Source organism: Streptomyces sp. NPDC056373 (assembly GCF_042262425.1).
In the GTDB taxonomy this organism is placed as follows: Bacteria; Actinomycetota; Actinomycetes; order Streptomycetales; family Streptomycetaceae; genus Streptomyces.
Genome location: NZ_JBHJPX010000004.1, coordinates 1 through 56,359, shown reverse-complemented (window position 1 = coordinate 56,359; position 56,359 = coordinate 1). Strand labels below are relative to the sequence as shown.

The window sequence follows — 56,359 nt, the reverse complement described above, 5'->3', positions numbered from 1 at the left end:
GAGGTCCTGATCCACCTCGCCTCGCGCATCTCGGGCGACGAGGCCCAGTGCGCGGCGGTCAACGTCCAGGGCACGGCGGCCCTGGTCGACGAGGCCGCCCACTGGGGGGGTGGACCGCATCGTCCACCTCTCCACCGCCGCGGTCTACGGACCGGGCCCGCATCGCGGGATCACGGTGGACGAGATCGACCCCGTGCCGGTCTCACCCGCCAGCCGCACCCGGCTGGCCGGCGAAGGGCCCGTACTGGCCTCGGGCGGAATCGTGCTGCGCCCCGGGCTCGTCCTGGGCGCGGGCGATCGCTGGGTGGTGCCCGCGCTCGCGGAGCTCCTCGAGCGCGTTCCGGCCCGATGGGACGGCGGCCGCGGGCTGCTGTCGCTGGTGGACGTGGACGACCTGGCCCGCCTGATCGTCACCCTGGCGACCGCCCCGGAAGCGCCGGGGCCCGGGGTGTACCACGCGAGTCATCCCCGGCCCGTCAGCAACGCCGACCTGATGGCGGAGCTGGCGGCACTGGGCGTACTGCCCGCGGTCGAGCAGGACTGGCCGTGGGAGGTCTGCCTCGACCGACTGCGGAGCACTCCGGGCCGCATGAGCGAGCGTCAGTTCTCGCTGCTCGCCCAGGACCACTGGTACGCGTCCGAGGACATCTGGCACACGACGCCCTGCACCCCCGGCCCGGGCCCTCTGTCCCGCCTGGCGACGGCGGCCCGCTGGTACCGGGCTTTCCTCGCCGAACGGAGGGCGGCGGAGGCCGCGCGGTAGCGGGAGACCGAGAGCTCGGGGAGGGCGCCTCGTCGCGCCGGGTCGCGCGCCCGCCCGGGCCTCAGCTGTCCCGGGCCGTCGCTGTTGCCGGCCCGCGTCGTCCGAGGCCCGCCGGTGCCAGGAACAGCACCATCGTCGGGATCAGGTACAGCAGCCACACCGTCACCTGGAGGACCGTCGGGTCGGGCTGGAAGTTGAGGACGCCCTTGAGGAGCGTGCCGTACCAGCTGTCCGGGGGGATCGTGCCGGAGATGTCGAAGGCCTTGTCGGTGAGGCCGGGCAGGAAGTCGGCCTCCTGGAGGTCGTGGAAGCCGTAGGCCAGGACGCCGGCCGCGACGACCACCAGCATGCCGCCGGTCCACGTGAAGAACTTCGCCAGGTTGATGCGCAGCGCGCCCCGGTAGAACAGCCAGCCCAGGAGGACCGCCGTGAGGAGGCCCAGCCCGACGCCCAGCAGGGGGCGCGGTGTGCCGTCGCTCGCCGCGTGGACCGACGCCCAGACGAACAGGGCCGTTTCCAGGCCCTCCCGGCCCACCGCGAGGAACGCGGTCGCGACCAGTGCGCCGGTGCCCATCGCGAGGGCGGCGTCGAGCCGGCCGTGCAGTTCCGACTTCAGGTGGCGGGCCGTGCGGCGCATCCAGAACACCATCCACGTCACCAGGCCGACCGCGAGGATCGACAGCGAGCCGCCGAGCGCCTCCTGGGCCTGGAACGTCAGCTCCTGGGAGCCGAATTCGAGGGCGCAGCCGAAACCGAACGCGAGGGCGATCGCGACGGCTATGCCGGCCCAGATCGGCTTCAGGGCGTCCTTGCGGTCCGTCTTGACCAGGTAGGCGATGAGGATGCAGACGACGAGGCTCGCCTCCAGGCCCTCGCGCAGACCGATCAGGTAGTTGGAGAACACCGGGTCAGGCCTCCTTCGAGAACAGCGTCCGGCCCCACCAGTCGTCCTTGTCGCGGACGCCCGGCGGGACGGCGAAGAGCGCCGAACCCACGTGCTGGATGTACTCGTTGAGCGCGTCCGCGGCCAGGCTGCGCTGGATGGGGATGAAGCCCTTGCGCACGTCGCGCTGGTAGGCCAGGAAGAACAGGCCCGCGTCCAGGCGGCCGAGGCCGTCCGTGCCGTCGGTGAAGGAGTAGCCGCGGCGCAGGATCGTCGCCCCGTGGTTGGTGTCGGGGTGCGCGAGCCGTACGTGCGCGTCGGGCTTCATCGCCTTGAGGAACGGCTTGTCGCGCTCCTTGGCCTTGCCGACCGGGGCGCCCTCGCCCTTGTCGCGGCCGAAGATGTCCTCCTGCTCCTGCAGCGAGGTGCGGTCCCAGGTCTCGATGTGCATGCGGATGCGGCGGGCCACCAGGTAGCTGCCACCCGCCATCCAGGCCGGTTCGTCCTTCTCGTCCACCCAGACGAACTTCTCCAGGCGGTCCGTCTCGGTGCCCGCGATGTTGCGGGTGCCGTCCTTGAAGCCCATCAGGTTGCGCGGTGTCTGCGCCTCGGGCGTGGTGGAGGAGGTCTTGCCGAAGCCCAGCTGCGACCACTTGATGACGACCTTGCCGAAGCCGATGCGGGCCAGGTTGCGGACGGCGTGGACCGCGACCTGGGGGTCGTCGGCGCAGGCCTGGATGCACAGGTCGCCGCCGCTGCGGTTCTTGTCGAGGTTGTCGCCCGCGAACTTCGGCAGGTCGACCAGCGCCTCCGGGCGGCGGTCCGCGAGGTCGAACTTCTCGAACAGGGACGGTCCGAAGCCGATCGTGAGGGTCAGGCGGGAGGGCTTCAGGCCGAGCGCCTCACCGGTGTCGTCCGGGGGTGCCTCGGCCAGGCCGCCGAACGCGCCCTCGCCGACGGCGTGTCCGGCCGTCATGCGCCGGGCGGCCGCCGTCCAGTCCTTCAGCAGCTGGACGAAGGCCTCACGGTCGTCGGTCGTCACGTCGAACGCGGCGAAGTGCAGGCGGTCCTGGACCGGGGTGGCGATGCCCGCCTGGTGGGGGCCGTGGAAGGCGATCGCCGAGCCGGCCGGTTCGGTGGTGTCCTCGGCGGTGCGGGCCATCGCCACCGCGCCGCCCGCGGCGGCCGCGCCGAGCGCCAGGCCCGCACCGCCCCAGCCGAGCAGGGAACGGCGGCTGGGGGAGGGGGAGTCGGTGTCCGTCATCGTTACTTCACCACCGCTGCGGCGAGCTTCGACAGCGGCTCCGCCAGGGCGTTGACCGCGTCCGAGAGCTCCTTGCGGTCGGCCTTGCCGACCTTGTCGTAGGAGGTGAAGTCGTACGACGTCGTGTTCGGGCGGTACTGGTCGAGCAGCTTGTCCAGGGCCGCGAACTGCTCGTCGAGTTCGGTGACGAGGGCCGCGTCGTTCTCCTTCGCGACCGGCTTCAGCAGGTCGTAGGACTTCTGCGCGCCTTCGACGTTGGCCTTGAAGTCGACCAGGTCGGTGTGCGAGTAGCGCTCCTCCTCGCCGGTGACCTTGCCGGTGGCGACCTCGTCGAGAAGTTCCTTGGCGCCGTTGGCCATGGAGGTCGGGGTGATCTCGGCCTTGCCGACCCGGGCCTGCCAGTCCTTCAGGTCCTTGATCAGCAGGTCGGCGAGGTCCTTCTCGCGGTCGCCGATCTTCTTGTCCTGCCAGAGGGCCTTCTCCAGGCGGTGCCAGCCGGTCCAGTCGGTGGCCGGGTCCTGGCCGTCCTCCAGGCCGTCCTCGCGGACGTCGACCTTGGGGTCGATGTCGCCGAACGACTCGGCGACCGGCTCGGTGCGCTCCCAGCCGATGCGGGAGGGGGCGTAGGCCTTCTTCGCCGCTTCGACGTCGCCGGCCTTGACCGCCTTGGCGAAGGTCTCGGCGAGCGGCAGTGTCTCGTCGGCCTGCTCCTGGACGTAGGCGCGGTAGTCGGCGACGGCCTTGTCCAGGCGGGGGTCGCGCTTGACGGCCTTGCCGCCGGTGGCCTTGACGGCCTGGCGGATGCCGTCGCCCTTCATGCCGGGCTTGCAGGCGATCTGGTACTCGCCGGCCTTCACCTCGGCGGTGACCCGCTGCTTGGTGCCGGGGCCTATGTTCTCCCGCTCGGTGACCACGCGGTCGTCGGGGAAGAGGACGTAGACCTCGGTGACCTTGGAGCCCTTGTTCTCGACGGCCAGCTCGATGTGCCCGGCGGGGAACTCCTTCTTCGACACCTGGCACTTGTCGTCGGTCGCCGTCACGTTGATCACGTGGTCGCCGTCCTTGGCGTCGCCCTTCTCGGTGCAGCCGGTGACGGCGGCCAGGGCCGCCGCGGCGGCGATGACGACGGTAGCGGGACGGGCGGGTCGCATGTGGGCTCCAGGAGAGAGGAAGGTGAGGCTCACCTAAGGGCAGCACATAAGGATTACCTAAGTGGCTCAAAATCGCCCCCATGATTGGGTCAAGGGAAGGTCAAAGGTCGCGTTTCGGTGCCCCGAGGCCCACTGTCTGCGGCGACATGTCCGGCGCACGGGAGCATGACGTGGTGCGCACATGTCATGACGGCACCCTCCTCGTGCTCCACCTGGCCACCACGTCACCGGCGTGCGCCCTTGCCTGGGGAGACCCGTCCACTCGGGCGATGTTTGAATTCCCCTCGTGACTGACTACGACGTGCTCCGCGTCTTCTGCGGGCCGAACGGTGGGTACGGCAACGAGCTCGGGGTCGTGCGCGAGGGTTCCGTGATGCCGGAGCGGGACGAGCGGCAGGCGTTCGCGGCCAAGGTCGGGTTCAGCGAGACCGTGTTCGTCGACGACCCCGAGCGCGGGGTGATCGACATCTACACGCCCACCCTGCGGCTGCCCTTCGCCGGGCACCCCTGTGTCGGGACGGCATGGCTGCTCGACGTGCCCGAACTGGTGACGCCCGCCGGAGTGGTCGGGGCCCGGCAGGACGGGGAGTTCTGCTGGATCGAGGCAAGGGCGGAGTGGGTGCCGCCGCGGACGCTGCGGCAGTACGGCAGCGCCGCCGAGGTCGACGACCTGGCCGTGCCGCCGCCCGGGGAGTGGGTGTACGCCTGGGCGTGGGAGGACGAGCCGGCCGGGCGGATCCGGGCCCGGGCCTTCCCCGGCCGGGGCGACGGCATCGACGAGGACGAGGCGACGGGAGCCGCGGCCCTGCTGCTCACCGACCGACTGGGCCGGGCCCTCAACATCATCCAGGGGTCGGGCTCCCAGATCCTCACCGCACCCCAGCCGGGCGGATGGACCGAGGTCGGCGGACGGGTCCACCTCGAACGCTGACCCGGCGAAGGCGGAGTGCTCGCGCGCGGGGAGGTACCGGCTGATCACGCCGTGAGGGGGAACTCCGCGCCCAGCTCCTCGAACATGCCGTTGTTCAGCTCGTACGCCCGCTTGCACTCCGCCACGACCCGCTGCCGCTCCAGCTCGTCACCGGGCAGCGCGTCCAGCAGCTCGCAGTAACTCCGCTTGAAGGCGGCCGGGTTGGGGATCTCCTCGAAGACGTAGAACCGCACCCCGTCGCCCTTTCTCGGGAAACCCCACGTCTTCTCGGCCGTGTCGCGGATGATCTGCCCGCCGGAGAGGTCGCCCATGTAGCGGGTGTAGTGGTGGGCGACGTAACCGGCCGGCCAGGCACGGGCGCATGCGCCGATCCGCTCCGCGTACTCCAGGGTGGCCGGCAGCGCGCCGGCCGTCGTCCGCCAGCCGGGGCCGCGCAGATGCTCCAGGTCCCGCTCCAGCGCCGTCATGCGGAACAGCTCCGGACGGACGAAGGGGCCGGCCACCGGGTCCGCGGCCAGCCGCCGGGCGCCGGACTCCAGCGCCCCGTACACGAACCACAACTGCTCCGTGTACCGAGCGAACGCGTCGACCCCCAGCTTGCGTCCCAGCAGGTCGCCGATGAAGGTCGAGCCCCTGACCTCCTCGTGCTGCTCGCGGGAAGCCGTCCGAAGAAGCGTCGAGAAGGATTCCATGCGCACACTTTTCCCGACGTGGTGTCGGTAAAAACCCCCGGCAGCAGCGGAACGGCCCGCTCCCTGCCGGAGAGCGGGCCGTGCGGGTGGTGCAGGCGGGGCCGGTGGTGCAGGCGGGGCGGGTGGTGCAGGCGGGGCGGGCTACGGCAGTGTGAGGATCTCCGCGCCCGAGTCCGTCACCACCAGCGTGTGCTCGAACTGGGCCGTCCGCTTCCGGTCCTTCGTGACGACCGTCCAGCCGTCGTCCCACATGTCGTACTCGTGCGTCCCGAGCGTCAGCATCGGCTCGATCGTGAACGTCATGCCGGGCTGGATGACGGTCGTCGCGTGCGGACTGTCGTAGTGCGGGATGATCAGGCCCGAGTGGAACGACGAGTTGATGCCGTGCCCGGTGAAGTCCCGGACCACCCCGTAGCCGAAGCGCTTGGCGTACGACTCGATGACCCGGCCGATGATGTTGATCTGCCGGCCCGGCTTGACCGCCTTGATCGCCCGCTCCAGGGACTCCCGGGTCCGCTCCACCAGCAGCCGCGACTCCTCGTCGACGTCACCCACCAGGTAGGTGGCGTTGTTGTCGCCGTGCACACCGCCGATGTACGCCGTCACGTCCAGGTTGACGATGTCGCCGTCGCGCAGGACCGTCGAGTCGGGGATGCCGTGGCAGATGACCTCGTTGACGCTCGTGCACAGCGACTTGGGGAAGCCGCGGTAGCCCAGCGTCGAGGGGTAGGCGCCGTGGTCGCACATGTACTCGTGCGCCGCCTTGTCCAGCTCGTCCGTGGTCACCCCGGGGGCGATCAGCTTCGCGGCCTCCGCCATCGCCCGGGCCGCGATCCGGCCGGCCACGCGCATCGCCTCGATCGTCTCGGGCGTCTGCACCTCCGGTCCGGTGTACGGCGTCGGCGCGGGCTTGCCGACGTACTCGGGGCGACGGATGTTTCCGGGCACGGAACGGATGGGGGACAGCTCCCCCGGGACGAGCAGCGACTGGCCAGACATGCCAGCGAGTCTAACCAGCGGCCATGGGGGAACATGACGATGGCGAGAGGAGCTGGTCATGGCCCTGTTCAAGAAGCGCACGGTCGGCAAGCCGGGTGAGTGGTACTACTGCCTGGAGCACAAGAAGGTCGAGGAGGGGCCGGAGTGCCCCAACAAGGACCGGTTCGGGCCGTACGCCTCCCGCACGGAGGCCGAACACGCGATGGCGACCGCCCGGGAGCGCAACCTCCAGTGGGAGAACGACCCGAAGTGGCACGACGCACCGGCAGGCAGCCGGGACGACGAGAGCTGATCCCACCGACGCCCGGGGCCGCGGCCCCGGGCGTTCGTCATGCCCGGGGCGCCCGCGAGCCCGCAGGGCCGGCAGCGGGACGACCTTGCGTCACCAGCGAGCCGGTGGTGGTCCGGTGAGGTGTTCCGTCGGTCCAGGCCGCCTGATTCCGCAGTCGGCGCCGTCCCCCCGGGGTCACCAGCGGGCCGGTGGTGGTGCGGTGAGGTGTTCCGCCAGGCGGGCCACCCGGTCCCGCAGCCGGCGCCGTCCCCTCGGGGTGGGCAGGGCGTTCTCCCCGGCCGCCGCGCTGACCAGGTGCTGCACCGTGTCGAGGTCCAGCTCGGAGCCGTCGGGGACGGCCAGGGTCTCGTGAGCCAGGGACGGCAACTCGCCCGGACCGGGGCCCAGGGCCAGGATCGTCGCGCCGGCGCGACGGGCGTCGGACACCCGTTCCAGGAGGGGCGCGGCGGGCCCCTCGGGGGCGACCACCAGCAGCGTCTCGCCCCGCCGGGCCGCCTCCAGCCGGCCCAGACCGACCGCCAGATGCGTCGGATCGCAGGGGCGCGCGTCGTGCCGTACCAGGGTCGGGGTCAGCTCCGGTGTGCCCGACCAGGCGGCCTCGTCCACCAGGTGCGCGGCCAGATGCCACGGCTCGTACTCCCGCGTGCCGACCAGCAGCAGCCCGCCCCCGTGTGACACCACCGAGCCGCGCAGCGCCCCGGCGAACCGCCGTGTGGCCTGGAGCCACTCCGTCCCGGCGAGCACTTCCCGCAGCAACGCGACCCGTACCGCATCCATGGGGTCGCATCCTGCCCCGGGCGGCCGCTCGTGACGCCCGGTTCGTTCCGCATTAGCCCGGGCTGGGTAGGCCGGCCGATCACCCGTACCTCCGTCGAACAACCGCAGGGGCGCGCCGGTGACGGAGCCCGGCGTCCCCCGTTCCGTGCCCGGCGGCTGGATGCGCCGGTTGCGGACGGGTCTGCTCCACCACCCGCTCCTGCTCCCCGGCACCCGCACCCTGATGAACGGCCCTTCCGGCGGGTGCCCGTGACGCAGCCCGACCTGGGCCGCCCGGCGCGACGGCACGGCCGTAGAGTCGGGGCCATGACCTCTACCGACAGTGCTGCCACCGACAACGCCCAGAAGGCGCCCGCCAAGGACCCCTGGGACCTGCCCGACGTCTCCGGACTCGTGGTGGGGGTGCTCGGCGGGACCGGACCGCAGGGCAAGGGCCTGGCCTACCGGCTCGCCAAGGCCGGCCAGAAGGTGATCATCGGCTCACGGGCGGCCGACCGTGCCCGGGCAGCCGCCGAGGAACTCGGCCACGGCGTCGAAGGCGCGGACAACGCCGAGACCGCGCGCCGCAGCGACGTCGTGATCGTCGCCGTGCCGTGGGACGGCCACGGCAAGACCCTCGAGTCCCTGCGCGAGGAGCTGACGGGCAAGCTCGTCGTCGACTGCGTCAACCCGCTCGGCTTCGACAAGAAGGGCGCCTACGCCCTCAAGCCGGAGGAGGGCAGCGCCGCCGAGCAGGCCGCCGCACTGCTGCCGGACTCCCGGGTCACGGCCGCCTTCCACCACCTGTCGGCCGTGCTGCTCCAGGACCCGGAGATCGACGAGATCGACACCGATGTGATGGTGCTCGGCGAGGTGCGGGCGGACGTGGAGATCGTCCAGGCCCTCGCCGACCGCATTCCCGGGATGCGCGGTGTCTTCGCCGGGCGGCTGCGCAACGCCCACCAGGTGGAGTCGCTGGTGGCCAACCTGATCTCCGTCAACCGCCGCTACAAGGCGCACGCGGGGCTCCGCGTCACCGACGTGTGAGCCGGTGAGGCGCATGGGGGACACTGGACGGCACCAGCAGTGCCGCAGTGTCCCCCGACAGGAGTCGACCCCATGCCCCGCCTCGCCGTCTATGCCCTGATCGTCTGCGTCCTGTCCGTGGCCGCGGCCGTGGTCTCCTTCGTGGAGGGCAGCTGGCTGGGGATCGTGTGGGTGCTGCTCGCCGGACTGTCGTCGAACATGGCCTGGTACTACCTGAAGCGTGCCAGGGCGCAGAAGTCGATCACGCACTGACCGCTTCTCGTCACGGAGTCGCCTGGCAGAACTCGTTCGAGCCCTGCCAGAAGCGGTACAGCTCCTGACCGCAGTAGGTCTCCAAGTCACTGATCCCGAGGGACTTCAGAATCGTGTCGATCACGTCGAAGAAGACGCCGTTCACCGCGGGCAGCCACAGCAGCGCGAACACGAACAGCAGGCCGAACGGCGCGAACGGCTCCACCTGGCGGCGGATGTTGTACGACAGCCAGGGCTCGATCACGCCGTAGCCGTCCAGCCCGGGCACCGGCAGGAAGTTCAGCAGGGCGGCCGTCACCTGGAGCAGTGCGAGGAACGCCAGCGCGAACCGGAAGTCGCCCGGCACGCCGTCCAGCGCGTCCAGCCAGAACGGGGCGGTGCAGACGACGGCGAACAGCACGTTCGTCAGCGGGCCCGCCGCCGAGATGAGGCTGTGCTTCCAGCGCCCCTGGATCCGCCCCCGCTCGATGAACACGGCACCGCCGGGCAGGCCGATGCCGCCCATGATCACGAAGATCACCGGCAGCACGATGCTGAGCAGCGCGTGCGTGTACTTCAGCGGGTTCAGGGTCAGATAGCCCTTCGCGCCGACCGAGATGTCGCCGCTGTGCAGGGCGGTGCGCGCGTGCGCGTACTCGTGCAGACACAGGGAGACGATCCAGGCCGCCGTCACGAACAGGAACACGGCGACGCCGGGCTGCTCGGCGAACCCGGTCCAGGTCGCCCATCCGGTGACCGCCGTCACGGCGAGGATCCCGACGAACACGGGGCTGATCCGCCGCTCGCTGTGGCGGGTGGTGGCGGTGGTCATGGGGCTCCCTGCACTCATCGACACGGGGTGGGACGGCCCGACGGTACCGGGCGCAGGTGAAAAACGTCTCGCGCGGGGCGGTCGGTTCCGGGGAGGCTGGGGGGATGGGGCTCTGGCACGTGTACTACGAGGACTGGCAGATGGAGTGCTGCGGCACGCCCTTCTCGGTGGGGGACGAGGTGAGCTGGCCGTTGCTGCTCGTGGACCCGGACACCGTTCTGGGCGGCGGCTGGCACGACCAGCTCTCCGAGGTGACGGGGTCCGTGGAGGACGTGGGCGGGGTGCGGACGGTCCGGGGGGAGTCGGGCCTGCCGGTGGCCCTCGGGGCGGATTACGGCGCCGAGGGGGGTCTGCGCCCGGAACCGGGGAGCCCGACCCGGTGGGCCGGGCTGCTGTCCGTCGAGCGGCACGGCGCGAAGTGGCCCGAGGCCGGGGGGCTGGTGCGGGCCGTGCAGGTGCTGACCCAGACCTGGGCCGAGACCGAGCCCGGATCGCGCTCCTACGAGCCGGTGGCGGGCAAGCGCGGGCTGCGGCCGGTGGACCGGTGCCCGGAGTGGTTCAAGGAGACCGAGGCGGAGCGGGCGGCCGACGGGCGGGCACGGAGCTCGCGTGAATCGGGGGTGGTGGTGACCCTGGACGTGCCGGACACGGACTCCCGGCTCTCCCACGCCGTCCGCGAGGCCCGGGGCATCCCCCAGGACGCGGCGCCGGGCGCGGAGACCCGCGACATCGACGCGGCGGACCTGACGGCCCTGCTGGCAGGCCTGAGCACGCCGGGAAGGCGAGGCCGCCCGGGCCCCGCGCGCCATGGGGCCTGAGGTTCCCCGACCGGACCCACCGCCGCGACCGACGGTTCCCGGTGGTGCCGCCGGGCATGGCGTCTCTGTGTCGGCTTGCGGGTGTCGTGTGGGGTCTGGGGTTCCCTGGCCCGGTCTGCCGTCGCGGTCGGTGGTGCCCGGTGGTGCCGCCGGGCATGGCGTCTCTGTGTCGGCTTGCGGGTGTTGTGTGGGGTCTGGGGTTCCCTGGCCCGGTCTGCCGTCGCGGTCGGTGGTGCCGCCGCGGCCGGGCCCGCCGCTCCGGTCCGGCCCGCCGCCCCGGCCGGCCGTGCCTGATGGTGCCGCCGGCCGGGGCGTCCCACACCGTCCCCCCGACGCCTCGCCCTGCCGCCGGGTGTGGCGCGCCCCGCACCGGGCCTCAATCCCGCGCCGCGCCGCCGGGCGTGACGTCCTGCCCCGTTCCCCCGACGCCCCGCCGTGCCGCCGATCGCCGTGACCCGCCCCCGTACCACCGGAGACAATGAGCCCGTGCATTACCGCATCCTCGGCACCACGCAGGCGCTCCGCGACGACGGGACGGTTCTTCCGGTCGGCGGGGCGCGGTTGCGTGCGCTGCTGACCGTGCTCGCGCTGCGGGCCGGCCGGACCGTGCCCGCCGGACTGCTCGTCGACGAGGTGTGGGGCGGGCGGCCGCCCGCCGACGCGCCAGGGGCGCTGCAGGCGCTGGTCGGACGGCTGCGCAGGTCCCTCGGCGCGGACGCGATCGCCTCCGTCGAGGGCGGGTACCGGCTCACCGCCCCGCCCGACGACGTCGACCTGCACCGGTTCGAACGGCTGGCCCGCGAAGGGCTGCGGGCGCTGTCCGACGGCGACGCCGCCAAGGCCGCCGTGGTCCTCGACGACGCCCTCGCCCTGTGGCACGGCCCGGCCCTCGCCGACCTGCCCGACCGCACCGCCGAGGCGGCCCGCCGCGACACCCGCCGGCTCGACGCGCTGCGCGCCCGCCACACCGCCGCCCTCGCCCTCGGCCACGCCGAGCAGTCCCTGCCGGAACTGACCGCCCTGTGTGACGACCACCCCCTGGACGAGCCCCTCCAGGCCCTGCGGCTGCGCGCCCTGCGGGACGCCGGCCGGTCGGCGGAGGCACTGGACGCCTACGAGGACGTACGGCGCCTCCTCGCCGACCGTCTCGGCGCCGACCCGGGGCCCGAACTTCGTTCCCTGCACGCGGAGTTGATCCATCTCGGCGACGCGCCACCGCCGCCGGCGGCCGGGGGGCCGGGCAGGTCCGCCGGGCCCACCGGGAACCTGAGGGCCCGCCTCACCTCCTTCATCGGCCGGGAAACCGACCTCGAGACCATCCGCGGGGATCTCGCGGCGGCCCGGCTGGTCACCCTGCTCGGGCCCGGCGGCGCGGGGAAGACCCGGCTGTCGCAGGAGGCCGCCGAGTCCGTGCGCGAGGCCATGTCCGGAGGCGTGTGGCTGGCCGAGCTCGCCCCCGTCGACGACCCCGACGCCGTCCCCGAGGCCGTGCTCACCGCCCTCGGCGCCCGCGAGACCGTGCTGTACGGCGCCGGCGCCGAGGGCATCCGCGCCGCCGTCGCCGACCGGCTCGACGACCCCGTCGAGCGGCTCGCCGAGCACTGCTCCCGGCCCCGCATGCTGCTCATCCTCGACAACTGCGAGCACGTCGCGGACGCCGCCGCCCGTCTCACAGCGGAGCTGCTGGCACGCTGCCCCGACCTCACCGTCCTGGCCACCAGCCGTGAACCGCTCGGCGTGCCGGGTGAGTTGCTGCGCCCGGTGGAGCCGCTGCCCGAGCCGGTCGCGCTGCGACTGCTCGCCGACCGGGGCGCGGCGGCCCGGCCCGGCTTCCGCACCGAGGACGACCCGGAGGCGTGCGCCGAGATCTGCCGGCGCCTCGACGGCCTGCCGCTGGCCATCGAACTCGCCGCCGCCCGCCTGCGGATGCTCACCCCCCGCCAGATCGCCGACCGGCTCGACGACCGCTTCCGTCTCCTCACCTCCGGCAGCCGCACCGTCCTGCCCCGCCAGCAGACCCTCAGAGCCGTCGTCGACTGGTCCTGGGACCTGCTCGACGAGGGCGAACGGGACGTCCTGCGGCGGCTGTCGGTGTTCGCCGGCGGCTGCGACCTGCCCGCCGCCGAGGCCGTGTGCGGACCGGCCGCCCTGGAGGCGCTCGGCTCCCTCGTCGACCGCTCGCTGGTCGTGGCCGCCCCGCCCGGCGAGTCCACCGACGGGGAGATGCGCTACCGGCTCCTGGAGACCGTCGCCGAGTACGCCGCCGAACGGCTGGACGAGTCGGGGCAGCGCGCCGACACCGAGCGCGCCCACCTGCGGTACTTCCGTGAACTCGCCCGAACCACCGACCCGTTGCTGCGCGGCCCCGGCCAGCTCGCCGCCATCCACCTGCTGGAGCGTGAGTACGAGAACCTGCGCCTGGCCCTGCGCCACGCCGTGGTCCTGCGCGACGAGCAGGAGGCGCTGTGCCTGGCGCTGTCCCTCGTCTGGTACTGGCAGATGCGCGACCTGCGCATCGAGGCCCGCAACTGGTGCCGCGAGGTCATGGCGCTCGGCCCCGACCCCTTCACCGAGCCCGTCCGCCCCGCCTCCGCCGTGTGGGAGCGCTGCACCGACGCCCCGCCCCCGATGACCGGCGAGGCCCTGTGGGAGGCCCGGCGCGGCATCCACCTCGCCCATCTGGCCTGCATGGACACCGAGCTGGACGCCTGGCAGAACGACCGCTCCCAGCAGAAGCTGCGGACCATCGCCGCCACGTACGAGCCCGGCCTTCCGCAGAACTGCCGCATGCCCGGCCTGCTCTGGTTCTTCGCCGTGATGCTGACCGGTGACATGGAGCGGCTGCGCGTCATCATGGACGTCTTCATCCGGACCTGCCGCGACACCCCCGGTTTCGACTGGGAGCTGGCCTCCGGCCTGCAGATGCGGGCCAACTTCCTCGCCAACCGCACCGACTGGGCGGGCGACGCCGCCCGTGACGCCGACGAGGCGCTGGAGATCTACCGGCGCATCGGTGACGCCTGGGGCACCGCAGAGGCGCTCTCCGCCCGCGCCGAGGCCCACGAACGCAAGGGGGACTACGCCCTGGCCGCCGCCGACTACGAGGCGGCCATCGGGCACGCCGAGCAGCTCGGCGCCCGCGCCCAGGCGGCGGTGCTCGCCGCCCGGCTGGGCAGCGCGCTGCTGGAGGGGGGTCACGGCGAACGCGGTGAGCGGCTGCTGCGCGAGGTGATCGCCCAGCGCGAGGACTCGCACAGCGAGGCCATGCCCGCCGCCCGGCTGTTCCTCGCGGGCCGGCTCGGCATGACGGGGCGCTTCACCGAGGCCCGCGAGCAACTGCGGCGGCTGCGCCAGGACTTCCGGATCGCCCACTTCGTCGTCTTCGACGCGTTCATCCTCGGCGCGGAGGCCTGGCTGGACGCCGCCGAGGAACGCTACGACGAGTGCCTGGACCGGGTCCGCTGGGCACTGGAGCGGGCCGCCGACCCGCTGTCGGCGGCCATCGCGCCCTATATGCGCGCCGTGTACCTGACCGTCGGGGCCGGAGCCCTGGCCGCCCACGAGGGCGGGCGCCGCGCCGCGGACGCGGCCCGCTGCCTCGGCGCCGCCGATGCCCTGCTGCCGCCCGGCCACGTCGCCCCGCGGCAGGAGCGCGAGGCCCGCGAGCGGGCGGAGCGCAAGGCGCGTGCGGTCCTCGGCGACGCGGCGTACGAGTCCGCGTACGCGCAGGGCGGCGGCCTCTCCCCCGAGGAGGCCGCCGCCCTGCTGTGACGCGCACCGGGCGCGTCCGGTCAGCTCTTGGTGCGGAACTTGTGGATCGCGACGGGCGCCATCACCGCGGTGATCGCCACCGACCAGCCGAGCGTCACCCACAGGTCGTGGGCGACCGGACCGCCCACCATCAGACCGCGCGCGGCGTCCGCGAGCGTGGACAGCGGGTTGTAGTCGGTGAAGGCCTGCAGCCAGCCCGGCATCGACGTCGTCGGCGCGAAGATCGACGAGCCGAACTGCAGCGGGAACAGCACCAGGAAGCCCATCGCCTGCACGGACTGCGCGTTCTTCAGGATCACTCCCAGGGTGAGGAACACCCACATGATCGACGAGGCGAACGCGGTGGACAGGGCCACGGCCGCGAACAGCCCGGGCCAGTTGGTGATGTCGAACCCGACCGCCACGGAGACGATCATCAGCACGGTGGTCGCGAACAGCATCCGCAGCAACTCCACGGAGATCTTCGCGAACAGGACCGAGCCGCGCCCGATGGGCAGGGACCGGAACCGGTCCATGACACCGGAGTTGAAGTCCTGGCTGAAGCCGGTGCCGACGCCCTGGGAGAGCGTCATGCTCATCATCGCGATCATGCCGGGGATCACGTACTGCACGTACCGGTCCTGCCCGCCGCCCAGCGCCTGCCCGATCGAGCCGCCGAACACGAACACGAACAGCAGGGTGAAGATGACCGGCATCAGCAGCGCGTCGGCCATCGACTCCGGGTCCTTGCGGATCCACAGCAGGTTGCGGCGGATCAGGGCCCCGGTGTGGCGCAGATGGCCGCGCAGCGGGATACGGGCGTCCGCGGCGGCGTCGTTGACGGTGACGGCGCTCATACGGCGGCCTCCTGAAGGTCTTCGGCGGGCACGGCGTCCTGCGGGGCACTGGCACGGTGGCCGGTGAGGGACAGGAACACCTCGTCGAGGCTGGGCAGTTCGGTGGTGATGGAGGAGAGTGTGATGCCGCGCGCGGTGACCGCGCCGACCACGGCCGTCAGCTGTTCGTCGCTGAGGATCGGCACGAGGACGTCGCCCCGGTCGGTGTCGACGGTCGTGGTGGCGAGCCCGGTGATCCCCAGCTCGTCCAGCGTGTCGGCGAGGGGCCGCAGGTGGGTGGGGTCGGCCGGGCGGATCCGCAGCGCCCGGCCGCCGACCTTCGCCTTCAGCGCCTCGATCCCGCCCCCGGCGATGACCTGGCCGCGGTCGACGACCGTCAGTTCGGTGGCGAGCTGCTCGGCCTCCTCCATGTACTGGGTGGTGAGCAGCACGGTGACCCCGTCGCCGACCATGCGCTTCACCTCGTCCCACACCTCGTTGCGGGTGCGCGGGTCGAGCCCGGTTGTCGGCTCGTCGAGGAAGAGCACGGCCGGCCGGCCGATCATGGAAGCGGCCAGGTCCAGCCGCCGCCGCATTCCCCCGGAGTACGTCGCCGCGGGCCGCTTGGCCGCCTCGGTCAGCGAGAAGCGCTCCAGCAGCCCGTCGGCACGGGCACGGGCCTCCTTGCGGGGCAGATCGAGCAGCCGCCCGATCATGTACAGGTTCTCCCAGCCCGAGAGCTTCTCGTCCACGGACGCGTACTGGCCCGTGAGGCCTATCACCCGCCGCAGCTGCCGCGGCTGCCGTACGACGTCGTACCCGGCCACGGTGGCCTGCCCGGAGTCGGGCGCCAGCAGCGTGGACAGGATCCGCACGAGGGTGGTCTTCCCGGCCCCGTTCGGCCCGAGCACCCCCATCACGGTGCCCTCCCGCACCTCCAGGTCGACTCCGTCCAGAGCCTTGGTCTCCCCGTAGTGCTTCACCAGCCCCCGCACGGTCACAGCGGCGCCGCTGGTCTGAGTGTCGATTCGCGTCATGGGACAGACGCTCTCAGGGCTCACCGACAAATCACCGACAAGCCGCCGACAGCTCGTGGCCGTGGTCCCGGCCGGGCTGTCGGTGGTGTCGGCAAAGGGGACAGCCCGTCGACTGGGGGAGATCGACGGGCTGTCCGTGGTGCCGCTGTGGCTTGCTGTGACTCTCTAGTGGACCGAGTTCTCCTCCTGCGGGAACGTCCCGCCGACGACCTCGTCGGCGAACGCCTTCACCGCGTCGCCCATGACCTCACGCAGGTTGGCGTACTGCTTCACGAACTTCGGCACCCGCCCGCCGGTCAGACCCAGCATGTCGGTCCACACCAGCACCTGCGCGTCGGTCTCGGGGCCCGCCCCGATGCCGACGGTCGGGATGTGCAGCACGCGCGTCACCTCGGCGGCCAGCTCCGCGGGAACCAGCTCCAGCACCACCGCGAACGCACCCGCGTCCTGCACGGCCTTCGCGTCCCGCAGCAGCTGCTGGGCCGCCTCCTCGCCCCGCCCCTGCACGCGGTAGCCCATCGCGTTGACCGACTGGGGGGTCAGCCCGATGTGGGCCATGACCGGGATGCCGGACTCGACGAGCAGCCGGATCTGTTCGTGCGACCGCTCGCCCCCTTCCAGCTTCACTGCCTGCACGCCCGCCTCCTTCACCAGCCGGGTCGCCGAGCGCAGCGCCTGCACCGGACCCTCCTGGTAGGAGCCGAAGGGCAGGTCGCCGACGATCAGCGCGCGGGACGTGCCCCGTACGACCGCCGCCGACAGCATCGTCATCTCGTCGAGGGTGACGGGCACGGTCGTCTCGTACCCGAGGTGGCAGTTGCCCGCCGAGTCGCCGACGAGCATCACCGGGATCCCGGCCTCGTCGAACACGGACGCGGTCATCGCGTCGTACGCGGTGAGCATCGGCCACTTCTCGCCGCGCTCCTTGGCGGTGGCGATGTCGCGCACGGTGACACGGCGGGTGCCTTTGCCCCCGTACAGCGCCCTGCCGCCGTCGGAGGGCTTCGTCTGAGCAGTCTGGGCAGCCGGAAGCTGCGTCATTGCACGGCTCCTAACACGTCATCTCGAGGCGCCCTGACGGCGTCCCCGGACCACGTCCATGGTGGCACCTCGTGCCATCGAGGGCTAGGGGAGCCCCTGTGAGTTCCAACCCGGAGGCCGGACGGGGGGAAGCCGCGTAAGATCCTGGTAAGAGAATTCCGATACGAGACGGTCTCGTATCGAAATGGTTCTAGGCTCGCCCCATGACTACTCCTGCCGATCCGGCCGCCCCCACCGGCCCGCGCGTACCGGAAGCGGTGCACCGGCGCCGCTGGGCGATCCTCGGCGTGCTGATGCTGAGCCTGCTGATCGTCGTGCTGGACAACTCGATCCTGAACGTCGCCATCAAGACGATCTCCACCCCGGCCCCCACCGGCCTGGGTGCCACGCAGAGCGAGCTGGAGTGGGCGATCAACGCCTACACTCTCGTCTTCGCGGGCCTGCTGTTCACCGCCGGGCTGCTCGGCGACCGGCTGGGCCGCAAGAAGGTGCTCCTCGGCGGCCTCGCCGTGTTCGGCATCGGCTCGGCGCTCGCCGCCTTCTCCGGTTCCCCCGCCGAGCTGATCGCCTTCCGTGCGGTGATGGGCCTGGGCGCCGCGTTCGTGATGCCCGCCACCCTCGCCGTCCTCATGAACGTCTTCGAGCGCGAGGAGCAGCCGAAGGCCATCGGCATCTGGGCGGGCGGCGTCGGACTCGCCATCGCCATCGGCCCGATCACCGGCGGCGTGCTGCTCGACCACTTCTGGTGGGGCTCGGTCTTCCTCATCAACGTGCCGATCGTGCTGCTCGCACTCGCGCTGATGCTCTGGCTGGTGCCCGACTCGCGCGACCCGAGCCCCGGCCGGGTCGACCCCGTCGGCGTGGTGCTGTCCGTCGTCGGCCTGGTCCTGCTCGTCTACGGCATCATCAAGGGCGGCCAGCTCGCCGACTTCACCGACGCCACCGTGCTGTCCACCATCGGCGCCGGTCTCGCCGTACTCGTCGCGTTCGTCGTGTTCGAGAAGCGCAGCGACCATCCGTCGATAGACGTCACGTACTTCAAGAACAAGGTCTTCTCGGCCGCCATCGCCGCCATCGCGCTGGTCTTCTTCGCCCTGATGGGCGTGACCTTCTTCTCCGTCTTCTACACCCAGAGCGTGCGCGGCTACTCGCCGCTGCAGACCGGTCTGCTGATGCTGCCGCTGGCCGCCGCCCAGATGATCTTCGCGCCGCGCGCCCGGCTGGTGGTCGACCGCATCGGCAACAAGGCCACGACCACGGCCGGTCTGCTGGTCATCGCCGCCATGCTGGCCGCCTTCGCCGCCCTGGACGCGGACACCCCCATCTGGATCCTGGAAGTGATCTTCTTCCTGATGGGCACCGGCATGGCGCACATCATGACGCCGGTCAGCGTCGTCATCATGCAGGCCCTGCCCCGCGAGAAGGCCGGCTCCGCCTCCGCGCTCAGCAACACCTTCCGGCAGCTCGGCGGCGCCCTCGGCATCGCCGTCCTCGGCTCCGTGCTGTCCACGGCGTACCGCACGGGCATCGAGGACAAGCTCGGCGCCCTCCCCCCGGCGCTGCGGCACACCGCGGGGGAGTCCATCGAGGCCACGCTCGGCATCGCGGACAAGCTGGGCCCCCGGGGCGAGTCCCTGGTCACCCCGGCCTACGACGCCTTCCTGCACGCGATGCACATCACCGCCCTGTGGGGCGCGGGCGTCGCCGTGCTCGGCGCGGTCGTGGTGGCGCTGTTCCTGCCGGGCAAGCCACCGGCGGCCCAGGAGACCGAGGGTGAACAGGAGTTGTCGCACACCCGGTCGTAAGCGCGGGGGAGAATTCACCTCCCGGACGGCACGGAACGGCCGCCGGGTCAGGAAAGGAAGCAGCGACGTGAGCCTCGCCGAACGGCACCCCCCGCACGACGGTCCCGCGAGGGGGCGTCCCAGAAGCGAGGCCGTCGAGCGCGCCATCATCGGGGGCGTGATGAAGCTCCTGGAGGAGGGCGTCCCCCTCGCGGACCTGTCCATCGAGCGCATCGCCCGCACCGCCGGCGTCGGCAAGGCCACCATCTACCGCCGCTGGAGCGGCAAGGAGGAACTCTTCGTCGACGTCGTGCGCGCCGCCGAGCTCCCGGACCCGCCGCTCCCGGGCACCTCCATGCGCGACGACCTCGTGGTCCTGCTGGAGCAGGTGCGCCGGCGCGGCCTGGCCAACCGCTCCTCGGCGATCCTGCACAGCGTCCAGGCCCAGATGAAGAGCAGCCCGAAACTGTGGGCGGCGTACCACGCCACCGTCATCGCCCCGCGCCGCCGGCTCGGCCTGGAGGTCCTCAGCCGCGGACAGAAGAACGGCGAACTGCGCACGGACCTCGACCTGGAGCTGCTGAACGACCTGTTCGTCGGACCTATGCTGCTGCGCGCCGTGCTGCACACCGACGCCGACCTCCCCGAAGACCTCGCCGAAAGGGTCGTCGACACCCTGCTCGAAGGGCTGCGACCCACCGGCTCACCCTCCGTCAGTTCCGCACCTCGGGGCTCCTAGTGTGCGCGTTTCGTCACAGAGGGCGCTTTCAGCGGGTCTGATCGGAACTCGTCGCGGGAAGCAGAACGTCATCGCCCCCGTACGGCCGTCGAGGGACGGCGGGAACGGAACGGATCATCCCCTAGGGTCGTAAGGACACGGGGGCGATGGTGTGCACGGCAGGCAGTGAGGCGACGGTATGGCGCAGCAGGCGTACATGACGGAGACGGACAACGGCGGCTCGGGGCCCGAGCACCGGGGAGCCCGGCTTCGGCGCCTGTTCGACCGGCTGGCGGGCCCCTGGCGGGGCGACCCGCGGATCTGGCGGCGCGGACTGTTCGTCGCCGCGGTCGCGGTGCTGCTGGCCCTGGTCATGGTGCTGCACTCGCGCATCCCGAACACGATCGGCAACCTGGGCAGCCTCATCGAGACGTTCCTGCCCTGGCTGGGTCTTCTCGTCCCGGTGCTGCTCGTCCTCGCCCTGGTCCGCAGGTCCGCGACCGCGTTGATCGCGGTGCTGCTGCCGTCCGTCGTCTGGCTGAACCTCTTCGGCGGCCAGCTCAGCGACAAGAACGCCACCGGCGGTGACCTCATGGTGGTCACGCACAACGTCAACGCCGAGAACCCGGACGCGGCCGGCACCGCCCGTGACGTGGCCGCCTCCGGCGCGGACGTGCTGGCCCTGGAGGAGCTGACGCCGGCCGCGGTCCCCACGTACGAGAAGGCGCTCGCGTCCACCTACCGCTACCACTCGGTGCAGGGCACGGTCGGGCTGTGGAGCAAGTACCCGCTGACCGGTGTGCGGGACGTCGACCTCGACATGGGCTGGACCCGCGCGATGCGCGCCACCGTGACCGCCCCGGCCGGGCAGGTCGCCGTCTACGTCGCCCATCTGCCGTCCGTGCGCGTGAAGATGGAGGCCGGATTCACTGCCCGGCAGCGCGACCGGAGCGCCGACTACCTCGGCGAGGCCATCGCCCGTGAACCACTGAAGAACGTGGTCCTGCTCGGTGACCTCAACGGCACGATGAACGACCGCGCGCTCAACGCCGTCACCTCGCAGATGCGTTCCACGCAGGGCGCGGCCGGCAACGGCTTCGGCTTCAGCTGGCCCGCGTCGTTCCCGATGGCACGCATCGACCAGATCATGGTCCGGGGCCTGAAGCCGGAGAGCTCGTGGACCCTCCCGCAGACGGGCAGCGACCATCTGCCGGTCGCGGCCCGTGTGAGTGTCACCACAAGCGGTTCCTGAAAACCGCTGGTCACAGCCGTACGGCCGGAAACACGCGCGGGAGGCGTCACCGCGCGGAATAGTGCGCCTGCGAGACTTTGTTCCGTACTTGAACATACGCGTACGGATCTCCAAGCAAGTCTCGAAAGGCTCACTCATGCCCCTGGCCCTGCTCGCCCTTGCCGTGGGCGCCTTCGGCATCGGTACGACCGAGTTCGTGATGATGGGGCTGCTGCCCGACGTCGCGAACGACCTGAACATCTCGATACCCAGCGCCGGCCATCTGGTGTCGGCGTACGCGCTGGGCGTCGTCATCGGCGCCCCGCTGCTGGCCGCGGTCACCGCCAAGATGTCCCGGCGCACGGTTCTGACCGGCCTGATGGGACTGTTCGTCGTGGGCAACGCCCTGTCGGCCCTCGCGCCGGACAACGGCTGGCTGCTGGCCGCCCGCTTCCTGAGCGGTCTGCCGCACGGCGCCTTCTTCGGCGTGGGCGCCGTCGTCGCGACGAACATGGTCGCCCCCGAACGCAAGGCGCGCTCGGTCTCGCTCATGTTCCTCGGCCTGACCATCGCGAACGTCGCCGGCGTGCCGGTCGCGACCCTGATGGGTCAGCACCTCGGCTGGAGGGCGACCTTCCTCGGTGTCAGCGCCATCGGCCTGGTGGCCATCGCCGCGCTCGCGCTCCTCATCCCGCAGGACCACGAGCACGTCACCGCCAAGGGCCTGCGCGGCGAACTCGCCGCCCTGAGCTCCCTGCCGGTCTGGCTGTCGCTCGGCACGACCGTCGCGGGCTTCGGTGCCCTCTTCTCGGCCTACAGCTACATCACGCCGATGCTCACGGACGCCGCCGGCTACGCCGACGCGAGCGTCACCCTGCTGCTGGCACTGTTCGGCGTCGGCGCGACCGCCGGCAACCTGCTCGGCGGCCGCCTGGCCGACCACTCCCTGCGCGGCACGCTGTTCGGCTGCCTCGCCTCGCTGGTGGTGGTCCTGTCGCTGTTCCCGCTGCTGATGCGCACGGAGGTCACGGCCGCCGTCGCCGTGATCCTGCTCGGCCTGACCGCCTTCGCCACCGGCTCCCCGCTCCAGCTCATGGTCATGGAGAAGGCGTCCTCGGCCCCGTCCCTGGCCTCCTCGGCCAACCAGGCCGCCTTCAACCTGGCCAACGCCGGCGGCGCCTGGATCGGCGGCCTCGCCCTGGCCGCGGGCTTCGGCGTCACCTCCCCGGCCCTGGCCGGTGTGGCCCTCGCCGTCCTCGGACTGGCCGTGGCGTCGCTGGCCTACGCGGTGGACCGCCGCCGGCTCCCGGCCCCCGGCCGCGAGCGGATCGTGGCGACCCATGTCCCGCAGGAGGCGGAAGCCGTGCACCACTGACGGCTTCCGGCACACATCAGCCCGTGGGATCGCCTCCCACGGGCTGCGGCTTTCCGTCAGGCGGTGGCCTCGTGGCCGGTCCACGGGCCGCCGCCGCTTGTCGTCCACCGGGGCGCCTGCCGCCGCGCCGCGACGACTGCCGAACTGACGGGAGTGGTGAGGACCTCGGTCGCCTCCAGGTCCGGATGGGTGAGGTAGAACAGGCGCAGCTCGTCCACCTCGCCCTCGAACCGGGGCGGCCACTGGTGCGACGGGGTGAAGTCGTCCAGGACGAGAATCCCGCCGGGGGCGAGCAGCTCGACGACCCTGCGCGGATCGTCCCGCTTGCCGCCGCCGTCGCAGAAGAACACGTCGAAGGGTGCGTGCCGTTCGAGCAGCCGCCAGTCGCCGGTCAGCACGCTGACGCGGCTGTCGTCGGCGAACACCCCGGCCGCGCGACGGGCCAGCTCCTCGTCCCGTTCCACGGTGACGAGCCGCGCGCCGTCCCCGAGGCCGCTGTGCAGCCAGGCGGTTCCCACGCCCGACCCGGTGCCGCTCTCGGCGACGACCCCGGCGGGCTTGGCGGCGGCGGCCGTCCGCAACAGTCTGCCGACCTCGCGGACGCAGCTCTTCGTGAATCCCGCCTCGACGGCGATACGTTCGGCGGTCAGCACACGCGCCGGAACAACCGGCTCACTCATGACCACGCCCCTTTCACGGCGGGTCGGACGCTACCTGACCGCCCGTCAACGCGTCGGCGAGTCGGCCGAGCTCGTCGAACCGCCCGTCGAAGGCGTCCGAGTCCGTGGGTGGATCGCCGGCCGGGCGGTGCACATAGGCGGTTCGCATGCCGGCCGCCCGGGCGCCGCGGAGGTCCCAGGCGTGGGCGGCCACCATCAGGACGCGTTCCGGTGGGCATCCGGCGCTGTCGAGGGCGAGGCGGTAGACCTCCGGTGCCGGCTTGTAGGCCTGGGCGGCCTGAGCCGACAGGGCCTGGTGCCAGCGCAGCCCGGCATGCGCGTTGAGGTGCAGCAGGGCCGTGCGGCCCGCGTTGGACAGCCCGATCACGGGGTACCGCCGGGCGAGCCGCTCCAGCCCGGCGGCCGAGTCGTCCCACGGGGGCAGCCGCCGCCCTGCCGTGGCGAGCCGGGCGATGACCCCCGGATCGGTGACTCCGGCGCGCTCGGCCACACGCCGGGCCGCCTCGGCGTCGAGGACCTCCGTGCTGGCGTACGGGCGCAGCCCCTGCCGGACGCGTTCCTGTTCCTGCTCGCAGTGCTGCTGCCACAGGGCGACGAGTTCACCGACGACCGCCGGGCCGGACAGGCGGGTTGCCTCTCGTACGGCGGATCGAAGCCCGCCGGGCTCGTCGACCATGGTGCCCAGGACGTCGAAGACGACGACCTCGATGCCGTGGATCTCGACCATGCGCTCTCCCGCGTCCCGTCCACCGACTGCGTCACCGCTTGAACAGGTGATGATGGTGACACTCCGGCGTGTCACCGGTCAAGGTGGTGACGTTTCGGGGAGGGGGGCGCGGCGTCGGGCTACTCCCGCGGTTGGGTCGCGAGCTGGATCAGATTGCCGCAGGTGTCGTCGAGGACGGCCGTGGTGACGGGGCCCATGTCCAGGGGCTCCTGGGTGAAGCGGACGCCGAGGCCGCTCAGGCGCTCGTACTCGGCGCGGACGTCGTCGACGGCGAACTGGGCGACCGGGATGCCGTCGGCGGCGAGCGCGTCGCGGTAGGGCTTGACGGCGGGGTGACCGGCGGGCTCCAGCAGCAGCTCCGTACCGCCGGGGTTCTCGGGGGAGACGACGGTCAGCCAGCGGTCCGTCTCGCCCACCGGGACGTCGTACTTCTTCACGAAACCGAGGATCTCGGTGTAGAAGCGGAGGGCCTTGGCCTGGTCGTCGACGAAGACACTGGTCAGATGGATCCTCATGGCGGACTCCCGGGGAGAGGTGCTGGAGGTCGGGTCTGGGCGAGTGCGGCGGTCTCCCGCATCCTGAGGCGCGGGAGACCTTACGGGCCCGAGCCGCCGGGCCCGTGGCCGTCACCGACGACCCTGGCCCGTCAGAGCGACTCCCGCCACCCGTTCGTGATCGGCAGCCGCCGGTCCTTGCCGAAGCCCTTCGGGGAGATCTTCGTGCCCGGCGGGTACTGGCGCCGCTTGTACTCGGCCGTGTCGACCATCCGCAGCGTCTTCGCGACCAGCTCCGCGTCGAACCCGGCCGCCACGATCTCGTCCGCGCCCCGGTCCCGGTCGACGTACAGCTCCAGGATCGCGTCCAGCACCGGGTAGTCCGGCAGCGAGTCCGTGTCCACCTGGCCCGGGCGCAGTTCCGCGCTCGGGGGCTTGCTGATGGAGCTCTCCGGGATCGGCGGGGTCTGACCGCGCTCCCCGGCGGCCCGGTTGCGCCACTCGGCGAGCCGGAACACCGACGTCTTGTACACGTCCTTGATGGGGCCGTACGCCCCGACCGAGTCGCCGTAGAGCGTCGAGTAGCCGACCGCCAGCTCCGACTTGTTGCCGGGGGCCAGCACGATGTGGCCCTCCTGGTTGGAGATCGCCATGAGCAGCGTGCCGCGCAGGCGCGACTGGAGGTTCTCCTCCGCCAGGCCCGTGAGCCCCAGCGAGCCCATGTAGGCGTCGAACATCGGCTCGATCGCCACCGTGCGGTAGTTCAGGCCCGTGCGGCGCGCCAGCTCGGCCGCGTCGTCCTTGGAGTGGTCCGAGGAGTACTTCGACGGCATCGACACGCCGTACACGTTCTGCGCGCCCACCGCGTCGCAGGCGATCGCCGCGACCAGCGCCGAGTCGATACCGCCCGACAGACCGATCAGGACCGACGAGAAGCCGTTCTTCGCGACGTACGCCCGCAGGCCCACGACCAGCGCCGAGTAGACCTCCTCGTCGTCCTCCAGACGGTCCGCGTAGCCGCCCGTGAGCTCGGGCTCGTACGGGGCGAGAGGCTCCTCCGACAGGACGACCCGGTCGATGCGCAGACCGTCGTCGACCACGCCCGTCGGGGCGTCCGCCGACGCCGCCGGCAGATCCAGGTCCAGGACCACGCAGCCCTCGGAGAACTGCGGGGCCCGCGCCACGACCTCGCCGTCCTTGTCGACCACGATCGAGTCGCCGTCGAACACCAGCTCGTCCTGGCCGCCGATCATGGCCAGGTACGCCGTGGTGCAGCCGGCCTCCTGGGCCCGCTTGCGGACCAGCTCCAAGCGCGTGTCGTCCTTGTTGCGCTCATAGGGGGAGGCGTTGACGGACACCAGCAGGCCCGCCTGCGCCGAACGGGCGGCGGGGACGCGGCCCCCGTCCTGCCACAGGTCCTCGCAGATGGCCAGGGCGACGTCCACACCGTGCACCCGCAGCACCGGCATGCTGTCGCCGGGCACGAAGTAGCGGAACTCGTCGAAGACGCCGTAGTTCGGCAGGTGGTGCTTGGCGAAGTTCAGCACCACCTCGCCGCGGTGGAGCACCGCCCCGGCGTTCTGCGGCGCGCCGGCCGGCTGGCCGTACTTCGGCTGGGCGGTCGCGCTGCGGTCGAGGTAGCCGACGATCACCGGCAGCTCTCCGAAGCCCTCCTCGGCCAGACGCGCGGCGAGAGCGCGCAGCGCCGCCCGGGAGGCCTCGACGAAGGACGACCTGAGCGCCAGGTCCTCGACGGGATACCCGGTCAGCACCATCTCCGGGAACGCGACGAGATGCGCTCCCTGTTCGGCGGAGTGCCGGGTCCAGCGGACGATCGACTCGGTGTTACCGGCGAGGTCGCCCACGCCGGCGTCGATCTGGTTCAGGGCGAGACGTAGTTGAGGCACGCCGTCCAGTGTAATCGTCAGTGCGACACAATGGGGTGGTGTGGGTCATCCCACACCACCCCATGTCCCCTTGCGGAGGTCGGCGGACGGCAGCGGACGTCAGCGAAGGCCGGCGGAGGCCGGCGACGGCCGCCGAAGGTCAGTGCCGCCGGTACGACTCGACGTAGCCGTTCGCGGGGGAGCCCACGCCGGTGACGTCGTCGTAGCCCTTCACGGCCGCGAGCGAGCTGTCCTTGCCGAGGCTGCGCACGGAAGTGGACAGGCCGCCGGTGGCGTCGTAGCCGTTCACGAAGTCGACCCGGGCCACGGCGAGGCCGGAGCCCGTCGGGTTGTCGGTGACGTCGTGGTAGACCTTCGAGCCGTACTTCGCGTAGATCACCGGGTTGGCGAAGCCGATCGCCTTGCCGCGGGCCTCCTGGGCCAGGGCCTGGACGGCCGCGATGGTCGGCGCGGCGAGCGAGGTGCCGCCGATGCGGTACTCGCTGTAGGCCTGCTTCTTCCCGTCGGGGAGCGTCTGCGTCTGCCCCACCAGGAAGCCGGTGTTCGGGTCGGCGATCGCGGCGATGTCCGGGACGACCCGGTTGCCGGATGCGCTGTTGGCCTTCGCCAGCGCGTCCGGCACGACGCCCTGCTGGTAGGTGGGCTCGGCGACGGTCCTGCTGGTGCCGCCGCCCGCGCCCGAGGTGAACGCGCCGGGGAAGTCGGTCCAGCTCTTGCCGTCGTCCGACAGGGCCGCCTTGTCGGTGCCCCAGCCGGTCTCCCAGAGGTACGTGTCGTTCTTGCCGACGGCCAGCGAGGTGCCGCCGACCGCGGTGACCCACGCCGAGTTGGCCGGGGAGTCGACCTGCTTCGTCCCGGAGTTCGCGACCTCGTCACCGTCGTCGCCCGAGGAGAAGTAGAAGCCGATGCCCTCGACCGCGCCCAGCTGGAAGACCTGGTCGTAGGCGGCCGCGAGGTCGGGCGTCTGCACGGCCTCGACCTCGCCCCAGGAGTTGGAGACGATGTCGGCCAGGTGCTTGTCGACGACCGTGCCGAGCGCGTCGAGCAGGTCGTCGTCGTTGCAGGAGGCGGCGCCGACGTACGTGACGTCCGCGGCGGGCGCGACCGCGTGCACGGCCTCGACGTCCAGGGTCTCCTCGCCGTACCAGCCGGAGGCCGAGCAGTCCTTGGTGTCCGTGTACTTCTTGGGCAGGACCTGGTGCAGCTGCCCGGTCTTCCACGCCGCGTCGCCGTTGCGCTTGGCGTAGGTGCTCGCGTCGTAGGCGATGGTCGGGGAGGCGTACGCGTCCGTGATGGCGACCCGGACACCCTTGCCGGTGCGCGTGCCCGCGCCGTAGGCGGCCCGCAGCTGCTTGCCCGTGTACCCCTTCACGGCGTACGGGATCTTCTTGCCGTAGGCGCTCGGGAGTGTGCTCGCGGTGGTGGAGCCGTAGTACGAGGAGAACGGCCCGGCGTTGCGGAACACGGTGTCCGGCGGCGGCAGCTGATCGTCGTGCGTGGCCATGTGCGGTGCGTTGTCCAGCCCGGTCACGGTCAGGACGGCACCGGCCAGGCTCTGCGGCACGGAGGCGGTGTTCGCCGGGGCGCGGTAGGTCCTGGAGCCCTTGGCGAAGTTGTGCAGCTGGGTGCCGAACGCCTTCTCGGCGGCGGCCACGTCACCGCTGACGGAGACGTAGTGCCGCGTGACGCCGGTGACCTTCAGGCCGGCGGCGGTCAGCCAGGACTTCACGGCCGCCACCTGGGCCTTCGTGGCACCGAAGCGTGCCTGGGCCTGCTTGGCGGTGAGGTATTTGCCGTACGAGGCCGAGTGCGGGTCGGAGACGGCCTCGGCGTAGGCGGCGAGGCCCGAGGAGTCCCTGCCGGTGAGGTAGACCCGGGCCGTGACCCGGGTGGCGTCGGAGGTGGCGCCCTTGTCCGCCCTGGCGGTGGCCCACGCGGGCCGGGTCCCGGCCAGGAGGTCGCGGACCGGGTGGTCGGCGGCGTGCGCCGCGGGTATGCCGAGCGCCAGCGCACCGGCGAGCATCGGCAGTGTCGCTGCCAGACTCACCCCGGCGCGCACGGTGGCGCGGTTGGATCTCATGGAACCCCCTGCGGTTCGTCGTGAGTGGATCACTCGACGGCCGCCACTCTCGCGATGAACCGTTCATGCCAGGGAATGGCGCAGCCCAAGAACCGCCCTGCACAGGCCAAGAAGAGCCCAAGAGACAGCCGGGCAGGGCGATTTGAGGCTTACGTGCCCGGTGTCCCTACCGGCGCGCCGCCGCGCCCCGCTCCTTGAGCATGTCCGCCATCAACGAGATCTCCGACTGCTGCGCGTCCACCATGCCCTGGGCGAGCCGCTTCTCCACCCCGACCGCACACCGCTCCACACACCCCTCGGCCATGTGGATGCCGCCCTTGTGATGGTCCGTCATCAGCTGGAGGTAGAAGACCTCCGCCCGCTTCCCGCTGAGCTCCCCGAGCTTCTCCATCTCGGAGTTGGTCGCCATGCCCGGCATCAGCGCGCCGTCCTTGCCGGACGCCATGCCGCCCATGTCCATCCAGGTCATCGGCGGTTCGGAGGACACCTTGGGCAGGGCCCACAGATCCAGCCAGCCCAGCAGCATGCCGCGCTGGTTGGCCTGCGTCTGCGCGATGTCGTACGCCAGCCGCCTGACCTCCTCGTCCTTCGTGCGGTCGCGCACGATGTACGACATCTCCACGGCCTGCTGGTGGTGCACCGCCATGTCCCGCGCGAACCCGGCGTCCGCGGACTCGGCGGACGGCGTCCTGCTGCCGCCGTCGTCCCCGGCGACGGCGTAGGTGATCGCGCCGGCGGCGACGAGCGCCGCCGCCGCGGCCCCGGCGATCAGCCCGACATGCCTCACTTGGACAGCCCGTTCGTGCAGGCGGCCCCCGGCTCGGGGGTCTGCTCGCCCTGGACGTACTTCTCGAAGAACGCGTCCACGTCCGGGTCCTTCGCGCTCGTCACCGTGCGCTGGTGGCCCCACGCCGAGAGCATGATCGGGTCCTTCTGGTCGTCCATCGGGCTCATCAGCGTGTACGGCGTCTTCTTCACCTTCGCCGCGAGCGCGTCGACGTCGGCCTTCTTCGCGTCGGCGTTGTACGTCACCCACACCGCGCCGTGCTCCAGGGAGTGCACGGCGTTGGTGTTCTTCAGCGGCTCGGTGTAGACGTCGCCGTTGCAGTTCATCCAGACCGGGTTGTGATCACCGCCGACCGGCGGCTCGGAGGCGTACTTCACGGCCTTGGTCACGTGGTTGCGGGACAGCTTCCCCTCCCACGTCTTCACGCCGTCCTTGCCCGTCACGAACTTGCCCTTGCCCGACGAATCGCTCGACGCCGCGGTGTCACCGCCCTTGTCGTCCTGGGACCGCACCAGCACGACGCCGCCGACCACGAGTCCGGCCACGACCACCACACTGGCCGCGATGGTGAGGACCCGGTTGCGGCGCTCACGGGACTGCTCGGCGCGCCGCATCTCCTCTATTCGAGCCTTGCGTGCCGTGCTGCTCTTGTTGGCGGAGCCCATGAGGTGTCCTTCGTGGGAAAAGTGACGGTCGGGTGGAGTGATCGTAGTGGGGGAGACGGGGCGCCTCGTAGAGCGGCCGCGGGAATGGGCCGAATCGATACGGCACCGACAGCCGACCGACAGCTTCACCGGTCCGGCCGAGTTCCGGCCGAGGGTCCGCTCACGGCTTCCCGATAATTTGAACCGCAGATTCCCATTACCTACGCTGCCCGCATGCGGCTGCTGCGCTCCACCGACCTCGCCCTGCGGGTGCTGATGCGGCTCGCCGTGGCGGGCGGGTCGAGTCCGACGACCCGGAACGTCGCGGACGGCATGGACGTGCCCTACACCCACCTGGCGAAGGTCGTCGCCGAGCTCCGGCACATGGGCCTGCTGGAGGCCCGCCGTGGCCGGGGCGGCGGCCTCACCCTCACCGAGCGGGGCCGCACGGCCTCGGTGGGCGCCGTGGTGCGCGCCTTCGAGGGCGGCGGTGACGTGGTCGACTGCGAGGGCCCCACACCCTGCCCCCTCAGCGCCGCCTGCCGGCTGCGCGGCGCCCTGAGCCGGGCCCAGGAGGCGTTCTTCACCTCACTGGACCCGGTCACGGTGGAGGACATCGTCGCGGAGCCGACCGGGGCGCTGCTCCTGGGTATCTCCCGGGGCCCCGAGCGCTCCGCTCCCTAGTCCTGTCCCGCAGGCCACAGATCCGGGCCGAACACCTCGTAGTGGATGTCAGCGGGGGTGACGCCCTTGGCGAGCAACCGGGTCCGCACCGCCCGCATGAAGGGGAGCGGACCGCACAGGTACGCGCGCGTGCCCGGGGCGAGCGGGACGCGAGTGAGGTCGACCAGCCCCGAGTGCGTGCCTGAGGGGGCGTCCTGCTTAAAGTTGCATATGAGATGCAAATTAAGTGGGTGGCGCGACGAAAGGAACCGGCCGTTACGGATGCGGGTGCGAGCAGGCACTATGGGCGGAAGAGCAGTCCACCTGCCGTACGTGAGGCGTTCGACCCCGGATCAGCCGGGCGATCATGGTCCGCAACGCGTACGAAATGGTGGTGTGGTGGGATGCTCAGGTGCCCGACCGCCTCCCGTGGTACGGAAGAGAAGGCGGCCTGACCAGCAAGGATGGGGAAGCGGAAGATGGACAAGCAGCAGGAGTTCGTGCTCCGGACGTTGGAGGAGCGCGACATCCGGTTCGTACGCCTGTGGTTCACGGACGTGCTGGGCTTCCTCAAGTCCGTCGCCGTGGCCCCGGCCGAACTGGAGCAGGCCTTCGACGAGGGCATCGGCTTCGACGGCTCCGCGATCGAGGGCTTCGCCCGGGTCTACGAGTCCGACATGATCGCCAAGCCGGACCCGTCGACCTTCCAGATCCTGCCGTGGCGCGCGGAGGCCCCGGGCACGGCCCGGATGTTCTGCGACATCCTCATGCCGGACGGCTCCCCGTCCTTCGCCGACCCGCGCTACGTGCTCAAGCGAGCCCTCGCCCGCACCTCCGACCTGGGCTTCACCTTCTACACGCACCCGGAGATCGAGTTCTTCCTGCTGAAGGACCGCCCGCTGGACGGCTCCCGTCCCACTCCGGCCGACAACTCCGGCTACTTCGACCACACCCCGACCAACGTCGGCATGGACTTCCGCCGCCAGGCCATCACGATGCTGGAGTCGATGGGCATCTCGGTGGAGTTCTCCCACCACGAGGGCGCGCCCGGCCAGCAGGAGATCGACCTCCGCTACGCCGACGCGCTGTCCACGGCCGACAACGTCATGACGTTCCGCCTCGTCATGAAGCAGGTGGCGCTGGAGCAGGGCGTGCACGCCACGTTCATGCCGAAGCCGTTCTCCGAGCACCCGGGCAGCGGCATGCACACCCACCTCTCGCTCTTCGAGGGGGACCGCAACGCGTTCTACGAGTCCGGCTCCGAGTACCAGCTCTCCAAGGTGGGCCGCTCCTTCATCGCGGGTCTGCTGCGGCACGCCGCGGAGATCTCCGCGGTCACCAACCAGTGGGTCAACTCCTACAAGCGCATCTGGGGCGGCGCGGAGCGCACCGCGGGCGCGGGCGGCGAGGCCCCCTCGTACATCTGCTGGGGCCACAACAACCGCTCGGCGCTGGTCCGCGTCCCGATGTACAAGCCCGGCAAGACGGGCTCGGCGCGGGTGGAGGTCCGCTCCCTCGACTCCGGCGCCAACCCCTACCTCGCCTACGCGCTGCTGCTGGCCGCCGGCCTCAAGGGCATCGAGGAGGGCTACGAGCTCCCGCCGGGTGCCGAGGACGACGTCTGGGCCCTCTCCGACGCGGAGCGCCGCGCGATGGGCATCGAGCCGCTGCCGCAGAACCTGGGCGAGGCCCTGACCCTGATGGAACGCAGCGACCTCGTCGCCGAGACCCTCGGCGAGCACGTCTTCGACTTCTTCCTACGCAACAAGCGGCAGGAGTGGGAGGAGTACCGCAGCGAGGTCACGGCGTTCGAGCTGCGGAAGAACCTGCCGGCGCTGTAGGTCTGCCAGGTCGTCCGGCCCGGGCCGGACGACCTCCCGCCGGCACCGCTCACACCGCCGCGCTCTCCGAAGCCGTAGTCCAGGCGAACCCGTCCGGGTCGGTGAACGGCCCGGCGTCGGCGGTGATGGTCAGGCGGTGGGAGCCGGTGCCGTCGGGGGAGACGCCGGCGACCTTGGCGAGGCCGCGGCGCTTGTACAGGGCCAGCTTCACGGGACCCTCGGCGGCGAACTCGACGTACTTGGAGCCGAAGCTCTTGCCCACGGCCAGGCCGTGATCGACGTAGAACTGCTTGCTGGCCTTCACGTCCTCCACGCCGAGCAGCAGCACGAAGTCGTCGACCTGCCCGGTCGCCGGGCCGCTGTTCTTCTTCGACGACGACGCCAGCTGCCAGATCGTCCCGTCCGGGGCCTGCACGACGCCCCCGTAGCCCCACAGCGACCTGGCCGCGGGCTTCAGGGGCGTCGCCCCGGCCCGCACGGCCGCTTCGAAGAACGCGTCCACATCGGCCGGCTGGGGGACGACCAGTGACAGCGTGAACCCGCGGAAGCCGGAGGTCGGTGCCTCCGACGCCCGCAGGCGCAGCCGGTCGCCCGAACCGAAGGCGGCGGAGTAGAAGCGGTCGGCGGCGGCGGGGTCGGCCACCTCGAGGGTGACGGATGCGATGGAAGTCATGACAACGACGCTAAGCGCGCCCCGCGAGACGCGCTTCTCGATTCCTGACCGGCTTCTCCGGCCACCCTCGGGCCCGCCTCCGCCTCCGCCTCCGCCACCGCCTCCGCCTCAGCCTTGTTTCGGCGTGGGCTTGCCTCCGCCGCGGGCCTGCCCCCGTCGCGGGCCCGCCCCGCTTCAGGCCCGCCCCGTCGCGGGCCCGCCCCGCTTCAGGCCCGCCCCGTCGCGGGCCTGCGCCGCCTCAGGCCCGCCCCCGCCTCACCCCTGCTTCCGCTTCAGGTCCGCCAGCAGCTGGTGCAGCGGCTCCGTGGCCCTGCGCCGGTACTCCTGCACCGCCCAGCCGTTGCCGTCCGGGTCCTGGAAGTGCATGAACGTGGCACCGTCGTCCGGGGAGTACTGGACCGGTTCCGAGACGTCGAGGCCGCGGGCGACCAGCTCCGCGTGGGCCGCCTTGATGTCGGCGACGCACAGCTGCAAGCCCTGGTAGGAGCCGGGGGCCGGGGTCGGGCCGGGCGTCATCTGCCAGATCGACTCGCCCAGGGCGATCGAGCAGCCGGAACCCGGAGGGGTCAGCTGGACGATCCGCATCCCGGGCATGACCTCCTGGTCGATGTCCACGTGGAACCCGACCTTGTCCCGGTAGAAGTCCCGGGCCCGGTCGATGTCGCTCACGGGCAGCGGGATGACTTCGAGCGTGATGTCCATGGGCATGACTCCTTCGTCCGGCCTGATGAGAACCGCCACCGCGTCCGACCGAAGCCGACGGAAGCCGAGCGAAGCCGACCCAGCCGACCGAGCCGGCGGAACGGCTCCCCCTCACCGAAGCCGAAAACACCGTGCCGCGCCACCGAGTGGACGGCGACCGGCCCCGTGCCGTGGCGGAAATGGCCCTCGCGTCCCGCGGAACGCCGCCGACCGCCGTACCACGCCTCACCCGCACGGCCGGTCCGCCTGGCCACCCGCGCACCCTGTCCGACCGCCGAACTCCCCGGCGCTTCCCCCGGCCCGTGCGGTTAGGCTCGAACCCGTACGACCTTGATCCGATGCATGTCCGAGGAACAGTGCGAGGGAGGCCCGGATGACGGCGGTGCCGGGGCGCAGGAGCAGCACCTTCACACGGCTGCTGCGGCACGGCTTCACCGACGCGTCCGCCGCCGAACGGCTCCTGGACAGCCCCGAGCTCGCGCCCCTGCGCGACGACCCGGTCCTGCTGGAGGCGCTGGGTGCCACCGCCGACCCCGATCTCGCGCTGCTCGGACTCGCCCGGCTCCTGGAGGCCCAGCACGGCCCCGGCGCCCGCCGTGAACTGCTCGACACGCTGATCTCCTCCAAGCCGCTGCGCGACCGCCTCCTGGGTGTACTCGGCGCCTCCACGGCCCTGGCCGACCACCTCACCCGGCACCCGGACGACTGGCAGGCCCTCGTCATGTACGAGGCGTACGACCTGCACCCCGGGGTGGAGGAGTTCGAGGCCGGCCTCGCGGAGGCGGACGACCCGGTCTCGCTGCGCGTCGCCTACCGGCGCTGCCTGCTGTCCATCGCCGCCCGGGACGTCTGCGGCACCACCGGCGTCGCCGAGTCCGCCGCCGAGCTGGCCGACCTCGCCACCGCCACCCTGCGCGCCGCCCTCGGGATCGCCGAGGCGGCCGCGCCCGAGGACGCCGCCCTGTGCCGCCTCGCGGTGATCGCCATGGGCAAGTGCGGCGGCCACGAGCTGAACTACGTCTCGGACGTGGACGTCATCTTCGTCGGCGAGACCACCGAGGGAGCCGACGAGACCAAGGCCGTACGCGCCGCGACCCGGCTCGCCTCGCACATGATGCGGATCTGCTCCGAGACCACCGTCGAGGGCTCCATCTGGCCGGTCGACGCCAACCTCCGGCCCGAGGGCCGCAACGGCCCCCTCGTGCGGACCGTGTCCAGCCACCTCGCCTACTACCAGCGCTGGGCCAAGACCTGGGAGTTCCAGGCGCTGCTCAAGGCCCGCCCGGTGGCCGGCGACCTCGACCTCGGCGCGGAGTACGTCGCCGCCGTCCAGCCCCTGGTGTGGAAGGCCGCCGAGCGCGAGAACTTCGTGCCCGACGTGCAGAAGATGCGCCGCCGGGTCGTGGAGAACATCCCCGTCGGCGAGGTCGACCGCCAGCTGAAGCTGGGGCCGGGCGGCCTCAGGGACGTCGAGTTCGCCGTGCAGCTGCTCCAGCTGGTGCACGGCCGGGCGGACACCTCCCTGCGCAGCGGCACGACCCTGGACGCGCTCGAGGCGCTCGCCGCCGGCGGCTACGTCGGCCGGGCCGACGCGGCGCAGCTCGACGAGGCCTACCGCTTCCTGCGCTCCATGGAGCACCGCATCCAGCTGTTCCGGCTGCGCCGCACCCACCTCGTCCCCGAGGACGAGGCCGAACTGCGCCGCATCGGCCGTTCCCTGGGCCTGCGCACGGACCCGGTCGCCGACCTGCACCGCGAGTGGCGGCGGCACGCGGGTGTCGTACGCCGTCTGCACGAGAAGCTCTTCTACCGGCCGCTGCTCGACGCCGTCGCACAGCTCGCGACCGGCGAGGCCCGGCTCAGCACCGAGGCGGCCCGGGAGCGCATGGTCGCCCTCGGCTACGCCGACCCCGCCTCCGCCCTGCGGCACCTGGAGGCACTGGCCTCCGGCGTCACCCGCAAGGCCGCCATCCAGCGCACCCTGCTGCCCGTGCTGCTCGGCTGGTTCGCCGACTCGGCCGACCCGGACGCGGGCCTGCTGGGCTTCCGCAAGGTCTCGGACGCGCTCGGCAAGACCCCCTGGTACCTGCGGTTGCTGCGGGACGAGGGCGCCGCCGCGCAGAACCTCGCCCGGGTGCTGTCCGCCGGCCGGCTCGCGCCCGACCTGCTGATGCGCGCCCCGGAGGCGGTCGCCCTGCTCGGCGACGGGGACGGGGGCGGCCTGGAGCCCCGCTCGCGCGCCCATCTGGAGCAGGAGATACTCGCCGCCGTGCGCCGGGCCGACGGCGCCGCCCAGGCCGTCACGGCGGCCCGCGGAGTGCGCCGCCGTGAGCTGTTCCGCACGGCTGCCGCCGACATCGTCGGCTCCTACGGCACCGAGGAGCAGCCCGCCGAGGCCGACCAGGGCGCCCTGGTGGACCGCGTCGGGGCGGCGGTGTCGGACCTGACCGCGGCGACCCTCGCCGGCACGCTCCGCGCGGTCGTAAGGGAGGGCTGGGGCGACGAACTGCCCACCCGGTTCGCGGTCATCGGCATGGGCCGGTTCGGCGGCCACGAGCTGGGCTACGGTTCCGACGCGGACGTGCTGTTCGTGCACGAACCGCGCGAGGGCGTCGACGAGCGCGAGGCCTCCCAGGCGGCCGGCAAGGTCGTCTCCGAGATGCGCCGCCTGCTGCAGCTCCCCAGCGCCGACCCGCCGCTGCTCATCGACGCCGACCTGCGCCCGGAGGGCAAGTCCGGCCCGCTGGTCCGCACCCTCACCTCGTACGCGGCGTACTACCGCCGGTGGGCCCTGACCTGGGAGTCGCACGCCCTGCTGCGGGCCGAGCCCGTCGCGGGCGACGAGGACCTGGGCCGCCGCTTCATGGAGCTGATCGACCCGCTGCGCCACCCGGCGGACGGGCTCACCGACGAGGCCGTGCGCGAGATCCGCCGTCTGAAGGCCCGCATGGAGTCCGAGCGGCTGCCGCGCGGCGCCGACCCCAAGCTGCACGCCAAGCTCGGGCCGGGCGGCCTGTCCGACGTGGAGTGGACCGTGCAGCTCATGCAACTGCGGCACGGCTCGACGGAGCCGGGCCTGCGCACCACCCGCACCCGCGAGGCCCTGGCCGCCGCCCGCACCGCCGGGCTCATCACGGACGAGGACGCGGCGATCCTCGACGAGGCCTGGGTCCTCGCGACCCGGGTCCGCAACGCGGTGATGCTGGTCCGCGGCAGGGCCGGCGACACGTTCCCGACCGAACCACGGGAACTGGCCGCCGTGGGCAGGTACCTGGGCTACGGCCCGGGCCACGCGGGCGACATGCTCGACGCGTACCGCCGCACGGCACGCCGGGCGCGCGGTGTGGTGGAGGAACTGTTCTACGGCGTCGCCGAGCGGTAGGGCCGCCGTCCGGTCCAGGGCGTAGGGCTGCCGTCCGGTCCAGGGCCGGCCGTCCGGCCATGCCCGGTCGCCCGGTCATGCCCGGTCGTCCGGTCATGCCCCGCGTCGCGGGGCAGCCCTAGGGACGCCCGCCCCGGACGCCCTGGGGACCCACCGCCGCCGAGGGCCGGGACGCACCGCGCCCGCGCCTGCGCTCCGGCGCCACCCTCGGCAGCGCGTACGGCTGCCTCCCGTACCAGAGCCGCGCGACCGTGAACCCGAAGGCCAGGCACAGCAGCCCGCCGACCGCGTCCAGCCAGAAGTGGTTGGCCGTCGCGACGATGACCACCAGGGTGAGCGCCGGATACAGCAGGCCCAGCACCCGCACCCAGGGGACCGACGCCAGGGCGAAGATCGTCAGCCCGCACCACACGGACCAGCCGATGTGCATCGACGGCATCGCGGCGTACTGGTTGGACATGTGCTTCAGGTCGCCCGACGCCATCGAACCCCAGGTCTGGTGGACCATGACCGTGTCGATGAAGTCGCCGCCGTTCATCAGCCGCGGGGGCGCCAGCGGATACAGGTAGTAGCCGAGCAGGGCGACCGCGGTCGTCGCGAACAGCACCAGACGCGTCGCCGCGTACCGGCCGGGGTGGCGACGGAACAGCCACACCAGCACACCCAGCGTGACGATGAAGTGCAGCGTCGCGTAGTAGTAGTTCATTCCGACGATGAGCCAATGCACCGAGTTCACGGCGTGGTTGACGGACTCCTCGACGGCGATGCCCAGATGGCGCTCGACCCGCCAGATCCAGTCGGCGTTCTGCAGCGCCTCTGCCTTCTGCTCGGGCACGGCGTTGCGGACGAGCGAATACGTCCAGTAACTCACCGCGATCAGCAGGATCTCGAACCAGAACCGGGGCCGGTGCGGGGTGCGCAGCCGGCGCAGCGGGCCACGCCCCGGATCGGCCGCAACGGGGTCCGGGAGGGCCGCTTCCAGGCCCTCCGGCTTCGTCACGGTCGTTTCACCCATAGGCGCAAAGTCTGCCAGAAAAGGACTTCCCCACCGATCATCCCGCGGCCCCGCCCGGGCCGCATGTCCTACGGCGAATTCAGGCCGGAGGTCTCAGGAGCGGCCGCGTTCCCCGGGGGCCGAGGCGGTCGAACCGCGCACCACCAGCTCCGGCATGAACACGAACTCGCTGTGGGGCGCGGGCGTCCCGCCGATCTCCTCCAGCAGCGTGCGCACGGCCGCCTGGCCCATCGCCGGCACCGGCTTGCGGATCGTGGTCAGCGGCGGGTCGGTGAAGGCGATCAGCGGGGAGTCGTCGAAGCCCACCACGGAGACGTCCTTCGGCACGTCCAGACCGAGCTGCCGGGCGGCCCGGATCGCGCCCAGCGCCATCATGTCGCTGGCGCACACCACGGCCGTGCAGTTCCGGTCGATCAACGCCGTGGCCGCCGCCTGACCACCCTCAAGGGTGTACAGGGAGTGCTGCACCAGCTCCGACTCGACGGTCTCCGCGCGCAGACCCAACCGGTCCTGCATCGTGCGCACGAACCCCTCGATCTTGCGCTGCACCGGCACGAACCGCTTGGGCCCGAGGGCCAGACCGATCCGGGTGTGGCCGAGGGACACCAGGTGCGTGACGGCGAGGCTCATCGCCGCGCGGTCGTCGGGGGAGATGAACGGCGCCTGCACCTTCGGCGAGAAGCCGTCGACCAGTACGTAGGGCACGCCCTGGGCGCGCAGCCGGTCGTAGCGCTGCATGTCGGCGGTGGTGTCGGCGTGCAGTCCGGAGACGTAGATGATGCCGGCGACCCCGCGGTCGACGAGCATCTCGGTCAGCTCGTCCTCGGTCGAGCCGCCCGGGGTCTGGGTGGCCAGCACCGGGGTGTAGCCCTGCCGCGTCAGCGCCTGGCCGATGACCTGCGCCAGGGCCGGGAAGATCGGGTTCTCCAGTTCCGGCGTGATCAGCCCGACCAGCCCCTCGCTGCGCTGGCGCAGGCGCACCGGGCGTTCGTAGCCCAGCACGTCGAGAGCGGCCAGCACGGACTGGCGGGTGGTGGCGGCGACGCCCGGCTTCCCGTTGAGGACGCGGCTGACGGTCGCTTCGCTCACCCCCGCCTGCAACGCGATGTCGGCAAGCCGTGTGGTCACAGCACTGGACTGTAGCGGCCGGTGTTCCCCTTGCACACCGACGGGACGCCTGGTGCGCGCCGTCGCACGGCCCGCTGCGGGTGGCTTGGTCATCGCGGTCCCTCGAGATTCCTGGTCGGCGTCCGATCCGCAACGGATGATTCCCCCGGCGGACCCGGATGGCAAGTGCTTGCAGAGTCTTGCACAATCGTCCGACTGCCCGCCCAGCAGGCGGAAGTCAAGGCATTGGGGCGATCGACGGGAAGTCACGGCGGGATAACCATCCGCACCCCTTGCAACTTTTTGCTGCAAGGTCTTTCGCAACTCGTTGCAGCGCGGCTAATGTCACCGACGCCCGGCGGCCAACGGCGCAGTCGGCAGCACGAGACGGGCTTCACCCTCAAGGAGAACTCATGCGGCGTGGCATAGCGGCCACCGCGCTGGTGGCGTCCCTCGCCCTGGCGGCGACGGCCTGCAACGGCAGCGACAGCGGCGACGAGGCCGACGGCCCGGTCACCATCACCTGGTGGGACACCTCCAACGCCACCAACGAGGCGCCGACGTACCAGGCCCTGGTGAAGCAGTTCGAGGCTGCCAACAAGGACATCAAGGTCAAGTACGTCAACGTCCCCTTCGACCAGGCGCAGAACAAGTTCGACACCGCCGCCGGTTCCAAGGGTGCCCCCGACGTGCTGCGCTCCGAGGTCGGCTGGACCCCCGCCTTCGCCAAGAAGGGCTTCTTCGCGCCGCTGGACGGCACCGAGGCCCTCAAGGACCAGGACAAGTTCCAGCCCAGCCTGATCGAGCAGGCCAAGTACGAGGGCAAGACCTACGGCGTCCCCTTCACCACGGACACCCTCGCCCTCGTCTACAACAAGGCTCTGTTCAAGAAGGCCGGCGTCGAGGCGCCCAAGACCTGGGACGACCTGAAGAAGGCCGCCGCCACGATCAAGGGCAAGACCGGTGTCGACGGCTACTGGGGCTCCACCCAGGCCTACTACGCCCAGTCCTTCCTCTACGGCGAGGGCACCGACACCGTCGACGCCGACGCCAAGAAGATCACCGTCACCTCGCCCGAGGCCAAGAAGGCCTACGGCACCTGGCAGGGCCTCTTCTCCGGCAAGGGCCTGCACAAGGCCGACACCACCGCCGACGCCTACGCCCACATCCAGGAGGCGTTCGTCAGCGGCAAGGTCGCCTCGATCGTCCAGGGCCCGTGGGAGATCACGAACTTCTACAAGGGCTCGGCCTTCAAGGACAAGAACAACCTCGGCATCGCCACCGTCCCGGCCGGCTCCACCGGCAAGGCCGGCGCCCCGACCGGCGGCCACAACCTCTCCGTGTACGCGGGCTCGGACAAGGCCCACCAGGAGGCCTCGCTGAAGTTCGTCAACTTCATGACCTCGGCCAAGGCCCAGGAGACCATCGCGCTGAAGAACTCCACGCTCCCCACCCGCGAGGACGCCTACACCGGCAAGGTCACGGCCGACCCCGGCATCGCCGGCTACCAGGGCGTGCTCTCCAGCGCCCAGCCGCGCCCGGCGCTGCCGGAGTACAGCTCGCTGTGGGGTCCGCTCGACGACGAGCTGATCAAGATCGCCGGCGGCAAGGAGTCCCTGGACAAGGGCCTCGGCAACGCCGAGACCGCCATCGCCAAGCTGGTGCCCGACTTCTCCAAGTGACCGCCTGGTGGCCGCCGGATCCCCCTGTCATGGGGGGAGGGGATCCGGCGGCCACCGGCCCGCGCCGCGCCTGCGCTTGCGCCCGGGCAGCTCCCCTTGACCTCCTTGAACCTCCAGAAGGTGTCGAACCATGACAGTCGCCATCGACCGAGCGACCGGCAAGCGGCGCGGTGAGCGGGAACCGCGACCCGGGCCGGCCCAGCGGCTGAAGAACGGCTTCCACAAGCACTGGTACGCCTACGCGATGATCGCCCCGGTGGCCGTCGTGCTCGGCGTCCTCGTGGTGTACCCGCTGGTGTACGGCCTGTACCTCACCCTCACCGACGCCACCAGCCTCAACACCGCCCGCACGATCGGCGTCAACCACATCGACGCCACGTACAAGTTCATCGGCCTGGACAACTACGCCGACATCCTCTGGGGCCCGACGGCGTACGACCGCTTCTGGTCGCACTTCCTGTGGACGGTCTTCTGGACGGTGGCCTGTGTCGCCCTGCACTACGGCATCGGCCTCGGCCTCGCCCTGCTGCTCGACCAGAAGCTGCGCGGCCGCACCCTCTATCGGATGATCCTGGTGCTGCCCTGGGCCGTCCCCACCTTCGTCACCGTGTTCGGCTGGCGGTTCATGCTCGCGGACGGCGGCGTCATCAACACCGCCCTGGAGGGCCTGGGCCTGCCGAGCCCGCTGTGGCTGGAGGACACCTTCTGGCAGCGGTTCGCCGCGATCATGGTCAACACCTGGTGCGGTGTGCCGTTCATGATGGTCTCGCTCCTCGGCGGACTCCAGTCGATCGACGCCAGCCTGTACGAGGCCTCCGAGATGGACGGCGCCAACGCCTGGCAGCGGTTCCGCTACGTCACCCTGCCCGGTCTGAGGTCCGTCAGCACGACGGTCGTACTCCTGGGTGTCATCTGGACCTTCAATCAGTTCGCCATCATCTTCCTGTTGTTCGGCAACACCGCACCGGACGCCCAGATCCTCGTCACGTGGGCCTACCAACTGGGCTTCGGGCAGCAGCCGCGCGACTACGCCCAGTCCGCCGCCTACGGAATCCTGCTCCTGTCCATCCTGATCGTCTTCACCTCCTTCTACCGCCGCTGGCTGAACCGCAACGAGCAGCAGCTCGCGATCTGAGGCAGGAGTTCCCCATGAGTACGACCACCGTCGAGAGCTCCGCCCCGGCCGGCGAGCGGCGCCCCGCGACAGCCTCCGGCAAGGTCCGCGGCCGGGGCGAACGCAGTCGCGGCGCCTCCCTCGCCTCGCACGCCTTCCTGATCGCCGCCAGCCTGACCGCGCTCTTCCCGGTCGCCTGGCTGGTCTTCCTGTCCCTCGGCCCGGACAAGGACGACTACCTCCACCCCGGGCGCATCTGGGGCAAGCTGTCGCTCGACAACTACGCCTACGTCCTCCAGGACACCGGCTTCTTCGACTGGCTGAAGAGCACGCTGGTCGTGGTGCTGGGCACGACGCTCATCGGCGTCGTCGTCGCCGCGTCCACCGGCTACGCCGTCTCCCGCATGCGCTTCCCCGGCTACCGGAAGCTGATGTGGGTGCTGCTGGTCACCCAGATGTTCCCCATCGCGGTACTGATCGTGCCGATGTACCAGATCCTCTCGGATCTGCAGCTCATCGACAGCTACCTTGGTCTCATCCTGGTCAACTGCACCACGATCGTGCCGTACTGCGCCTGGCTGATGAAGGGCTATTTCGACACCATCCCGTTCGAGATCGACGAGGCCGGGCGCGTCGACGGGCTGACCCCCTTCGGCACGTTCGCGCGGCTCATCCTGCCGCTCGCCAAGCCGGGCCTCGCGGTCGCGGCGTTCTACAGCTTCCTCACGGCCTTCGGTGAGGTCGCGTTCGCCTCGACGTTCATGCTGAGCGACGACAAGTACACCTTCGCCGTCGGTCTGCAGACGTTCGTCAGCGAACACGACGCGCAGCGCAACCTGATGGCCGCGACAGCTGTGTTGATCGCGATACCGGCCGCCCTGTTCTTCTACCTGGTGCAGAAGAACCTGGTGACCGGGCTCACCGCGGGCGGCACCAAGGGGTGACCCCCGCCCGTGGACCGGCTGCGGCGCCGTCGTGGCCGGTCGCGCCCACGCGGCGGAGCCGCAGATCGGATACAGCCCCGCGCCCCTTTCGGGGCGCGTGGGGGCGGCCGCGGTGCCCATCCGACCCCGCTGTGCCGCGGCCGCCCGAAACCCCATCCACGCTTCCCATGACCGACATCTCGTTACGCATCAAGGACGACATGAGCCAGCACTCAGCCGCACCTGCCCCCACCCCCGTGTCCGCCGTCGCCGTCGCCAAGCGCCGTGACTGGTGGCGGGACGCGGTGATCTACCAGGTGTACCCGCGCAGCTTCGCCGACAGCAACGGTGACGGCATGGGCGACCTGGAGGGTGTCCGTACCCGTCTGCCGTACCTGCGCGACCTCGGCGTGGACGCCGTGTGGCTCAGCCCCTTCTACGCCTCGCCACAGGCCGACGCCGGCTACGACGTCGCCGACTACCGCGCCGTCGACCCCATGTTCGGCAACCTGCTGGACGCCGACGCGCTGATCCGCGACGCCCACCGGCTGGACCTGAGGATCATCGTCGACCTCGTCCCGAACCACTCCTCCGACCAGTACGAGTGGTTCAAGCGTGCCGTCGCCGAGGGCCCGGGCTCCTCGCTGCGGGACCGCTACCACTTCCGCCCCGGCAAGGGCGAGAACGGCGAACTGCCGCCCAACGACTGGGAGTCGATCTTCGGCGGTCCGGCCTGGACCCGCGTCACCGAACCCGACGGCACGCCCGGCGAGTGGTACCTGCACCTCTTCGCCCCCGAGCAGCCCGACTTCAACTGGGAGCACCCGGCCGTCGGCGACGAGTTCCGCTCCATCCTGCGCTTCTGGCTGGACATGGGCGTCGACGGCTTCCGGGTCGACGTCGCCCACGGCCTGGTGAAGGCCGAGGGGCTGCCCGACCTTGGATCCCACGACCAGGTGAAACTGCTGGGCAACGATGTCATGCCGTTCTTCGACCAGGACGGCGTGCACGAGATCTACCGGCAGTGGCGGCTGATCCTCGACGAGTATGCGGGGGAGCGCATCTTCGTCGCCGAGGCATGGACGCCGACCATCGAGCGCACCGCGAACTACGTCCGCCCCGACGAGCTGCACCAGGCCTTCAACTTCCAGTACCTCAGCACCCACTGGGACGCCGCGGAGATGCGTGAGGTCATCGACCGCACCCTGGAGGCGATGCGGCCGGTCGGCGCCCCCGCCACCTGGGTGCTGTCCAACCACGACGTGACCCGGCACGCCACCCGCTTCGCCAACCCGCCCGGCCTCGGCACCCAGATCCGCCTGGCCGGGGACCGCGAACTGGGCCTGCGCAGGGCCCGGGCCGCGAGCCTGCTCATGCTGGCGCTGCCCGGCTCGGCGTACATCTACCAGGGCGAGGAGCTCGGCCTGCCCGACGTCGTCGACCTGCCGGACGAGGTGCGCCAGGACCCGGCGTACTTCCGGGGCGCGGGCCAGGACGGCTTCCGCGACGGCTGCCGGGTGCCGATCCCGTGGACCCGGACGGGGTCGTCGTACGGCTTCGGTGACGGCGGGAGCTGGCTGCCGCAGCCGGAGGGCTGGGGCGAGCTGAGCGTCGAGGCGCAGACCGGTGAGCCCGCCTCGACCCTGGAGCTGTACCGGGCCGCGCTCGCCGTGCGCCGCGAGCAGCCCGACCTCGGCGCCGGGACGTCCATGGAGTGGCTGCGGGCGCCCGAGGGCGTGCTGGCCTTCCGGCGCGGGGACTTCGTGTGCGTCGCCAACACCTCCGGGGAGTCGGTGGCGATGCCGGCGTACGGCCGGGTGCTGGTCGCGAGCGGCGAGATCGTGCAGGTGGACGACGAGGCGAAGGTGCCGGCCGACACCACGGTGTGGTGGACCACCGCGATCGCCGAGGCCCGCGCCTGATTTTCCTTTGAATTCCGTACGGCCCGCTGCCCTTTCGGGCGGCGGGCCTCTACTATCTGCGTCACCGCAAGGTTTCTGAACCTTGCAGCAAGAACCTTCAACGAAGAAGGAAACCCCACATGGCACGCAGACACCTCGCCGTCGCCGTCGCGCTCGCCGCGGCCTCGGTTGTCATGAACCCGACTGGTGCGCAGGCCTCCCCACCTGGCACCAAGGACGTCACCGCCGTCCTCTTCGAGTGGAACTTCGCCTCGGTCGCCCGCGAGTGCACCACCACGCTCGGACCCGCCGGGTACGGCTCCGTCCAGGTCTCCCCGCCCGCCGAGCACATACAGGGCCCGCAGTGGTGGACCTCGTACCAGCCGGTCAGCTACAAGATCGCCGGGCGGCTCGGTGACCGGACGGCCTTCCGGGACATGGTGAACACCTGCCACGCGGCCGGTGTGAAGGTCGTCGTGGACGCGGTCGTCAACCACATGTCGGCCGGCAGCGGCACCGGCACCGGCGGCTCGTCGTACTCGAAGTACACCTACCCCGGCCTGTACTCGTCGTTCGACTTCGACGACTGCACCAGCAGGATCAGCAACTACCAGGACCGCTGGAACGTCCAGCACTGCGAACTGGTCGACCTGGCCGACCTGGACACCAGCGAGTCGTACGTCCGTGGCGCCATCGCCGGGTACCTGAACGACCTGCTCTCCCTCGGCGTCGACGGCTTCCGCGTCGACGCGGCCAAGCACATCGACACCGCCGACCTCGCCAACATCAAGTCGCGGCTGAGCAACCCGTCGGTGTACTGGAAGCAGGAGGTCATCTACGGCTCCGGTGAGGCCGTCCAGCCCACCGAATACACGAGTAACGGCGACGTCCAGGAGTTCCGCTACGCCTACGACCTCAAGCGGGTCTTCAACAACGAGAACCTCGCCTACCTGAAGAACTACGGCGAGGGCTGGGGCTACCTGAACAGCGGCGTCTCCGGTGTCTTCGTCGACAACCACGACACCGAACGCAACGGCTCGACCCTCAGCTACAAGGACGACGCGACCTACACCCTGGCCAACGTCTTCATGCTGGCCTGGCCCTACGGCGCTCCCGACATCAACTCCGGGTACGAGTTCTCCGACACGGACGCGGGCCCGCCCGGCGGGGGTGCGGTGAAAGCCTGCTGGCAGGACGGCTGGAAGTGCCAGCACAACTGGCCGGAGATCAAGTCCATGGTCGCCTTCCGCAACGCCACCCGGGGCCAGACCGTCACGAACTGGTGGGACAACGGGGGTGACGCGATCGCTTTCGGGCGGGGCGGCAAGGGGTTCGTGGCCATCAACCACGAGTCCGGCTCACTGACCCGGACGTACCAGACCTCGTTGCCCGCCGGGACGTACTGCGACGCGCAGAACAACACGCCGGTGACGGTGAACTCCAGCGGGCAGTTGACGGCCACTCTGGGCGCGAACACCGCCCTGGCGGTGTACGCGGGCAAGTCGAGCTGCTGAGCGGCCTGCTGAAAGTTCTTTCCTATGGTTTCAAGCCTCTTGCTGTAAGTGTTGCGGCGGCGATACGGTCGCGCGGGGTCGGACCCACAGAGCCGTAATCGCAAGGAGCCCATCTGTGATACCGAGATGGCCGACGCCGTCGAGGCGCCGAACCACCCATGCCGGACGGGTCGCTGCGGTCACCGTGACCGCGCTGGCCGCAGCGCTCGTCCAGCCCCTCGCGGCGCGGGCCGACACTCCGCCTCCGCCCCCCTCCGACGCCGGGCTGGCCGCCCAGCCCGCCCGGCACGACGCCACCCGTGAGCAGTTCTACTTCGTCCTGCCGGACCGTTTCGCCAACGGTGACCCGCGCAACGACAAGGGCGGCCTGACCGGTTCACGCCTGTCGACCGGCTACGACCCCACCGACAAGGGCTTCTACCAGGGCGGCGACCTCAAGGGCCTGACCAAGCGGCTCGACTACATCAAGGGCCTGGGCACCACCGCCCTGTGGATGGCCCCGATCTTCAAGAACCAGCCGGTACAGGGCACCGGGGCTGGGGGTACCTCCCAGGCGTTCAGCACTGGGGGAGCCTCGGCCGGCTACCACGGTTACTGGATCACCGACTTCACCCGGGTCGACCCGCACTTCGGCACGAACGAGGACCTCGAGACCCTCATCGACAAGGCCCACGCCAAGGGCATGAAGGTCTTCTTCGACGTCATCACCAACCACACCGCCGACGTCGTCGACTACGAGGAGAAGTCCTACGACTACCTCTCCAAGGGCGCCTTCCCGTACCTGACGAAGGACGGCGTGCCCTTCGACGACGCCGACTACGCCGACGGACGACGCGCCTTCCCCGCCGTCGACCGGGACTCCTTCCCGCGCACACCGGTGGTCACCGGGAAGAACAAGGTGCCGTCGTGGCTCAACGACCCGACGATGTACCACAACCGCGGCGACTCCACCTTCGCCGGTGAGAGCTCCACCCACGGCGACTTCTCCGGGCTCGACGACCTGTGGACCGAGCGGCCCGAGGTCGTCCACGGCATGGAGAAGATCTACCAGCGCTGGGTGCGGGACTTCGACGTCGACGGCTTCCGGATCGACACCGTGAAGCACGTCAACATGGAGTTCTGGACCCAGTGGGCCACGGCCCTCGACGCCTACGCCGCGAAGCAGGGCCGCGACGACTTCTTCATGTTCGGCGAGGTCTACTCGGCCGACACCGACGTCACCGCCCCGTACGTCACCCAGGGCCGGCTCGACGCCACGCTCGACTTCCCCTTCCAGGAGGCCGCCCGGCAGTACGCCTCGCAGGGCGCGAGCGCACAGAAGCTCGCGGGTGTCTTCGGCGACGACTACAAGTACACGACCGGCAGGGCCAACGCCTACGAGCAGGTCACCTTCCTCGGCAACCACGACATGGGCCGCATCGGGTCGTTCCTCGAGCAGGACAACCCCAAGGCCACCGATGCCGAGATCCTCGCCAAGGACGAGCTCGCCAACGAGCTGATGTTCCTCAGCCGCGGCAACCCCGTCGTCTACTACGGCGACGAGCAGGGCTTCACCGGCCCGGGAGGCGACAAGGACGCCCGGCAGACCATGTTCGCCTCACGCACCCCCGACTACCTCGACGACGACCGCATCGGCACCGACGCCACGCACGCCGAGGACGCCTACGACACCAAGGCGCCGCTCTACCGGCAGATCAGTGCCCTCGCGGGGCTCCGCAAGGCCCATCCGGCCCTCACCGACGGCGTTCAGCAGGAGCGGTACGCGGCCGACGGCCCGGGCGTCTACGCCTTCTCCCGCACGGACGCGAAGACCGGCACCGAGTACGTCGTCGCCTTCAACAACGCCGAAGAGAAGAAGACCGCGACCTTCCCGACCGGCTCGGCCGGCATGACCTTCCAGGGCATATACGGAACCGGCGCGCGCGTGAAGAGCGACGGCGGCAAGAAGCTCACCCTCACGGTCCCGGCCGGCTCGGCGATCGTCCTCAAGGCGGCCGGAAGGCCCGCCGAGCCGGCCACCGCGCCCACGCTCACCCTCAAGGCACCGGCGGCCGGCGCGACCGGCACGGTGGAGGTCACCGCCGACGTCGACGGAGGACAGCGCAACCGGGTCGTGTTCGCCGCGCAGACCGGCAACGGCAAGTGGCGGGTTCTCGGCTCCGCCGACCACGCCCCCTACAAGGTCACCCACACCGTGGGCAAGGACGTGGCACCGGGCACGGCCCTGCGCTACAAGGCCGTCGTGGTCGACTCGGCCGGCCGGACCGCGAGCGCCCTGGCCGCCTCCACCACGGGCACCCCGCCCGCACCCGAGCCGCCCACCGCGTCCTCGCGCGACCACGCGATTGTCCACTACAAGCGCGCGGACGGCGACTACGCCGACTGGGGCCTGTACGCCTGGGGCGACCTCGCCGAGGGCGAGGCCACTGAATGGCCCAGGAGCCATCCCTTCACCGGCCGGGACGCCTACGGTGCCTTCGCCTGGGTCAAGCTCAAGCCCGGCGCCTCGAACGTCGGCTTCCTCGTCATCGACAAGGACGGCACCAAGGACGTCTCCACCGACCGCACGATCGACGTCGCCAAGACCGGTGAGATCTGGATCGAGCAGGGCAAGGACACCGTCACCACCGAGCGCCCCGCGTATCCGGCGCCCGACAAGAGCAAGGCGGTCCTGCACTACCACCGTGCTGGGGGTACCTCCCAGGCTTTCGGCTCTGGGGGAGGGGACTACGACGGCTGGGGCCTGCACGTCTGGACGGGCGCCGCGAACCCCACCGACTGGTCGAACCCCCTGAAGCCGGTCAAGACTGATAGCTATGGCGCAGTCTTCGAGGTACCGCTCACCGACGGAGCCACCAGCCTCAGCTACATCCTGCACAAGGGCGACGAGAAGGACCTGCCCACCGACCGGTCGCTCGACCTCAAGGCGAACGGCCACGAGGTGTGGCTGGTGAGCGGCCAGGAGGAGTACCTGCTCCCGCAGCCCGCCGGCAGTGCCGCCGCCCTCGATCTGACCACCTCCAAGGCGGTCTGGATCGACCGGAACACCCTCGCCTGGAACGACTCCGACGCCGCCGCCTCCACCCAGCTGCTCTCCTCACGTGACGGCTCGATCAAGGCCGAGGACGGCACCCTGACCGGCGACGCCACGTGGCTGCGCCTGTCGAAGAGCGAGCTCACCGACGCCCAGAAGGCGAAGTTCCCGCACCTCGCGGCGTACGACGCCTGGACCGTCGACCCCCGTGACCGGGACCGGGTCCGCGAGGCCCTGCGCGGCCAGGTGGTCGCCACGCAGCGCGCGGCCGACGGTGCCGTACTCGCGGCGACCGGTGTCCAGATCGCCGGCGTCCTGGACGACCTGTACCCCGGCGCCACCAAGGCCGACCTGGGGCCCACCTTCTCCAAGGGCCGTCCCACCCTGTCCGTGTGGGCGCCGACCGCGCGGTCCGTCGCCCTGGAGCTCGACGGCAAGGCCGTCCCGATGCACCGCGACAGCGCCACCGGCGTCTGGTCCGTCACCGGCCCGGCGTCCTGGAAGGGCAAGGCCTACCGCTACGTGGTGAAGGTGTGGGCGCCCGGCGTCCGCAAGGTCGTCACCAACAAGGTCACCGACCCCTACGCCCTCGCCCTCACCACCGACTCCGAGCGCAGCCTCGTCGTCGACCTGGCCGACAAGGCGCTCAAGCCGGCCGGCTGGTCGTCGTACACCAAGCCCAGGGCCGTGCCGCTGCGGGACGCGCAGATCCAGGAGCTGCACATCCGGGACTTCTCCGTCGAGGACCGCACGGCGAAGTACCCCGGCACCTACCTCGCCTTCACCGACAGGGCGAGCGACGGCAGCAAGCACCTGCGCGAGCTGGCGAAGGCGGGCACCTCGTACGTCCATCTCCTGCCCGCGTTCGACATCGCCACCATCCCGGAGAAGAAGGCCGACCAGGCGAGGACCGACTGCGACCTGGCGTCCTTCCCGGCCGACTCGGACAAGCAGCAGGAGTGCGTCGGGAAGATAGCGGCGAAGGACGCCTACAACTGGGGATACGACCCGTACCACTACACGGTCCCCGAGGGCTCCTACGCCACCGACCCCGACGGCACCGCCCGCACGGTCGAGTTCCGCAGGATGGTCAAGGCGCTCAACGACGACGGGCTGCGGGTCGTCATGGACGTCGTCTACAACCACACCGCCGCCGGCGGCCAGGCGGGCACCTCCGTCCTCGACCGGATCGTGCCCGGCTACTACCAGCGGCTCCTCGCCGACGGCTCGGTCGCCGACAGCACCTGCTGCGCCAACACGGCCACCGAGAACGCCATGATGGGCAAGCTGGTCGTCGACTCGATCGTCACCTGGGCCAAGGAGTACAAGGTCGACGGCTTCCGCTTCGACCTCATGGGCCACCACCCCAAGGCCAACATCCTCGCGGTCCGCAAGGCCCTCGACGAGCTGACCCCCGCCAAGGACGGCGTCGACGGCAAGAAGATCATCCTGTACGGCGAGGGCTGGAACTTCGGCGAGGTCGCCGACGACGCCCGGTTCGTCCAGGCCACGCAGAAGAACATGGCCGGCACCGGCATCGCCACCTTCTCCGACAGGGCCCGTGACGCCGTGCGCGGCGGCGGCCCCTTCGACGAGGACCCCGGCGTCCAGGGTTTCGCCTCCGGCCTCTACACCGACCCCAACTCCTCGGAGCACAACGGCACAGCCGCCGAGCAGAAGGCCCGGCTCCTGCACTACCAGGACCTCATCAAGGTCGGCCTCTCCGGCAACCTCGCCGGCTACCGCTTCACCGACACCGACGGCAAGGAGGTCAAGGGCTCCGACGTCGACTACAACGGTGCCCCCGCCGGGTACGCCGACGCCCCGGGCGACGCCCTCGCCTACGCCGACGCGCACGACAACGAGTCCCTCTTCGACGCCCTCGCCTTCAAGCTGCCCGCCACGACCAGCGCGTCCGACCGGGCCAGGATGCAGGTCCTCGCCATGGCGACGGCCACCCTCTCCCAGGGCCCGGCCCTCTCGCAGGCGGGCACCGACCTGCTGCGCTCCAAGTCCCTGGACCGCAACTCCTACGACAGCGGCGACTGGTTCAACGCCGTCCACTGGAGGTGCGAGGACGGCAACGGCTTCGGCCGCGGACTGCCCATGGCGGCCGACAACACCGACAAGTGGCCGTACGCCAAGCCCTTGCTGAGCACCGTCAAGGTGGGCTGCGAGCAGATCGAGGGCACCTCGGCCGCATACCGCGACCTGCTGCGGATCCGGAGCACCGAGAAGGACTTCTCCCTCGGCACGGCCGCACAGGTGCAGTCCCGGCTCTCCTTCCCGCTGTCCGGCACGGACGAGACGCCCGGCGTGATCACCATGCGGCTCGGTGACCTCGTCGTCGTCTTCAACGCCACGCCCGAGCGGCAGGAGCAGCGTGTGTCCGCACTCGCCGGGACCGGCTACCGGCTGCACCCGGTGCAGGCGGCGGGCGCGGACGCCACCGTGAAGTCCGCCGCCTACGCGCGGGCCTCCGGCACCTTCGCCGTGCCGGCGCGCACGGTCGCGGTCTTCACCCGGACCGCGGGGTGACGCACCCGGTGCGGGCGGGGCGGACCGCGACCGGCGGCCCGCCCCGCCCGCGGCTAGGGTGGGCACACCGACCTGGAACAGGAGTGCTGATGCCGCAGATCACCGTCGACTATTCCGCCGACCTCGCCGGCGGGTTCGACCGGCCCGGATTCGCCAGGGCGCTGCACGAGGCGACGGTCGAGATCGCGGCCGCCAAGCCGCCCGCGTGCAAGACCCGGTTCCGCTCGACCGAGGACATCGTGGTCGGCCCCGAGACCGAGGGACACGCCCACGTCCACATCCACATCGCGCTGCTCGCCGGCCGCACCGACGAGACCAAGGCCCGGCTGACCGAGGCAGCGCTGGAGTTGCTGCGGACCCACCTGAAGCAGCCCGAGGGCCTCGCCCTGCACGCCTCCGCCGAGGTCCGCGACCTCGACGCGTCGTACGCGAAGTACGAGAGCTGAGACCGATCAGCCCGCCAGGGCGATGAGCCGGCCGACCAGGTGCGCGAACGGGCCGTCGGCCGGTTCGTCCTTGAGGGCGCCGCGCAGCAGCTCCGCCATCTCCTCGTCGTAGGCGGCGCTGACGGCGGCGAGCGCGGCGAAGTCGTTGACGAGCTGCGGCTCCAGCTCCTCGCGCGGGATGCGCCGGCCGTCCAGCCAGATCAGCGCCGTCGACTCGGCGAGCGAGATCCAGGAGCGGACGACCAGTTCGAGGCGCGCGGGCGGATCGGTCACGCCCAGGTGCGAAAGGATCTGGACATACGCGGCCTGCCGTACGGAGTCGACGAGCGCGTTGGTCGTCGAGATGGTGCTCATTGAGCAGGCTCCGCCTGCGGAGACGGCCGGACCGCCGCGCATCAGGGCGGAGAAACCAGGCCCGTGCTCGTCCACGAAGTCGAAGTAGCGGCGCATCACGCGCAGCAGCCGCGCCCCCAGCGGACCCTCGTGCGGCTCCACGAAACGGGCCGCCAGATCGTCCGAAGCACGCTGCAACGCGGCTTCGTACAGGCTGAGTTTGCCGGGGAAGTAGTGGTAGACCAACGGGCGTGAGATGCCCGCGGCAGACGCTATCTCGTCGATGGAGACGTCGTCGGGCGAGCGGCGGCTGAACAGTTCGAGGGCGACGCCGATCAACTGCTGCCGCCGCTCCTCGACTCCCATTCTGCGGCGAACCCCGGTAGTCATGCGAACACCTTACCGATCGATTCCGGCCTCGAACGGGCTGGATCGATCACCGGGGTTGGGCGACCTCACCGGACACACCCACGTCCGCCTCCGTCAGCGCAGCCCGCGGAGCGAACGCCCGTCCTTCAGGGACCCCTTGAGCTGAGCCTGGGCCCCCTGCTCGGCCGGCACGGTCAGCAGACTGCTCCGCGCAGCCCCGTTCACTCCGCCCGTCGCCCGGATCGACGCCGTCTGCCGGCTGCCGGCGGCCAGCAGGTACCAGTCGCCGGCCTTCGACTTCCACAGCACCCCGGCCAGCACATGCGGATCACGCGCCCCGCAGGCCGGGACGTTCTCGGCCTGCGCCGCAGCCGCCCCGTACGCCCCGCCCGGCGTGTGGAACTGCGCCAGTACCCGCGCCCCGCCGCCCCGCCAGGTCTCGGCCCGCGTGCACACCCATGCCGCCGAGCCGCTCGCGTCGGGCAGCGGCTGCTCGTTGAACGCCCAGGCGTTGACGCTGCGCACCCCGGCCGAGCGCATGGTGCCCAGCGAGCAGGCGAACGGCTGCCAGGTGTGCAGCGCCGCGGCCCCGGACACCTCGCGCGGGGCGCTCGGCCGTCCGGTGGTGAGCCGGGCCGGGACGAGTTCGCCGAGGTCGGTCATCAGCCGGGTCCCGCCGCCGTCGGTCACCTGCAGCACGTTCCACGAGGTGCAGGGGCCGGACCTCAGCGCCGGGCTGGCCAGCGGCGCGGCCACACCGCCGGTGAGCGTGAGGTTCATCGCGCCCGAGCCCGGCTTCATCAGGTCCCGCTCGCCGGCCTTTCGCACCCAGGGGGCCGTCAGATAGCGGACGTTGCCGTCGGACCGGCCCAGCACCACCGCACTCGCCCCGGCCCGGTCGGCTCCGTCCACCCGGGCGAAGTCCAGGGCGGCGCCCTGCGTGCCGTCCCTGGGCTCGGCGTACCGGACGATGCGCAGACCGTCGTGGAGGATCACCACGCGCGCCGCGTCGACCGTCCCCGCGTACAGCAGCTGGGGCGGTCCGGCGGGGCCGCCGGAGAGGGTGCCGGGGGTCGCCGACACCTGCACCGTCTCGCCGGGGCGGGCCCACACGGCCAGGGCGCGGCGCAGCAGGGCCTTGTCGCCCGTGAGATCGCCGCGAGCCGGCCACACGGAGAAGTCGGTGCGCGCCGAACTGCGCCACGCGGTGGGCGGGACCCGGGTCAGCTTCGCCGGGTCCAGGGCGGCCTGCGCGGCCGGGTTCCGCGCGTACGGGGGTGCCGCGGCGCCCTCGGGGCCCCAGCCCTCACCGGGCAGGCCGAGCAGGGCCCCGCACACCAGCAGGGCGGCACCGGCGGCCAGCGCGGCCTTCAGATGCTGGCGGCGGCGCATCAGGTCGGTGGGCCGGGCCTGGAGCGAGCAGGGGTCGAACTCTGGGGAGTCGAGCAGCCCGTACTGGGCGGGGACCCCGCCGGCCTCCAGCACCGCGCCCTCCGGGTCGGCGACGCCCGCCGCCGCGAGGACCTTGCACACCCCCTCGTCCGTGAGCCGCTCCAGGCCGCACAGCGCGTACGCGGCGCGGGCCGGGCCGGACAGGGTGGACAGCCTCTGGTCCAGGGCGAGTTCGTCGGCGCCGCCGGAGCGCGGGAACAGCTTCAGGCCCCACACGTGCGGCAGCAGCGGCGGCAACTGGGTCCTCTTGGGCCACGCCTTCGCCTTCAGCGGCAGTCCCGCCTCCAGCGCGGTGCGCAGCACCTGGAGACGGACCAGGGTGTAGCCGGGGTCGCTGTCCCGCCCTGTGGACTGCGCCGGGATCACCGGGGACGGCGTGCGGTTGCGGGGGAGCGCCCGCTGGGTGAGGGCGTGCGCGGTCAGGACGCGGCGGCTGCGGCCCAGCCCGGGTGGCAGGACCAGGTAGGCCAGCCGGACGAGCCGCGGGTAGTGCTCGACGAGCGCGGCCTCGGCCTGCTCGACGTCGACGACCGGGCCGGCGGGGGAGGGGGGTGCGGGGCGCTGGGCGACATCCTGTGACTGCACGTTCAGCAGAACGAGCGAATCGGTGGTTGGTCACCTGGCCACGGGCTGTCACGCCCCCGGGTGCTCCCCGGGTTCCACGAGCAGCCGGGCGTAGTTAGCCATGGACCGCTGGTAGCGCGGCAGGTGCGGGGCGAGGGCGCCCAGGGCCAGTGCGAGTGCCTCCCGGTCACGGCCGAGGCTCGACAGGCACAGCGCGAGGCAGGCGCGTACCGGGTCGTCCAGCTCGTCGGACGGGGCGAGAAGCTCCGGCGTCAGCAGCGCGACGGCCTCCTCGGCGCGGCCGGTGTTCCGCAGCGAGCTGGCCAGCTGGATCTTCGTCCGGCGGGCCTTGTAGGAGTCGGTGCCGGCGAGGCCGTTCTCCAGTGCCTCCTCGTACAGGGGGACCGCCTTGTCGCTGTGGCCCGTGGAGTCCCAGGCGCAGGCCCGCTCGAAGGGGCCGAGCGGACTGCCGTCGGGAAGCTCGGCCACGAGGGCGTCGACGTCGGCGCGGAAGCGGGACGCGTCCTCCTCCGTCTCGGCGTAGTCGTCGAAACGGTCCCACAGGGCGGCCACGCGATCTTCCCAGTCCTGATCCACCGGACCACCCTCGCACAGGCGTGCACACCGGGGCAGCGGATTTTGAGCACGGGGGGCTCCGCAGCCGTATCGAGGGCGAGAGCCTCTTGCCGGGGCTCGGTGCGGCATGCGTCCGGATCGTGCCGTGACAGGGACCGTGCCGACAAGGACCGGAGGAACAGATGAGGGTGACCCGACCGATGCTCGCGCTGAGCGGTGCGGTGGCGATACTGGCGCTGACCGGCTGCGGCGGATCCGGCGACAAGGACGAGGCGGCCGTTCCGAAGGAGGTGAGCGGCAGCCTGGAGCACATCGCCGCCGAGGCCGACTGCAAGCCGAACATGCAGACGGACGCGGACACCATCCGCCAGGCGTTGTGCAAGAAGGGCAAGGACAAGTACGTCCTCGCGACCTTCTCCACGGACCGCGGCCAGCGCGAGTGGCTGAACAGCGCCAAGGACTACGGCGGTTACTACCTCGTCGGCCGCAAGTGGGTCGCCGTGGGCCAGCAGAAGACGGTCACGGCACTCCAGGGCACCCTCGGCGGGACCATGGAGGAGGGTTCCGAGCACATGAACCCGGGCGGCAGCCACAACAAGAACGGTCACGGCGGCGGCAGCAGCCATCACGGCTGAGGACGCGGGTCGCAACGGCGGAAGGGGGGGGGGGGGGGGGGCCCCCCCCCCCCCCCCCCCCCCCCCCGCGGGGGCGAAGATGGCGGCGGGACCGGGGTGTTTGGCAGGTGACCCGTTTTTTTAAAGGTGTTGGGGGGAGGATTTA

Annotated in this window: 47 protein-coding genes and 2 pseudogenes (1 of these 49 cut by a window edge); 24 read left to right on the top strand and 25 right to left on the bottom strand. The window is 71.4% G+C overall.

The features are described 5' to 3' along the window. Window positions 1–39: pseudogene (locus ACFCXS_RS09365) on the top strand (NAD-dependent epimerase/dehydratase family protein) (its annotated part extends 306 nt beyond the left edge of the window); the annotation flags it as partial. Window positions 40–109: 70 nt separating this feature from the next. After that, the gene (locus tag ACFCXS_RS09360; protein WP_376642486.1) at window positions 110–763 is read left to right on the top strand and encodes an NAD-dependent epimerase/dehydratase family protein; all 654 of its coding nucleotides are present in this window, start codon (window positions 110–112) and stop codon (window positions 761–763) included. A 61-nt stretch (window positions 764–824) separates the two neighbouring features. On the opposite strand, the gene efeU is transcribed toward ACFCXS_RS09360, so the two are convergent. The 3 genes from efeU to efeO are packed head-to-tail and all read right to left on the bottom strand — an operon-like array spanning window position 825 to window position 4,061. Continuing rightward, entirely contained in the window at window positions 825–1,667 is an 843-nt protein-coding gene (gene efeU, locus ACFCXS_RS09355) for an iron uptake transporter permease EfeU (protein ID WP_376642484.1), read from the bottom strand. A gap of 4 nt (window positions 1,668–1,671) precedes the next feature. Then, window positions 1,672–2,910: an iron uptake transporter deferrochelatase/peroxidase subunit gene (gene efeB / locus ACFCXS_RS09350; RefSeq protein ID WP_376642483.1), complete on the bottom strand. Its 1,239-nt coding sequence runs from the start codon at window positions 2,908–2,910 to the stop codon at window positions 1,672–1,674. Window positions 2,911–2,912: 2 nt separating this feature from the next. Next, entirely contained in the window at window positions 2,913–4,061 is a 1,149-nt protein-coding gene (gene efeO / locus ACFCXS_RS09345) for an iron uptake system protein EfeO (protein WP_376642481.1), read from the bottom strand. 286 nt (window positions 4,062–4,347) lie between these two features. Here efeO and ACFCXS_RS09340 point away from each other — a divergent pair, with 286 nt between their 5' ends. After that, the gene (locus ACFCXS_RS09340) at window positions 4,348–4,992 is read left to right on the top strand and encodes a PhzF family phenazine biosynthesis protein (protein WP_376642480.1); all 645 of its coding nucleotides are present in this window, start codon (window positions 4,348–4,350) and stop codon (window positions 4,990–4,992) included. A 44-nt stretch (window positions 4,993–5,036) separates the two neighbouring features. Here ACFCXS_RS09340 and ACFCXS_RS09335 read toward each other — a convergent pair whose 3' ends face one another. Together ACFCXS_RS09335 and map are read right to left on the bottom strand one after the other, a co-directional pair. Continuing rightward, complete coding sequence (locus tag ACFCXS_RS09335) at window positions 5,037–5,684, bottom strand: heme oxygenase (biliverdin-producing) (protein WP_376642478.1); 648 nt, start codon at window positions 5,682–5,684, stop codon at window positions 5,037–5,039. 141 nt (window positions 5,685–5,825) lie between these two features. Next, window positions 5,826–6,683 carry a type I methionyl aminopeptidase gene (gene map / locus ACFCXS_RS09330; RefSeq protein WP_352100545.1) on the bottom strand — a complete coding sequence of 286 codons (858 nt, stop codon included), beginning with the start codon at window positions 6,681–6,683 and terminating at the stop codon, window positions 5,826–5,828. Between the two features lie 58 nt (window positions 6,684–6,741). Between map and ACFCXS_RS09325 the strand changes: the two genes are divergently transcribed. Next, entirely contained in the window at window positions 6,742–6,975 is a 234-nt protein-coding gene (locus tag ACFCXS_RS09325) for a hypothetical protein (protein WP_031105401.1), read from the top strand. Between the two features lie 174 nt (window positions 6,976–7,149). On the opposite strand, the gene ACFCXS_RS09320 is transcribed toward ACFCXS_RS09325, so the two are convergent. Next, the gene (locus ACFCXS_RS09320; protein ID WP_376642476.1) at window positions 7,150–7,752 is read right to left on the bottom strand and encodes a hypothetical protein; all 603 of its coding nucleotides are present in this window, start codon (window positions 7,750–7,752) and stop codon (window positions 7,150–7,152) included. Between the two features lie 118 nt (window positions 7,753–7,870). Here ACFCXS_RS09320 and ACFCXS_RS09315 point away from each other — a divergent pair, with 118 nt between their 5' ends. From ACFCXS_RS09315 to ACFCXS_RS09305, 3 genes are all read left to right on the top strand, one after another. Beyond that, the gene (locus ACFCXS_RS09315) at window positions 7,871–8,005 is read left to right on the top strand and encodes a hypothetical protein (RefSeq protein ID WP_376642475.1); all 135 of its coding nucleotides are present in this window, start codon (window positions 7,871–7,873) and stop codon (window positions 8,003–8,005) included. A 53-nt stretch (window positions 8,006–8,058) separates the two neighbouring features. After that, the gene (gene npdG / locus ACFCXS_RS09310; RefSeq protein ID WP_376642474.1) at window positions 8,059–8,778 is read left to right on the top strand and encodes an NADPH-dependent F420 reductase; all 720 of its coding nucleotides are present in this window, start codon (window positions 8,059–8,061) and stop codon (window positions 8,776–8,778) included. Window positions 8,779–8,850: 72 nt separating this feature from the next. Then, the gene (locus ACFCXS_RS09305; RefSeq protein ID WP_376642473.1) at window positions 8,851–9,030 is read left to right on the top strand and encodes a hypothetical protein; all 180 of its coding nucleotides are present in this window, start codon (window positions 8,851–8,853) and stop codon (window positions 9,028–9,030) included. A gap of 10 nt (window positions 9,031–9,040) precedes the next feature. Here ACFCXS_RS09305 and ACFCXS_RS09300 read toward each other — a convergent pair whose 3' ends face one another. Continuing rightward, window positions 9,041–9,841 carry a site-2 protease family protein gene (locus ACFCXS_RS09300; RefSeq protein ID WP_376642471.1) on the bottom strand — a complete coding sequence of 267 codons (801 nt, stop codon included), beginning with the start codon at window positions 9,839–9,841 and terminating at the stop codon, window positions 9,041–9,043. A 104-nt stretch (window positions 9,842–9,945) separates the two neighbouring features. Here ACFCXS_RS09300 and ACFCXS_RS09295 point away from each other — a divergent pair, with 104 nt between their 5' ends. Both ACFCXS_RS09295 and ACFCXS_RS09290 read left to right on the top strand, forming a co-directional pair. Beyond that, window positions 9,946–10,659, top strand: coding sequence for a DUF6578 domain-containing protein (locus ACFCXS_RS09295; protein WP_376642469.1), 714 nt, complete (start codon window positions 9,946–9,948; stop codon window positions 10,657–10,659). 486 nt (window positions 10,660–11,145) lie between these two features. After that, window positions 11,146–14,430, top strand: coding sequence for a BTAD domain-containing putative transcriptional regulator (locus ACFCXS_RS09290; protein ID WP_376642467.1), 3,285 nt, complete (start codon window positions 11,146–11,148; stop codon window positions 14,428–14,430). Between the two features lie 20 nt (window positions 14,431–14,450). Here ACFCXS_RS09290 and ACFCXS_RS09285 read toward each other — a convergent pair whose 3' ends face one another. The 3 genes from ACFCXS_RS09285 to panB form a co-directional block, all read right to left on the bottom strand. After that, window positions 14,451–15,266: an ABC transporter permease gene (locus tag ACFCXS_RS09285; protein WP_376642465.1), complete on the bottom strand. Its 816-nt coding sequence runs from the start codon at window positions 15,264–15,266 to the stop codon at window positions 14,451–14,453. Continuing rightward, window positions 15,263–16,282 carry an ATP-binding cassette domain-containing protein gene (locus ACFCXS_RS09280; protein ID WP_376642463.1) on the bottom strand — a complete coding sequence of 340 codons (1,020 nt, stop codon included), beginning with the start codon at window positions 16,280–16,282 and terminating at the stop codon, window positions 15,263–15,265. The genes ACFCXS_RS09285 and ACFCXS_RS09280 overlap by 4 nt, the downstream gene beginning before the upstream one ends. Window positions 16,283–16,447: 165 nt before the next feature. Continuing rightward, window positions 16,448–17,323 (bottom strand): 3-methyl-2-oxobutanoate hydroxymethyltransferase, encoded by an 876-nt coding sequence (gene panB, locus ACFCXS_RS09275; protein WP_376642462.1) that lies wholly within the window; start codon window positions 17,321–17,323, stop codon window positions 16,448–16,450. Between the two features lie 203 nt (window positions 17,324–17,526). On the opposite strand from panB, the gene ACFCXS_RS09270 reads away from it, so the two are divergent. From ACFCXS_RS09270 to ACFCXS_RS09255, 4 genes are all read left to right on the top strand, one after another. Then, window positions 17,527–19,128 (top strand): MFS transporter, encoded by a 1,602-nt coding sequence (locus ACFCXS_RS09270; protein WP_376642460.1) that lies wholly within the window; start codon window positions 17,527–17,529, stop codon window positions 19,126–19,128. A gap of 67 nt (window positions 19,129–19,195) precedes the next feature. Beyond that, complete coding sequence (locus ACFCXS_RS09265) at window positions 19,196–19,846, top strand: TetR/AcrR family transcriptional regulator (RefSeq protein WP_376642458.1); 651 nt, start codon at window positions 19,196–19,198, stop codon at window positions 19,844–19,846. A 178-nt stretch (window positions 19,847–20,024) separates the two neighbouring features. Then, a complete protein-coding gene (locus ACFCXS_RS09260; RefSeq protein ID WP_376642457.1) occupies window positions 20,025–21,077 on the top strand; it encodes an endonuclease/exonuclease/phosphatase family protein in 1,053 nt (350 codons plus the stop codon). A 136-nt stretch (window positions 21,078–21,213) separates the two neighbouring features. Then, window positions 21,214–22,431, top strand: coding sequence for an MFS transporter (locus ACFCXS_RS09255; protein WP_376642456.1), 1,218 nt, complete (start codon window positions 21,214–21,216; stop codon window positions 22,429–22,431). 56 nt (window positions 22,432–22,487) lie between these two features. Here ACFCXS_RS09255 and ACFCXS_RS09250 read toward each other — a convergent pair whose 3' ends face one another. The 7 genes from ACFCXS_RS09250 to ACFCXS_RS09220 all read right to left on the bottom strand — a co-directional run bounded on the left by ACFCXS_RS09250 (window position 22,488) and on the right by ACFCXS_RS09220 (window position 29,771). Next, window positions 22,488–23,111 (bottom strand): O-methyltransferase, encoded by a 624-nt coding sequence (locus ACFCXS_RS09250; protein ID WP_376642455.1) that lies wholly within the window; start codon window positions 23,109–23,111, stop codon window positions 22,488–22,490. 13 nt (window positions 23,112–23,124) lie between these two features. Then, the gene (locus ACFCXS_RS09245) at window positions 23,125–23,838 is read right to left on the bottom strand and encodes a haloacid dehalogenase type II (RefSeq protein ID WP_376642453.1); all 714 of its coding nucleotides are present in this window, start codon (window positions 23,836–23,838) and stop codon (window positions 23,125–23,127) included. A gap of 119 nt (window positions 23,839–23,957) precedes the next feature. Next, complete coding sequence (locus tag ACFCXS_RS09240; protein ID WP_376642452.1) at window positions 23,958–24,353, bottom strand: VOC family protein; 396 nt, start codon at window positions 24,351–24,353, stop codon at window positions 23,958–23,960. A 131-nt stretch (window positions 24,354–24,484) separates the two neighbouring features. Continuing rightward, window positions 24,485–26,239, bottom strand: coding sequence for an NAD+ synthase (locus ACFCXS_RS09235; RefSeq protein WP_376642450.1), 1,755 nt, complete (start codon window positions 26,237–26,239; stop codon window positions 24,485–24,487). Between the two features lie 139 nt (window positions 26,240–26,378). Beyond that, the gene (locus ACFCXS_RS09230) at window positions 26,379–28,319 is read right to left on the bottom strand and encodes a protease pro-enzyme activation domain-containing protein (protein ID WP_376642449.1); all 1,941 of its coding nucleotides are present in this window, start codon (window positions 28,317–28,319) and stop codon (window positions 26,379–26,381) included. A 166-nt stretch (window positions 28,320–28,485) separates the two neighbouring features. After that, on the bottom strand, window positions 28,486–29,106 hold the full coding sequence (locus tag ACFCXS_RS09225) for a DUF305 domain-containing protein (RefSeq protein WP_376642448.1): 621 nt from the start codon (window positions 29,104–29,106) through the stop codon (window positions 28,486–28,488). After that, the gene (locus ACFCXS_RS09220) at window positions 29,103–29,771 is read right to left on the bottom strand and encodes a DUF3105 domain-containing protein (RefSeq protein WP_376642447.1); all 669 of its coding nucleotides are present in this window, start codon (window positions 29,769–29,771) and stop codon (window positions 29,103–29,105) included. The genes ACFCXS_RS09225 and ACFCXS_RS09220 overlap by 4 nt, the downstream gene beginning before the upstream one ends. A 213-nt stretch (window positions 29,772–29,984) precedes the next feature. Here ACFCXS_RS09220 and ACFCXS_RS09215 point away from each other — a divergent pair, with 213 nt between their 5' ends. Then, window positions 29,985–30,434, top strand: a complete 450-nt coding sequence (locus tag ACFCXS_RS09215) for an RrF2 family transcriptional regulator (RefSeq protein ID WP_376642446.1) — start codon at window positions 29,985–29,987, stop codon at window positions 30,432–30,434. On the opposite strand, the pseudogene ACFCXS_RS09210 reads toward ACFCXS_RS09215, so the two are convergent. Next, a pseudogene (locus tag ACFCXS_RS09210) lies at window positions 30,431–30,637 on the bottom strand (hemin transporter); the annotation flags it as partial. The gene ACFCXS_RS09215 and the pseudogene ACFCXS_RS09210 overlap by 4 nt on opposite strands. Window positions 30,638–30,892: 255 nt before the next feature. Between ACFCXS_RS09210 and glnA the strand changes: the two are divergent. After that, window positions 30,893–32,254 (top strand): type I glutamate--ammonia ligase, encoded by a 1,362-nt coding sequence (gene glnA, locus ACFCXS_RS09205; RefSeq protein WP_033312643.1) that lies wholly within the window; start codon window positions 30,893–30,895, stop codon window positions 32,252–32,254. Between the two features lie 49 nt (window positions 32,255–32,303). Here the strand turns inward: glnA and ACFCXS_RS09200 are convergent, their stop codons facing one another. Both ACFCXS_RS09200 and ACFCXS_RS09195 read right to left on the bottom strand, forming a co-directional pair. Beyond that, a complete protein-coding gene (locus ACFCXS_RS09200) occupies window positions 32,304–32,927 on the bottom strand; it encodes a glyoxalase (protein WP_376642444.1) in 624 nt (207 codons plus the stop codon). Window positions 32,928–33,182: 255 nt separating this feature from the next. After that, window positions 33,183–33,629, bottom strand: a complete 447-nt coding sequence (locus ACFCXS_RS09195; RefSeq protein WP_104783999.1) for a VOC family protein — start codon at window positions 33,627–33,629, stop codon at window positions 33,183–33,185. A 373-nt stretch (window positions 33,630–34,002) separates the two neighbouring features. Between ACFCXS_RS09195 and ACFCXS_RS09190 the strand changes: the two genes are divergently transcribed. Then, on the top strand, window positions 34,003–37,011 hold the full coding sequence (locus tag ACFCXS_RS09190) for a bifunctional [glutamine synthetase] adenylyltransferase/[glutamine synthetase]-adenylyl-L-tyrosine phosphorylase (protein ID WP_376642443.1): 3,009 nt from the start codon (window positions 34,003–34,005) through the stop codon (window positions 37,009–37,011). A 118-nt stretch (window positions 37,012–37,129) separates the two neighbouring features. Here the strand turns inward: ACFCXS_RS09190 and ACFCXS_RS09185 are convergent, their stop codons facing one another. After that, window positions 37,130–38,026 carry a phosphatase PAP2 family protein gene (locus ACFCXS_RS09185; protein ID WP_376642442.1) on the bottom strand — a complete coding sequence of 299 codons (897 nt, stop codon included), beginning with the start codon at window positions 38,024–38,026 and terminating at the stop codon, window positions 37,130–37,132. A 93-nt stretch (window positions 38,027–38,119) separates the two neighbouring features. Further along, window positions 38,120–39,154: a LacI family DNA-binding transcriptional regulator gene (locus ACFCXS_RS09180; RefSeq protein ID WP_352101085.1), complete on the bottom strand. Its 1,035-nt coding sequence runs from the start codon at window positions 39,152–39,154 to the stop codon at window positions 38,120–38,122. A gap of 392 nt (window positions 39,155–39,546) precedes the next feature. On the opposite strand from ACFCXS_RS09180, the gene ACFCXS_RS09175 reads away from it, so the two are divergent. From ACFCXS_RS09175 to ACFCXS_RS09145, 7 genes are all read left to right on the top strand, one after another. Beyond that, complete coding sequence (locus ACFCXS_RS09175; RefSeq protein WP_376642441.1) at window positions 39,547–40,815, top strand: extracellular solute-binding protein; 1,269 nt, start codon at window positions 39,547–39,549, stop codon at window positions 40,813–40,815. Window positions 40,816–40,945: 130 nt separating this feature from the next. Then, window positions 40,946–41,950 (top strand): carbohydrate ABC transporter permease, encoded by a 1,005-nt coding sequence (locus ACFCXS_RS09170; protein ID WP_376642439.1) that lies wholly within the window; start codon window positions 40,946–40,948, stop codon window positions 41,948–41,950. Window positions 41,951–41,964: 14 nt separating this feature from the next. After that, window positions 41,965–42,873, top strand: coding sequence for a sugar ABC transporter permease (locus ACFCXS_RS09165; RefSeq protein WP_376642438.1), 909 nt, complete (start codon window positions 41,965–41,967; stop codon window positions 42,871–42,873). A gap of 200 nt (window positions 42,874–43,073) precedes the next feature. Next, window positions 43,074–44,774 (top strand): glycoside hydrolase family 13 protein, encoded by a 1,701-nt coding sequence (locus tag ACFCXS_RS09160; RefSeq protein ID WP_376642436.1) that lies wholly within the window; start codon window positions 43,074–43,076, stop codon window positions 44,772–44,774. Window positions 44,775–44,893: 119 nt separating this feature from the next. After that, window positions 44,894–46,267 carry an alpha-amylase family protein gene (locus ACFCXS_RS09155; protein WP_376642435.1) on the top strand — a complete coding sequence of 458 codons (1,374 nt, stop codon included), beginning with the start codon at window positions 44,894–44,896 and terminating at the stop codon, window positions 46,265–46,267. Window positions 46,268–46,382: 115 nt separating this feature from the next. Further along, window positions 46,383–51,839, top strand: coding sequence for a pullulanase-type alpha-1,6-glucosidase (gene pulA, locus ACFCXS_RS09150; protein ID WP_376642434.1), 5,457 nt, complete (start codon window positions 46,383–46,385; stop codon window positions 51,837–51,839). 89 nt (window positions 51,840–51,928) lie between these two features. Further along, window positions 51,929–52,285, top strand: a complete 357-nt coding sequence (locus tag ACFCXS_RS09145) for a 5-carboxymethyl-2-hydroxymuconate Delta-isomerase (RefSeq protein WP_376642433.1) — start codon at window positions 51,929–51,931, stop codon at window positions 52,283–52,285. A gap of 6 nt (window positions 52,286–52,291) precedes the next feature. On the opposite strand, the gene ACFCXS_RS09140 is transcribed toward ACFCXS_RS09145, so the two are convergent. The 3 genes from ACFCXS_RS09140 to ACFCXS_RS09130 all read right to left on the bottom strand — a co-directional run bounded on the left by ACFCXS_RS09140 (window position 52,292) and on the right by ACFCXS_RS09130 (window position 55,600). After that, a complete protein-coding gene (locus tag ACFCXS_RS09140; protein WP_376642432.1) occupies window positions 52,292–53,008 on the bottom strand; it encodes a TetR/AcrR family transcriptional regulator in 717 nt (238 codons plus the stop codon). A 93-nt stretch (window positions 53,009–53,101) separates the two neighbouring features. Further along, the gene (locus ACFCXS_RS09135; protein ID WP_376642431.1) at window positions 53,102–55,024 is read right to left on the bottom strand and encodes a hypothetical protein; all 1,923 of its coding nucleotides are present in this window, start codon (window positions 55,022–55,024) and stop codon (window positions 53,102–53,104) included. A 48-nt stretch (window positions 55,025–55,072) separates the two neighbouring features. Then, window positions 55,073–55,600, bottom strand: a complete 528-nt coding sequence (locus ACFCXS_RS09130; RefSeq protein ID WP_376642430.1) for a tetratricopeptide repeat protein — start codon at window positions 55,598–55,600, stop codon at window positions 55,073–55,075. A gap of 161 nt (window positions 55,601–55,761) precedes the next feature. Here ACFCXS_RS09130 and ACFCXS_RS09125 point away from each other — a divergent pair, with 161 nt between their 5' ends. Further along, window positions 55,762–56,214, top strand: coding sequence for a hypothetical protein (locus tag ACFCXS_RS09125; RefSeq protein WP_376642429.1), 453 nt, complete (start codon window positions 55,762–55,764; stop codon window positions 56,212–56,214). The last annotated feature ends 145 nt before the right edge of the window (window positions 56,215–56,359 follow it).

Excerpts from the sequence above, each read along its gene's own strand:
- efeB (WP_376642483.1), bottom strand. The coding sequence starts at position 2,910 with ATGACGGACACCGACTCCCCCTCCCCCAGCCGCCGTTCCCTGCTCGGC.
- efeO (WP_376642481.1), bottom strand. The coding sequence starts at position 4,061 with ATGCGACCCGCCCGTCCCGCTACCGTCGTCATCGCCGCCGCGGCGGCC.
- ACFCXS_RS09335 (WP_376642478.1), bottom strand. The coding sequence starts at position 5,684 with ATGGAATCCTTCTCGACGCTTCTTCGGACGGCTTCCCGCGAGCAGCAC.
- map (WP_352100545.1), bottom strand. The coding sequence starts at position 6,683 with ATGTCTGGCCAGTCGCTGCTCGTCCCGGGGGAGCTGTCCCCCATCCGT.
- ACFCXS_RS09325 (WP_031105401.1), top strand. The coding sequence starts at position 6,742 with ATGGCCCTGTTCAAGAAGCGCACGGTCGGCAAGCCGGGTGAGTGGTAC.
- ACFCXS_RS09320 (WP_376642476.1), bottom strand. The coding sequence starts at position 7,752 with ATGGATGCGGTACGGGTCGCGTTGCTGCGGGAAGTGCTCGCCGGGACG.
- npdG (WP_376642474.1), top strand. The coding sequence starts at position 8,059 with ATGACCTCTACCGACAGTGCTGCCACCGACAACGCCCAGAAGGCGCCC.
- ACFCXS_RS09305 (WP_376642473.1), top strand. The coding sequence starts at position 8,851 with ATGCCCCGCCTCGCCGTCTATGCCCTGATCGTCTGCGTCCTGTCCGTG.
- ACFCXS_RS09300 (WP_376642471.1), bottom strand. The coding sequence starts at position 9,841 with ATGACCACCGCCACCACCCGCCACAGCGAGCGGCGGATCAGCCCCGTG.
- ACFCXS_RS09295 (WP_376642469.1), top strand. The coding sequence starts at position 9,946 with ATGGGGCTCTGGCACGTGTACTACGAGGACTGGCAGATGGAGTGCTGC.
- ACFCXS_RS09285 (WP_376642465.1), bottom strand. The coding sequence starts at position 15,266 with ATGAGCGCCGTCACCGTCAACGACGCCGCCGCGGACGCCCGTATCCCG.
- ACFCXS_RS09280 (WP_376642463.1), bottom strand. The coding sequence starts at position 16,282 with ATGACGCGAATCGACACTCAGACCAGCGGCGCCGCTGTGACCGTGCGG.
- panB (WP_376642462.1), bottom strand. The coding sequence starts at position 17,323 with ATGACGCAGCTTCCGGCTGCCCAGACTGCTCAGACGAAGCCCTCCGAC.
- ACFCXS_RS09270 (WP_376642460.1), top strand. The coding sequence starts at position 17,527 with ATGACTACTCCTGCCGATCCGGCCGCCCCCACCGGCCCGCGCGTACCG.
- ACFCXS_RS09260 (WP_376642457.1), top strand. The coding sequence starts at position 20,025 with ATGGCGCAGCAGGCGTACATGACGGAGACGGACAACGGCGGCTCGGGG.
- ACFCXS_RS09255 (WP_376642456.1), top strand. The coding sequence starts at position 21,214 with ATGCCCCTGGCCCTGCTCGCCCTTGCCGTGGGCGCCTTCGGCATCGGT.
- ACFCXS_RS09250 (WP_376642455.1), bottom strand. The coding sequence starts at position 23,111 with ATGAGTGAGCCGGTTGTTCCGGCGCGTGTGCTGACCGCCGAACGTATC.
- ACFCXS_RS09245 (WP_376642453.1), bottom strand. The coding sequence starts at position 23,838 with ATGGTCGAGATCCACGGCATCGAGGTCGTCGTCTTCGACGTCCTGGGC.
- ACFCXS_RS09240 (WP_376642452.1), bottom strand. The coding sequence starts at position 24,353 with ATGAGGATCCATCTGACCAGTGTCTTCGTCGACGACCAGGCCAAGGCC.
- ACFCXS_RS09230 (WP_376642449.1), bottom strand. The coding sequence starts at position 28,319 with ATGAGATCCAACCGCGCCACCGTGCGCGCCGGGGTGAGTCTGGCAGCG.
- ACFCXS_RS09220 (WP_376642447.1), bottom strand. The coding sequence starts at position 29,771 with ATGGGCTCCGCCAACAAGAGCAGCACGGCACGCAAGGCTCGAATAGAG.
- ACFCXS_RS09215 (WP_376642446.1), top strand. The coding sequence starts at position 29,985 with ATGCGGCTGCTGCGCTCCACCGACCTCGCCCTGCGGGTGCTGATGCGG.
- glnA (WP_033312643.1), top strand. The coding sequence starts at position 30,893 with ATGGACAAGCAGCAGGAGTTCGTGCTCCGGACGTTGGAGGAGCGCGAC.
- ACFCXS_RS09200 (WP_376642444.1), bottom strand. The coding sequence starts at position 32,927 with ATGACTTCCATCGCATCCGTCACCCTCGAGGTGGCCGACCCCGCCGCC.
- ACFCXS_RS09195 (WP_104783999.1), bottom strand. The coding sequence starts at position 33,629 with ATGGACATCACGCTCGAAGTCATCCCGCTGCCCGTGAGCGACATCGAC.
- ACFCXS_RS09190 (WP_376642443.1), top strand. The coding sequence starts at position 34,003 with ATGACGGCGGTGCCGGGGCGCAGGAGCAGCACCTTCACACGGCTGCTG.
- ACFCXS_RS09185 (WP_376642442.1), bottom strand. The coding sequence starts at position 38,026 with ATGGGTGAAACGACCGTGACGAAGCCGGAGGGCCTGGAAGCGGCCCTC.
- ACFCXS_RS09175 (WP_376642441.1), top strand. The coding sequence starts at position 39,547 with ATGCGGCGTGGCATAGCGGCCACCGCGCTGGTGGCGTCCCTCGCCCTG.
- ACFCXS_RS09170 (WP_376642439.1), top strand. The coding sequence starts at position 40,946 with ATGACAGTCGCCATCGACCGAGCGACCGGCAAGCGGCGCGGTGAGCGG.
- ACFCXS_RS09165 (WP_376642438.1), top strand. The coding sequence starts at position 41,965 with ATGAGTACGACCACCGTCGAGAGCTCCGCCCCGGCCGGCGAGCGGCGC.
- ACFCXS_RS09160 (WP_376642436.1), top strand. The coding sequence starts at position 43,074 with ATGAGCCAGCACTCAGCCGCACCTGCCCCCACCCCCGTGTCCGCCGTC.
- ACFCXS_RS09155 (WP_376642435.1), top strand. The coding sequence starts at position 44,894 with ATGGCACGCAGACACCTCGCCGTCGCCGTCGCGCTCGCCGCGGCCTCG.
- ACFCXS_RS09145 (WP_376642433.1), top strand. The coding sequence starts at position 51,929 with ATGCCGCAGATCACCGTCGACTATTCCGCCGACCTCGCCGGCGGGTTC.
- ACFCXS_RS09140 (WP_376642432.1), bottom strand. The coding sequence starts at position 53,008 with ATGACTACCGGGGTTCGCCGCAGAATGGGAGTCGAGGAGCGGCGGCAG.
- ACFCXS_RS09125 (WP_376642429.1), top strand. The coding sequence starts at position 55,762 with ATGAGGGTGACCCGACCGATGCTCGCGCTGAGCGGTGCGGTGGCGATA.